This window comes from Trinickia diaoshuihuensis (assembly GCF_003390925.1).
Taxonomy (GTDB): domain Bacteria; phylum Pseudomonadota; class Gammaproteobacteria; order Burkholderiales; family Burkholderiaceae; genus Trinickia; species Trinickia diaoshuihuensis.
The window spans coordinates 56,008-110,875 of the sequence record NZ_QUBS01000087.1 but is presented as its reverse complement, the minus strand read 5'-3'; the positions used below and the strand labels follow the sequence as shown (position 1 = coordinate 110,875).

55 protein-coding genes and 1 pseudogene (2 of these 56 running past the window's edge) are annotated in these 54,868 nt (G+C 63.4%); 20 read left to right on the top strand and 36 right to left on the bottom strand.

Going from position 1 to position 54,868, the window contains the following annotated elements:
• Both DXT59_RS25105 and DXT59_RS25100 read right to left on the bottom strand, forming a co-directional pair.
• Positions 1-1,752: the 5' portion of a hybrid sensor histidine kinase/response regulator gene (locus DXT59_RS25105; RefSeq protein ID WP_116140312.1), read on the bottom strand. The gene continues 210 nt to the left of window position 1, outside the view; the window shows 1,752 of its 1,962 coding nt (coding positions 1-1,752); the start codon lies at positions 1,750-1,752; its stop codon lies off the left edge, out of view.
• Positions 1,753-1,789: 37 nt separating this feature from the next.
• The gene (locus DXT59_RS25100; protein ID WP_116140310.1) at positions 1,790-3,397 is read right to left on the bottom strand and encodes a sensor histidine kinase; all 1,608 of its coding nucleotides are present in this window, start codon (positions 3,395-3,397) and stop codon (positions 1,790-1,792) included.
• Positions 3,398-3,766: 369 nt separating this feature from the next.
• Between DXT59_RS25100 and DXT59_RS25095 the strand changes: the two genes are divergently transcribed.
• Entirely contained in the window at positions 3,767-4,249 is a 483-nt protein-coding gene (locus DXT59_RS25095) for a hypothetical protein (RefSeq protein WP_116140736.1), read from the top strand.
• A gap of 26 nt (positions 4,250-4,275) precedes the next feature.
• Here DXT59_RS25095 and DXT59_RS25090 read toward each other — a convergent pair whose 3' ends face one another.
• Positions 4,276-5,181, bottom strand: coding sequence for an NAD(P)-dependent oxidoreductase (locus tag DXT59_RS25090; protein WP_116140308.1), 906 nt, complete (start codon positions 5,179-5,181; stop codon positions 4,276-4,278).
• 99 nt (positions 5,182-5,280) lie between these two features.
• Between DXT59_RS25090 and DXT59_RS25085 the strand changes: the two genes are divergently transcribed.
• A complete protein-coding gene (locus DXT59_RS25085) occupies positions 5,281-5,490 on the top strand; it encodes a dodecin (RefSeq protein WP_116140306.1) in 210 nt (69 codons plus the stop codon).
• A gap of 28 nt (positions 5,491-5,518) precedes the next feature.
• Here the strand turns inward: DXT59_RS25085 and DXT59_RS25080 are convergent, their stop codons facing one another.
• Genes DXT59_RS25080 through DXT59_RS25065 form a run of 4 tightly spaced genes read right to left on the bottom strand, consistent with a single transcriptional unit; the run spans position 5,519 to position 10,386 of the window.
• Positions 5,519-6,604, bottom strand: coding sequence for a BMP family ABC transporter substrate-binding protein (locus DXT59_RS25080; protein ID WP_116140304.1), 1,086 nt, complete (start codon positions 6,602-6,604; stop codon positions 5,519-5,521).
• Positions 6,605-6,645: 41 nt separating this feature from the next.
• Positions 6,646-7,575: an ABC transporter permease gene (locus DXT59_RS25075; RefSeq protein WP_116140302.1), complete on the bottom strand. Its 930-nt coding sequence runs from the start codon at positions 7,573-7,575 to the stop codon at positions 6,646-6,648.
• Positions 7,576-7,634: 59 nt separating this feature from the next.
• Entirely contained in the window at positions 7,635-8,738 is a 1,104-nt protein-coding gene (locus DXT59_RS25070) for an ABC transporter permease (RefSeq protein ID WP_116140300.1), read from the bottom strand.
• Between the two features lie 55 nt (positions 8,739-8,793).
• Positions 8,794-10,386, bottom strand: a complete 1,593-nt coding sequence (locus tag DXT59_RS25065) for an ABC transporter ATP-binding protein (RefSeq protein ID WP_116140734.1) — start codon at positions 10,384-10,386, stop codon at positions 8,794-8,796.
• A gap of 278 nt (positions 10,387-10,664) precedes the next feature.
• Between DXT59_RS25065 and DXT59_RS25060 the strand changes: the two genes are divergently transcribed.
• A complete protein-coding gene (locus DXT59_RS25060; protein ID WP_116140299.1) occupies positions 10,665-11,597 on the top strand; it encodes a LysR substrate-binding domain-containing protein in 933 nt (310 codons plus the stop codon).
• A gap of 13 nt (positions 11,598-11,610) precedes the next feature.
• Here the strand turns inward: DXT59_RS25060 and DXT59_RS25055 are convergent, their stop codons facing one another.
• Positions 11,611-13,017, bottom strand: a complete 1,407-nt coding sequence (locus DXT59_RS25055; RefSeq protein ID WP_116140296.1) for an 8-oxoguanine deaminase — start codon at positions 13,015-13,017, stop codon at positions 11,611-11,613.
• 357 nt (positions 13,018-13,374) lie between these two features.
• Between DXT59_RS25055 and uraH the strand changes: the two genes are divergently transcribed.
• From uraH to DXT59_RS25040, 3 genes are read left to right on the top strand one after another with little or no spacing between them, the layout of a single operon-like run.
• Positions 13,375-13,728 (top strand): hydroxyisourate hydrolase, encoded by a 354-nt coding sequence (uraH, locus tag DXT59_RS25050; protein WP_116140294.1) that lies wholly within the window; start codon positions 13,375-13,377, stop codon positions 13,726-13,728.
• A gap of 42 nt (positions 13,729-13,770) precedes the next feature.
• Entirely contained in the window at positions 13,771-14,964 is a 1,194-nt protein-coding gene (locus tag DXT59_RS25045; RefSeq protein WP_116140292.1) for a urate hydroxylase PuuD, read from the top strand.
• Positions 14,965-15,014: 50 nt separating this feature from the next.
• The gene (locus tag DXT59_RS25040) at positions 15,015-15,536 is read left to right on the top strand and encodes an MFS transporter (RefSeq protein ID WP_205417478.1); all 522 of its coding nucleotides are present in this window, start codon (positions 15,015-15,017) and stop codon (positions 15,534-15,536) included.
• Between the two features lie 54 nt (positions 15,537-15,590).
• Here DXT59_RS25040 and flhD read toward each other — a convergent pair whose 3' ends face one another.
• The 14 genes from flhD to DXT59_RS24975 form a co-directional block, all read right to left on the bottom strand.
• Positions 15,591-15,881: a flagellar transcriptional regulator FlhD gene (gene flhD, locus DXT59_RS25035; RefSeq protein ID WP_116140290.1), complete on the bottom strand. Its 291-nt coding sequence runs from the start codon at positions 15,879-15,881 to the stop codon at positions 15,591-15,593.
• Positions 15,882-16,007: 126 nt separating this feature from the next.
• Positions 16,008-16,148 (bottom strand): hypothetical protein, encoded by a 141-nt coding sequence (locus DXT59_RS30800; protein ID WP_162878237.1) that lies wholly within the window; start codon positions 16,146-16,148, stop codon positions 16,008-16,010.
• Between the two features lie 251 nt (positions 16,149-16,399).
• Entirely contained in the window at positions 16,400-16,927 is a 528-nt protein-coding gene (locus tag DXT59_RS25030) for an ureidoglycolate lyase (RefSeq protein ID WP_116140288.1), read from the bottom strand.
• Positions 16,924-17,937 (bottom strand): allantoicase, encoded by a 1,014-nt coding sequence (gene alc / locus DXT59_RS25025; protein ID WP_116140286.1) that lies wholly within the window; start codon positions 17,935-17,937, stop codon positions 16,924-16,926. Before alc ends, DXT59_RS25030 begins: the two co-directional genes overlap by 4 nt.
• Positions 17,938-18,036: 99 nt before the next feature.
• Complete coding sequence (gene uraD / locus DXT59_RS25020) at positions 18,037-18,558, bottom strand: 2-oxo-4-hydroxy-4-carboxy-5-ureidoimidazoline decarboxylase (RefSeq protein ID WP_116140284.1); 522 nt, start codon at positions 18,556-18,558, stop codon at positions 18,037-18,039.
• Entirely contained in the window at positions 18,555-19,505 is a 951-nt protein-coding gene (gene puuE / locus DXT59_RS25015) for an allantoinase PuuE (RefSeq protein ID WP_116140281.1), read from the bottom strand. The genes uraD and puuE overlap by 4 nt, the downstream gene beginning before the upstream one ends.
• A 188-nt stretch (positions 19,506-19,693) precedes the next feature.
• Positions 19,694-20,434: an aspartate/glutamate racemase family protein gene (locus DXT59_RS25010; RefSeq protein WP_116140279.1), complete on the bottom strand. Its 741-nt coding sequence runs from the start codon at positions 20,432-20,434 to the stop codon at positions 19,694-19,696.
• A 41-nt stretch (positions 20,435-20,475) separates the two neighbouring features.
• Positions 20,476-21,960, bottom strand: coding sequence for an NCS1 family nucleobase:cation symporter-1 (locus DXT59_RS25005; RefSeq protein WP_116140732.1), 1,485 nt, complete (start codon positions 21,958-21,960; stop codon positions 20,476-20,478).
• A 184-nt stretch (positions 21,961-22,144) separates the two neighbouring features.
• On the bottom strand, positions 22,145-22,840 hold the full coding sequence (locus tag DXT59_RS25000) for a GntR family transcriptional regulator (protein WP_116140277.1): 696 nt from the start codon (positions 22,838-22,840) through the stop codon (positions 22,145-22,147).
• 234 nt (positions 22,841-23,074) lie between these two features.
• Positions 23,075-24,001 (bottom strand): muramoyltetrapeptide carboxypeptidase, encoded by a 927-nt coding sequence (ldcA, locus tag DXT59_RS24995; protein ID WP_116140275.1) that lies wholly within the window; start codon positions 23,999-24,001, stop codon positions 23,075-23,077.
• A gap of 47 nt (positions 24,002-24,048) precedes the next feature.
• Positions 24,049-24,609, bottom strand: a complete 561-nt coding sequence (tadA, locus tag DXT59_RS24990) for a tRNA adenosine(34) deaminase TadA (protein ID WP_240324679.1) — start codon at positions 24,607-24,609, stop codon at positions 24,049-24,051.
• Positions 24,610-24,647: 38 nt separating this feature from the next.
• On the bottom strand, positions 24,648-25,070 hold the full coding sequence (locus DXT59_RS24985) for a DnaJ family domain-containing protein (protein WP_116140271.1): 423 nt from the start codon (positions 25,068-25,070) through the stop codon (positions 24,648-24,650).
• Between the two features lie 156 nt (positions 25,071-25,226).
• A complete protein-coding gene (locus DXT59_RS24980; RefSeq protein WP_116140269.1) occupies positions 25,227-25,484 on the bottom strand; it encodes a hypothetical protein in 258 nt (85 codons plus the stop codon).
• Positions 25,485-25,574: 90 nt separating this feature from the next.
• Positions 25,575-26,462 (bottom strand): NAD(P)-dependent oxidoreductase, encoded by an 888-nt coding sequence (locus tag DXT59_RS24975; RefSeq protein WP_116140730.1) that lies wholly within the window; start codon positions 26,460-26,462, stop codon positions 25,575-25,577.
• A gap of 126 nt (positions 26,463-26,588) precedes the next feature.
• Here DXT59_RS24975 and DXT59_RS24970 point away from each other — a divergent pair, with 126 nt between their 5' ends.
• Complete coding sequence (locus DXT59_RS24970) at positions 26,589-27,473, top strand: LysR family transcriptional regulator (protein WP_116140267.1); 885 nt, start codon at positions 26,589-26,591, stop codon at positions 27,471-27,473.
• A gap of 24 nt (positions 27,474-27,497) precedes the next feature.
• On the opposite strand, the gene DXT59_RS24965 is transcribed toward DXT59_RS24970, so the two are convergent.
• A complete protein-coding gene (locus DXT59_RS24965) occupies positions 27,498-28,502 on the bottom strand; it encodes a zinc-dependent alcohol dehydrogenase family protein (protein ID WP_116140265.1) in 1,005 nt (334 codons plus the stop codon).
• Positions 28,503-28,581: 79 nt separating this feature from the next.
• Here DXT59_RS24965 and DXT59_RS24960 point away from each other — a divergent pair, with 79 nt between their 5' ends.
• Positions 28,582-29,544 (top strand): LysR family transcriptional regulator, encoded by a 963-nt coding sequence (locus DXT59_RS24960; protein WP_205417477.1) that lies wholly within the window; start codon positions 28,582-28,584, stop codon positions 29,542-29,544.
• On the opposite strand, the gene DXT59_RS24955 is transcribed toward DXT59_RS24960, so the two are convergent.
• From DXT59_RS24955 to DXT59_RS24940, 4 genes are all read right to left on the bottom strand, one after another.
• Positions 29,522-29,941: a type II toxin-antitoxin system VapC family toxin gene (locus DXT59_RS24955; protein WP_116140262.1), complete on the bottom strand. Its 420-nt coding sequence runs from the start codon at positions 29,939-29,941 to the stop codon at positions 29,522-29,524. The two genes, DXT59_RS24960 and DXT59_RS24955, sit on opposite strands and share 23 nt — an antisense overlap.
• Positions 29,938-30,189 carry a FitA-like ribbon-helix-helix domain-containing protein gene (locus tag DXT59_RS24950; protein ID WP_116140260.1) on the bottom strand — a complete coding sequence of 84 codons (252 nt, stop codon included), beginning with the start codon at positions 30,187-30,189 and terminating at the stop codon, positions 29,938-29,940. The genes DXT59_RS24955 and DXT59_RS24950 overlap by 4 nt, the downstream gene beginning before the upstream one ends.
• A gap of 406 nt (positions 30,190-30,595) precedes the next feature.
• Complete coding sequence (locus tag DXT59_RS24945) at positions 30,596-31,966, bottom strand: sigma 54-interacting transcriptional regulator (RefSeq protein WP_116140728.1); 1,371 nt, start codon at positions 31,964-31,966, stop codon at positions 30,596-30,598.
• A 90-nt stretch (positions 31,967-32,056) separates the two neighbouring features.
• On the bottom strand, positions 32,057-33,049 hold the full coding sequence (locus DXT59_RS24940; RefSeq protein WP_116140258.1) for a helix-turn-helix domain-containing protein: 993 nt from the start codon (positions 33,047-33,049) through the stop codon (positions 32,057-32,059).
• Positions 33,050-33,758: 709 nt separating this feature from the next.
• On the opposite strand from DXT59_RS24940, the gene DXT59_RS24935 reads away from it, so the two are divergent.
• Together DXT59_RS24935 and DXT59_RS24930 are read left to right on the top strand one after the other, a co-directional pair.
• Positions 33,759-35,099 (top strand): FAD-dependent monooxygenase, encoded by a 1,341-nt coding sequence (locus tag DXT59_RS24935; RefSeq protein WP_240324678.1) that lies wholly within the window; start codon positions 33,759-33,761, stop codon positions 35,097-35,099.
• 11 nt (positions 35,100-35,110) lie between these two features.
• Complete coding sequence (locus DXT59_RS24930; protein ID WP_116140726.1) at positions 35,111-35,956, top strand: AraC family transcriptional regulator; 846 nt, start codon at positions 35,111-35,113, stop codon at positions 35,954-35,956.
• Between the two features lie 70 nt (positions 35,957-36,026).
• On the opposite strand, the gene DXT59_RS24925 is transcribed toward DXT59_RS24930, so the two are convergent.
• Positions 36,027-36,938, bottom strand: coding sequence for an AraC family transcriptional regulator (locus tag DXT59_RS24925; RefSeq protein ID WP_116140253.1), 912 nt, complete (start codon positions 36,936-36,938; stop codon positions 36,027-36,029).
• 98 nt (positions 36,939-37,036) lie between these two features.
• Between DXT59_RS24925 and DXT59_RS24920 the strand changes: the two genes are divergently transcribed.
• Together DXT59_RS24920 and DXT59_RS24915 are read left to right on the top strand one after the other, a co-directional pair.
• Positions 37,037-37,780 (top strand): SDR family oxidoreductase, encoded by a 744-nt coding sequence (locus DXT59_RS24920; RefSeq protein ID WP_116140251.1) that lies wholly within the window; start codon positions 37,037-37,039, stop codon positions 37,778-37,780.
• Between the two features lie 136 nt (positions 37,781-37,916).
• Positions 37,917-38,432 (top strand): DUF2867 domain-containing protein, encoded by a 516-nt coding sequence (locus DXT59_RS24915; RefSeq protein WP_116140249.1) that lies wholly within the window; start codon positions 37,917-37,919, stop codon positions 38,430-38,432.
• A gap of 29 nt (positions 38,433-38,461) precedes the next feature.
• On the opposite strand, the gene DXT59_RS24910 is transcribed toward DXT59_RS24915, so the two are convergent.
• On the bottom strand, positions 38,462-39,427 hold the full coding sequence (locus DXT59_RS24910) for an SDR family oxidoreductase (RefSeq protein ID WP_116140247.1): 966 nt from the start codon (positions 39,425-39,427) through the stop codon (positions 38,462-38,464).
• Between the two features lie 106 nt (positions 39,428-39,533).
• Here DXT59_RS24910 and DXT59_RS24905 point away from each other — a divergent pair, with 106 nt between their 5' ends.
• Positions 39,534-40,508: an AraC family transcriptional regulator gene (locus DXT59_RS24905; RefSeq protein ID WP_116140245.1), complete on the top strand. Its 975-nt coding sequence runs from the start codon at positions 39,534-39,536 to the stop codon at positions 40,506-40,508.
• Here DXT59_RS24905 and DXT59_RS24900 read toward each other — a convergent pair.
• A complete protein-coding gene (locus DXT59_RS24900) occupies positions 40,492-41,058 on the bottom strand; it encodes a PAS and helix-turn-helix domain-containing protein (protein ID WP_116140243.1) in 567 nt (188 codons plus the stop codon). The two genes, DXT59_RS24905 and DXT59_RS24900, sit on opposite strands and share 17 nt — an antisense overlap.
• Before the next feature lie 115 nt (positions 41,059-41,173).
• Between DXT59_RS24900 and DXT59_RS24895 the strand changes: the two genes are divergently transcribed.
• The gene (locus DXT59_RS24895) at positions 41,174-42,340 is read left to right on the top strand and encodes an acetyl-CoA acetyltransferase (RefSeq protein ID WP_116140241.1); all 1,167 of its coding nucleotides are present in this window, start codon (positions 41,174-41,176) and stop codon (positions 42,338-42,340) included.
• Between the two features lie 40 nt (positions 42,341-42,380).
• Here DXT59_RS24895 and DXT59_RS24890 read toward each other — a convergent pair whose 3' ends face one another.
• The gene (locus tag DXT59_RS24890) at positions 42,381-43,370 is read right to left on the bottom strand and encodes a fumarylacetoacetate hydrolase family protein (protein WP_116140239.1); all 990 of its coding nucleotides are present in this window, start codon (positions 43,368-43,370) and stop codon (positions 42,381-42,383) included.
• Positions 43,371-43,394: 24 nt separating this feature from the next.
• Complete coding sequence (locus DXT59_RS24885; RefSeq protein ID WP_162878235.1) at positions 43,395-44,048, bottom strand: TetR/AcrR family transcriptional regulator; 654 nt, start codon at positions 44,046-44,048, stop codon at positions 43,395-43,397.
• A 213-nt stretch (positions 44,049-44,261) separates the two neighbouring features.
• On the opposite strand from DXT59_RS24885, the gene DXT59_RS24880 reads away from it, so the two are divergent.
• The 3 genes from DXT59_RS24880 (at position 44,262) to DXT59_RS24870 (ending at position 47,256) form a co-directional block, all read left to right on the top strand.
• Positions 44,262-44,792, top strand: coding sequence for a cupin domain-containing protein (locus tag DXT59_RS24880; RefSeq protein WP_116140235.1), 531 nt, complete (start codon positions 44,262-44,264; stop codon positions 44,790-44,792).
• A 186-nt stretch (positions 44,793-44,978) separates the two neighbouring features.
• Positions 44,979-46,202, top strand: coding sequence for an MFS transporter (locus DXT59_RS24875; protein ID WP_162878234.1), 1,224 nt, complete (start codon positions 44,979-44,981; stop codon positions 46,200-46,202).
• 142 nt (positions 46,203-46,344) lie between these two features.
• A complete protein-coding gene (locus tag DXT59_RS24870; protein ID WP_116140231.1) occupies positions 46,345-47,256 on the top strand; it encodes a SphA family protein in 912 nt (303 codons plus the stop codon).
• A gap of 48 nt (positions 47,257-47,304) precedes the next feature.
• Here the strand turns inward: DXT59_RS24870 and DXT59_RS24865 are convergent, their stop codons facing one another.
• Positions 47,305-48,786, bottom strand: coding sequence for an HD domain-containing phosphohydrolase (locus DXT59_RS24865; protein ID WP_116140229.1), 1,482 nt, complete (start codon positions 48,784-48,786; stop codon positions 47,305-47,307).
• 179 nt (positions 48,787-48,965) lie between these two features.
• Between DXT59_RS24865 and DXT59_RS24860 the strand changes: the two genes are divergently transcribed.
• The 3 genes from DXT59_RS24860 to DXT59_RS24850 are packed head-to-tail and all read left to right on the top strand — an operon-like array spanning position 48,966 to position 51,003.
• The gene (locus DXT59_RS24860; protein WP_116140724.1) at positions 48,966-49,559 is read left to right on the top strand and encodes a cytochrome b/b6 domain-containing protein; all 594 of its coding nucleotides are present in this window, start codon (positions 48,966-48,968) and stop codon (positions 49,557-49,559) included.
• 2 nt (positions 49,560-49,561) lie between these two features.
• A complete protein-coding gene (locus tag DXT59_RS24855) occupies positions 49,562-50,335 on the top strand; it encodes a molybdopterin-dependent oxidoreductase (protein ID WP_116140227.1) in 774 nt (257 codons plus the stop codon).
• 53 nt (positions 50,336-50,388) lie between these two features.
• Positions 50,389-51,003 carry a hypothetical protein gene (locus DXT59_RS24850; protein ID WP_116140225.1) on the top strand — a complete coding sequence of 205 codons (615 nt, stop codon included), beginning with the start codon at positions 50,389-50,391 and terminating at the stop codon, positions 51,001-51,003.
• Positions 51,004-51,023: 20 nt separating this feature from the next.
• Here the strand turns inward: DXT59_RS24850 and DXT59_RS24845 are convergent.
• The 3 genes and pseudogenes from DXT59_RS24845 to DXT59_RS24835 all read right to left on the bottom strand — a co-directional run.
• Positions 51,024-52,333: pseudogene (locus DXT59_RS24845) on the bottom strand (c-type cytochrome).
• A gap of 15 nt (positions 52,334-52,348) precedes the next feature.
• On the bottom strand, positions 52,349-54,568 hold the full coding sequence (locus tag DXT59_RS24840; RefSeq protein ID WP_116140223.1) for a xanthine dehydrogenase family protein molybdopterin-binding subunit: 2,220 nt from the start codon (positions 54,566-54,568) through the stop codon (positions 52,349-52,351).
• Between the two features lie 51 nt (positions 54,569-54,619).
• A protein-coding gene (locus DXT59_RS24835) for a (2Fe-2S)-binding protein (protein ID WP_116140221.1) crosses the window boundary here: on the bottom strand, positions 54,620-54,868 show its 3' portion. It continues 207 nt past the right edge of the window; the window shows 249 of its 456 coding nt (coding positions 208-456); its start codon lies off the right edge, out of view; it ends in the stop codon at positions 54,620-54,622.

The following is a 54,868-nucleotide window of genomic DNA, read 5'->3' as shown; positions in this document are numbered from 1 at the left end:
GCTGACGATCAGGTCGAACGTGCGGGCCCGCGTGGCCGCCAACGCCTCGGCCACCGAGGCCGCAACGGCCACGTCATGCCCGAGCGAGCTCATGAGGTGCGCCATCACATCGGCCGTGTCGGCATGATCCTCCACGAGCAAGATGGCGATCCGTTCCTTTGCGGCCGCTTGCAACGAGGCGGGCTGCACCGGCTCGTGCGCGGGCAGCGCCGTCGTCGGCAACGCAATGGTGAACGTGGCGCCGCAATGCGGGCCGGGGCTGCGGGCGCTGACCGTCCCGCCATGGGCATCGGTCAATGCCTTCGTAATGGCCAGGCCCAAACCGAGCCCGCCGAACTGCTGCGTCATGCGCTGGCTGCCCTGCTCGAACGCATTGAATAGCTTGCCGATCTGGTCGGATGCGATGCCGATGCCGGTATCCTCGATTTCGATCTCGATGCGCATGCGCGCATCGCGCGTGCGCACATAGATGTGCCCTCCGTCGGGGGTAAACTTGGCCGCATTGCGCACGAGGTTCCACAACATTTGCTGCAGGCGGGCCGGATCTGCGAGTACGTAGTGATTCTCGGCGCGCTTTTCGACATGCACGTCGAGCGCCTTGACCTGAATCTCGGCGCGAAACAGTTCAAGCACGCTGTCCACGACGTCGTGCACATCGACCGTCTCGAGCGCCAAGCGCAGTTTGCCGTTCGCCACGCGCGTCAGGTCGAGCAAGTCGTCGATCAAGCGCGCCTCGAGCTCGATATTGCGGCGTATCATCTTTACGCTCGACTGCGCCGCGGCCGGTAGATCGGGCATCGTTTCCAGCACGCGCGTGCCCGCGAGCACCGGCGTGAGCGGCGTGCGCAACTCATGCGAGAGCATGGCGAGGAACCGGTCCTTCGCGCGGTTGGCCTCCTCGGCTGTCTGCCGGGCGCACTGCTCGGCCGCGAGCAAGCGCTCGCGCTCCTCCATGGCCTCGCGCTGCGATTGGATGTCGGTGCAGCTTGCGAACCACTTGCCGACGCGTCCGTTCGCATCGCGAACATCGGCAATGCGCATGTCGAACCAGCGATACGTACCGTCGGCCGCGCGCAAGCGCAGCTCCTGCCGGTAGTCCGCATCCACGGCCCCGCCCACGGCGTCGAGCCACGCTTGACGCAGCGCGTCTCGATCGTCGGGGTGAACGGCGGCGAGCCAACCGAGCCCGCGTGAAGCGGCCTCGTCGAGTCCCGTGTAGGCATACCACTGCTTCGAGAAGAAATCGCATTGGCCTTGCGCGTTGCTCGTGAACACGAGGTGGGGCAGCGCCTCCGACAAGCTGCGATAGTGCGCCTCGCGGTCGCGCAGCAACAACGCCTCGGCGGACGCGCGCTGCAGCCGGACTTGCGTCAATACGCGCTCGACGGCCTCGGGCAGATACTCCAAGTAGCCGGCCGACTTCGGCACCACGTCGGAGATCCCGGCACGTAAGGCTTCAATCACGCGCGATTCGTCGGTAAAGCCCGTCACGAGAATCGCGGGCAGCACGGTCCCTTCATGACGCAAGCGCCGGAAGAAATCGAGCCCCGTCTCGGCGCTGCCGAGTTGGTAGTCCAACACGAGCAAATCGGGCGCATCGGCGGGCAATCGAGCATGGGCCGCCTGCGCGGTCGAATAGGCGAACACGCGGCAGCCCGCGCGTTCGAGCGACTTGCGCGCGAGCCGTAAGATGCCCTCGTCGTCGTCGACGATGAGGACGCGGGCGGACTCTTGGCGAGAAACGTCGGTCATACAGATTTATGGGTTCGTTCGGCGGCTGGGCGGCGCGTCAAGTCATCCGCAACGGTTGCTCAGGCAAGGTCACGTAAAAGGTCGAACCGATGCCTTCGGTCGATTCGACCCACGCGCGTCCCCCGTGCCGCTCGGTCACGCGGCGCACGAGCGCGAGGCCGATGCCCTCTCCCTTCGAGCGATCGCCGTGCAACCGTTGGAATGCGCTGAACATTTTCGGCATACAGGCATCGGGGATCCCGAGCCCGTTATCGCGGACGAAATACGTACGCATTCTAGGCGCTCGTTCGCCGTTTTCGCGCGGAGCCTGATCGAGCGTGCCGATCTCGATACGACCCGGGCGCGAGGGATCCAGATAGTTGACCGCGTTACCGATCAGATTGGTGAAGATCTGCTCGATCGCGGTCGGATCGCCCCATACGGGCGGCAATTCGCCGACGGACACCGTCGCGCCGCGCTCGACGATCGCTTGATGGAGCGATTCGACGACGCGCGCCACGGCCCGGGCAACGCTCACGCGCTGCCATTGGTATTCGAGCCGGCCCGCGCGCGAAATGCGCAGCAGCGCGTCGATGATCGATGCCGAACGTGCTACCGCTGTGCGCAAAAAGTGCAGCGCTTCGTTTAAATTACCATCGAGCACGCCCGTGATCCGCGCACGTTCGGCCTCGGGTAAGCGCGCTGCATCGATCATGGTGCGCAACTCTTCGCACGACACCTGCAGTTCGCGCGAAAAGCCCTGCAGATTCACGAGCGGCGAGCGCAAGTCATGCGACACGCTATAGATGAACATGTCGTTGTCTTGCTTTTGCTGGCGCAAGCTGTCGTTCACCTGCGTCAGCTCTTGAGCACGCGATTCGAGCGTCGCCTGCAGCGCGGCTTGGTCGTGCTCCGACTCGGTCAGCAAGACACTCGTTCGATGCAGCGCCGCATCGAGTTCGGCCAGTTCGTCGTTGCCGGCAAGCGGTGCGCCCAGCGCCTGCGCGCGGCCGAGCCGCTGTGCATTGGCCGTCAGCGTGCGCAGGCGGCGCCCGATGTTACCGGCAAAAGCGAGCGCCGCGATGGCCCAGATCAGCATCGAGCCCGCGATGGCCGCAATCAGCGCATTGCGCTGCTGCTCGCGCGTGTCGGCCAATTGCGCGCTGCGTTCTGCGTCGAGCCGGGATTCGTCCGCCACGAATGCGCCGAGTTCATCGCGAAATGCGGAAACCGCCGGCGGCAGCGGCGTATCGCCGAACGAAGCCAGTTCTATCGGTTTGCCCTCGTGCAAGGCGCGATAGACCTGTTCGGTCTGTGCGCGAAACGCATCGACGGCCTCGCGCATGCGCCGCACGCGTTCCACTTGGAGGGGATCGTCCGCCACCAGTTTCTCGAGCCGCGCCAGGCGGTCGCCCAGATCGACCCAGACGACCTGATGATCGATAAAGGAAGCATCGCCGAGAATCACGCCCGAGCGCACGCGCGCGGCCTCGCGTAACAGCGGATCGACGATCACGGATGCCTGATAGAGCACCTGCTTGCTGTGCGACGCCCATTGCGCCGCTTGCGTAGCCTGCTCCTGGGTTTTCGACAACATGCCGACCAGCGCGAGCTCGACTAAGCTCGGCACGGCGATCAGCAGCAGGCCCTTCGTGAATAGTTTCATGCGTCCTTGGCGGCCCCCTCGAGTCGCGCGCCTCGCCCGAAGCGCGGCACGGCGCTTGCGTTGCACGACGTGCAACAGCGAAACCGGACCATTATCCGTGCAGTGCCGAGATATTTCAACGGACGATATACGGGCGCGGGTCCGCACAGAAGTTGGCATTTTTTATGAGTTAGGTCAGCACTTCCATGAAACTCGGGCCTATTATTGCCATAGATGTCGAGTTCGATGCGACGCACGCCATGCACGGCTTCGACATGACTGCGTACGAACGCTGCGAATATGGCCGAAAGGTTGTTCGGTCGTGAATGCGACGATTTCGTATGCTATAAAAGATCGGACGTGCGGCGCGCGAGAGCCGGGAGTGGTCGCATGAGGACGCTGTGTTTCTTGCAACTCTTTTTCAGGCGAATGTTTATGTCCTTCCCGAGAAAGCGCAGGCGCGCGAGTGCGGACAGCAAAGAATCGTTTCTCGCCGTCCTGCGCCAGTTCAAACCATTCGTTCAGCTCGATACCAAGATCGCCCGTGCGCGTGCGCAGGACGAGCCCGTGCTTTACGAACACGCCCTACCGGGGCTCGACGTCCTGCTGTGCACCGTGCGCGGCGCGCAACCGCCCTACCCCGATGTCGACGAGCTGCGCCGCCGCTGCATTGAGTCGATCGCCAATGCGCTCGAGCAGCCGCTCGAAGGCCTCGAGAACGGCGGGTACTGGTACGAGACGAACGGGTTCGGCTTCCTTGTGTTCGCCAGCCGGGCGCGCGCGAAGATCTTGCCCGAATTCGGTGCAGGCGCCGTCACCGGTGGTCCGCGCAAGCAAAACGCCGGCGATGCCGCGCCGCGCTCGTTCCGCTGACACGCGCGCGGCGCTTACCCGAATCGTTATTGCCCGCGCGGCGCCGTATTCGCTTGCGGCCGCACGATGTCGATAAATGCCGCCAGATCGGCGTCGGCGAGTCCCATTGCCGCGCCCAAGCGCAGCAGTTGCTGTACCGTGCCTACGACGGGCACGACCGCGCCAGTCGATCGCGCCGCGTCCGCGACCGTATCGATGTCCTTTTGAAACGTTCTCAACGACCCGAGAGGCGCATGTCCGCTCTCCGTCATGCGCGGCACGAACGTTCTCAGTAAGACGGAATCGGCCCAGCCGCCGGCCAGCGCTTGCGGCAGACGCGACGCATCGATGCCCGCCGCTTGAGCTAAACCGACCGCTTCGGCGATGCCCGCGACCGTCGCGCAAACGATCGCTTGGTTGCACAGCTTCGTCATTTGCCCCGCACCCGCCTCGCCCATATGCGTGACGCGCGCCGCATAGGCGCCGATGACCGGTTCCAGTTGGGCGATATCGGCAGCCTCGCCGCCGGCCATGACGGCGAGCGTACCGGCCTCGGCTCCGGGCACGCCTCCGGAAACCGGCGCATCGATCCAGCCGATACCGTAACGCGCTACGCACGCCGCGTATTGCCGCGTCGCGACGGGCGAGATGCTCGAATGGTCGACGATCCAACGCACCCTGCCCGCGCTCGCACCGGCGGGATCGTCACCGAGCAGGCCCCCGGGCCCGAAAACGACCTCCTCGACGGCCCGCGTGTCGGACACGCACAAAAACACCGACTGCGCATGCCTACGCAAATCGTGAGGCGCATCCACGACCTGCGCGCCGTCCGCCACGAGCGCCCGAGCTTTTTCCCGGGTACGGTTCCAAACCCAGACGGTGTGTCCGGCTCGCAGCAGATGCCGAATCATCGGCGCGCCCATGAGACCCGGTCCGCAAAATCCAATGTCCATCGTCGTTTTCCCTCGCGATGAAAAAAGCCCGTCACGGCACGCTCGAGCGCCGTTGCCTATACTGGTCTTTCCATTCTCGCCGACAAACGGAGAACATTCATGAGCGACCATGTCTACAAGTACATCGAGCTGACCGGTTCGTCGACCAAGTCGTGCGACGACGCCGTGCGATGCGCGATCGAGCGCGCATCGAAGACGCTGCGCAACTTGCATTGGTTCGAAGTCATCGAAACGCGCGGGCACATCGAAAACGGCAGCGTCGCGCATTGGCAAGTCACGCTCAAGGTAGGAATGCGGCTGGAGGACTGAGAACGGGCTCGCCGCCCGTTCCGACGCATCAGTGCGGCAGCGTGCCGTCCACCCCCTCGACGTACCAGTTCAGACGCTGCAAGTCGGCGTCGGTCAGCGTCGTGCCCGCGGGAACCTTGACGTTACCGCCCTGATCCTTGATCGGGCCCGTGAAGACATCGCGCTTGCCGCCCGCGATCGCGCTGCGCGCGGCCTTCTCGTCGGCGAGTGCGTTAGCAGGCACCGTGGTATTCAAGTCCTCGAGGTCGACCGCTTGCTGGGACACCCCCCACCAGACGGGGTCGTTCTTCCATTTTCCGTCGAGCACCTGCTGGATCGCCGCGCGGTAGTAGACGCCCCAGTGCGCCACGACCGAGCCGAGCGCCGCATCCGGGCCGAACTTCTTCATATCGGAGTCCCAGCCGAACGCGTGCACATGCTTTTCTTGCGCCGTCGCCAGCGTCGCGCTCGAGTCGGTATTCTGCAACAGCACGTCGGCGCCTTGGCTGATCAGCGTTTCGGCCGCTTGCTTTTCCTTGCCCGGATCGAACCAGCTATTGATCCAGATCACCTTGGTATGGACCTTCGGATTGACCGAACGCGCGCCGAGCGTATAGGCATTGATGTTGCGCACGACTTCCGGGATCGGCACCGATGCGACGAACCCGAGCGTGTTCGTCTTCGTCATATGTCCTGCGACGATACCGGCGAGGTAGGCGCCTTGGTACATGCGCACGTCGTAAGTGCCGAAATTCTTGCCCTTCTTGTAACCCGTCGCATGCAGGAACACGGTGTCCGGGAAGTCCTTCGCGACCTTCAGTTCGAAGTCTTGATAGCCGAAGCTCGATCCGAAGATGATCTTATTGCCCTTGCTGGCGAGGTCGCGAAACACGCGTTCGGAATCAGCCGATTCGGGCACGTCCTCGACCCGCGTGATCTTGATCTTTTTGCCGAACTGCGCCTCGGCCTCTTTGGAACCTTGATCGTGCGCAAAGGTCCAGCCGGCATCGCCGGGGTTGCCCAAGTACACGAACGCGACGCCCGGCACGTCGGCCGCGCGCGCGGCCGGCGTGAGGGCCACGCCCAGCGCGAGCGCAGCGCCGGCGGCGAGCGAGGTCAAGGTCTTTCTTTTCATTGAACTTCTCCAGTGGTGTGGGATGAAAAACGGTGATCGACTTAGCTGGTCGCGTAAAAAGGCTTGCCGAGCGACGCGGGCGCGTTGAGTTTGATCGTGTTCGGGTTGCGCGAAATGAGGACCAACACGACGACGGTCGCCACGTAAGGCAACATCGCGAGAAATTGCGTCGGCACCGGCACGCCCACCGCTTGGGCGTAGAACTGCAGGCCCGTAACGGCCCCGAACAGCAGCGCGCCCACAAGCAGCCGAGCGGGCCGCCAAGTCGCGAACACGACGAGCGCCAGCGCAATCCAGCCGCGCCCCGAGGTCAATTGTTCCTGCCACAGATGCAGATAGACGATCGAGTAATAGCCTCCGGCAAGACCGGCCATGCCGCCGCCGAACAGCGTCGAGCCATAGCGCACCGCGATCACGGGGAAGCCCACCGAATGAGCGACGCTCGGCGATTCGCCGACCGAACGCAGCACGAGTCCCGCGCGCGTGCGATAGAGGAACCATGCCACGAGGCCGAACACGGCGAACGCGAGATACCCGAGCGGGGTCAACGAGAAAAGCGCGGGGCCGAGCACGGGCAGGTGCGCGAACGCGGGGACCGGCCATACATTGATCGTGGCGCTGATCGATGCCGACGTGTACGGCTTGCCGACATAGGCGGACAAGCCCGTGCCGAAAATCGCCAGCGACAGTCCGGTGGCCACTTGATTGGCAAGCATCGTCAGCGTCAAAAACGCGAACAGCAACGCCATCGCGACGCCCGCGCCGATCGCGGCCGCGACGCCCAGCCACGGATGGCCCGTCGCAACGGTCACGGCATAACCCGTGACGGCGCCCATCAGCATCATGCCCTCGACGCCCAGATTGAGTACGCCCGACTTCTCGGTGACGAGCTCGCCCACACCAGCGTACATCAGCGGAATGGCGGCAACGACGGCGCTCGACGCCAGTGATCCGGCTTGTTGAATATCCATGGTCGTTCTATTTCGATTGGCGAGTTATTCGATGGCGAGAGCGCGGCTCGTCCGCGCGTTCATCCGTGCGCGACACGGGCGACGCGGCGTACGCGGTAATTGACGAAGAGATCGGCTCCGAGCAAGCAAAACAGCAATAGCCCTTGGAACACGCCCGACAGTGCCTGCGGCAGTTGCATCGAGGTCTGCACGGCTTCTCCGCCGAGATAGAGCAACGCCATGAGCAAGCTCGCGAGCACGATTCCGATCGGATGCAGCCGGCCGACGAAGACGACGATGATGGCCGTGAAGCCGTAGCCCGGCGACCATGTCGCCTGCAATTGCCCGATCGGACCGGCGATCTCCCCCATCCCGGCGAGCCCGGCCAACGCGCCGCTCAGGAGCAGCGAGGTCCACACCGTGCGCGAATCGGAGAAACCCGCGTAGCGCGCGGCAAGCGGCGCAAGCCCGCCCACGTTCATGCGAAAGCCCGCGAAGCTCTTGCGCATGAAGAGCCACACCGCCGGAATGGCAGCCAAGGTCAAGAACACCGACGCGTTGAGCCGCGTGCCGCGCAGCCACTGCCAACGCCAGTCGCCGCCGAACGTCGGATAGAGCGCATCGCCGGAGAACATCTCCGAAATCGGAAAATTCATTCCTTGCGGGTCGCGCCAGGGACCGCTGACGAGGTAAATCAAAAGCTGAGCGGCCACGTAGGTCAGCATGAGGCTCGTCAAGATCTCGTTGGTATTGAACCGTGTCTTCAAGAACGCCGGAATCGATGCCCAGACCATGCCGCCGACGACACCCGCCCCCATCATGAGAAACAAGATCCGGGCACCGCTCGCTTGGTCGAAATGAATCGCCACGCCGCTCGCCGCGATGCCGCCGGCAAGCATCTGCCCCTCGGCGCCGATGTTCCAGACGTTGGCGCGATAGCCGACCGCGAGCCCCAGCCCGATCAGGCACAACGGCGACGCCTTGAGCAGCAGTTCGGACCAGCCGTTGACGCCGGTGAGCGGGTCGATGAAGAACGCGCGCATCGCCTGCGCGGGATCGCGTCCGACGAGGCCGAAGATCAGAAAGCCGATGGCCAGCGTCAGTAATGCCGCGATGAGGGGCACGGCGAGTCGCATCGCGCGCGAAGGGGTCGGCCGGGCTTCGAGTCGGTAGGGAAAATACATAGTCGGTTGGGACGTGGATGATGCGTGTGTTCAAAGCGCCGGACTCATCGCGGCCTCAAGCATGGAGCGGCTCTTCGGCGGGCGGCGCCGCACCGTTTTCGCCGAATAGACCTGCCATCCATAAGCCGATCTCCTCCGCGTTCGTCTCCCCCGTCTTGCGCGCGGGCGACAATCGCCCGCGAGCGAGGACGGCGATGCGGTCGCAGATATCGAAGAGCTCGTCGAGTTCCTCCGATATCACGAGCACCGCGACGCCCTTCGCCGAGAGATCGAGCAGGGTCTGCCGGATGAACGCCGATGCGCCGACATCGACGCCCCAGGTCGGCTGCGCGACCACGAGGACCTTCGGCGATTGCAGCACCTCGCGGCCGACGATGTACTTTTGCAGATTGCCGCCCGAGAGCGACTGCGCCAGCGCGCCGGGCCCGCCGCAGCGCACGTCGAATGCCTCGATGCAGCGGGCCGCGAAAGCGCGCATTGCGCGCGCGCCGATCCACCCGCGCCGAACCATGCCCGGTTGACGATAGGCGGTAAGCAACGCATTGTCCTCGAGCGACATCGCGGGTACCGCGCCGCGCCCGAGCCGCTCTTCCGGAACGAAGGCGAATCCCAAGCGGCGGCGCGCGCCGGCCGAGAGCCGCGCGGCAGGCTTACCGCAAATCGTCACCGTATCTGGCTCGGCCGCCCCGCGCTTTTCGCCCGACAGCGCCGCGAGCAACTCGGCCTGGCCGTTGCCCGAGACGCCCGCGATCCCGAGAATCTCTCCGGCATGCACCGCGAACGTGACGTTCTCGAGCGACGTCCCGAACGGATCGTCGCTCGGCACCGACAAGCGGTCGACATTAAGCAGCACCTCGCCGGGCGCGTGCGCGCGCCGCGTGTAATCGGGCAGCGCGTGACCGACCATCAACTGGGCGAGCGACGCGTGCGTTTGCTCGCGCGGCTTGACGTGCCCCGTCACCCGGCCGCCGCGCATGACGGTCGCCGTATCGCACAGCGCACGGATTTCGTCGAGCTTGTGGCTGATGTAAAGCACGCTGCACCCTTGTGATGCGAGCCGCTTGAGCGTCTCGAACAGCTTGCGCACCGCCTGCGGGGTCAGCACCGAGGTAGGCTCGTCCATGATGAGCAGCCGCGGATGCTGCAGCAGACAGCGCACGATCTCCACGCGCTGGCGCTCGCCCACGGTCAGGCTGTGCACGTGCCGTTGCGGATCGATGTCGAGGCCGTACTCGGCCGACACTTCGCGGATCCGCTTGCCGAGCGCCGCCAAATCGAACGGCTCGTCGAGCGCCAGCGCGATGTTCTCGCCGACGGTCAGCGTCTCGAACAGCGAAAAGTGCTGAAACACCATGCCGATGCCGAGCTTGCGCGCCTGCGCGGGACTGGCAATCTCCACGAGTTCGCCTTCCCAGCGAATCTCGCCCGCATCGGGGCGCACGGAGCCGTAGATGATTTTCATCAACGTGCTTTTGCCCGCGCCGTTTTCGCCGAGCACCGCGTGAATCTCGCCCGGCGCGACGACGAGATCCACGCCGTCGTTCGCCCGCACGGACGGATATTGCTTGCTGATACCTTTCAGCTCGAGCCGAGGCACCTTTGGTACGCCGATGCCCGCGCGGCCGCTATGAATTGAATGATCGCCCATTTGATCCGCCAAACCTGACTGCTTATCTACCTCGATGCGACGCGCGAGCATCCCTCGCGCTCCCCGTGGACGCGCCGCTTCGCGCCGTCCCACCGTGCGGCCTGGCCCGACGATACCCAAATCGCGGGCGAGCGTCGAGCCGACAATATCGTACGAACACTCGGTATCGCCGATGCGCCACACGGGTATCTGCGCCCTTGACGCAAATTTATGCACATATTAAAAGTCTGATACCCCCACCCCTGCTCGATCAGCCAAAACATATATCGGAGCAATACATGAGTCAGCAACGCGAGGCGATCGACACGTACCTTTTGCGCGTCTTGCACACCCTCTTGATGGAGCGCAGCGTGACGCGTGCCGCCGTCAAGCTCAATCAATCTCAGCCCGCGATCAGCGCCGCGCTGCGCCGCCTGCGCGACATCACGGGCGACCCGCTGCTCGTGCGCGGCAAGTCCGGCATGGTGCCGACCGAGTACGGCCTGCGCCTGCTCGAACCCGTGCAGAACGCATTGCGCGAGATCGAGCGGATTCGCTTTCAGCAACACAGCTTCGATCCGGCCACCTCGATCCGTTGCTACCGCATCGGATGCCCTGACTACCTGAACGTGCTGTTCGTGCCGACCGTCGTCGAACGGTTTCGCCAAGCCGCACCGAACGCCCAGCTCGAATTCCATTCGCTGGGCCCCTCGTTCGACTACGAGCTCGCGCTCGAGGACGGCAAGCTCGACGTCGTGGTCGGCAACTGGCCCGAACCGCCCGAGCAGTTGCATCTGTCGAATTTGTTCGTCGACGAGATCGTCTGCCTGATGAGCAACACGCATCCGTTCGCCAAGCGCGGGGCACTGACCCTCGATCAATACCTGAACGCCCCGCATCTCGCACCCACCCCTTACTCGGTGGGCCAGCGCGGCGCGATCGACGTTCACCTCGCGCGCGAACGGCTCAAGCGCCATGTCGTCGTCACCTTGCCGTACTTCAACTTGGCGCCCTACGTGTTGATCAAGTCGGACCTCATCTTCACGACGACGCGGCTCTTCGCCGATCACTACGCCAAGTTCCTGCCGCTGACCGTCCTGCCCGCCCCGCTCGATTTCCCGCCGATGCAGTACTACCAGTTGTGGCACGAACGCTGCCACTATTCCGACGAAGTACGGTGGTTGCGCAGCCTCGTGGCGGATGCAACGCGCACGCTCGTCGAGCGCGTCTAAGCGGCGCTGAGGCTCAAGCCGAGCGCGCCGCCTCGGCTAGCGCACCCGCGAGCACGTTATGCCGTTCCAGCAACGGCGCCAGCTCGAGCGTCGCCAAACGCCCGTCCTGGACGACCACCTTGCCGTTGACGACGCTCACCGCGACCTGCGGCGGCGCGCAAAACACGAGTGCCGCCACGGGATCGTGCAGCGCGCCCGCGAAATTGGGCTGGCGCAAATCGAATGCGACGAAATCGGCCGCCATACCGGGCGCGAGCGCACCGATATCGTCGCGCCCCAGGACCGCGGCACCGCCCAGCGTGGCAAGCTCCAACGCCTCGCGCGCGCTCATCGCATCGGGACCGAAGCCGACGCGTTGCAACAGCATCGCCTGCCGGGCCTCGCCCATGAGGTGGGCGCCATCGTTCGAAGCCGATCCATCGACGCCCAACCCCACCGGCACGCCGGCATCGCGCATGCGGCGGATCGGCGCGATGCCCGAGGCGAGCCGCATATTCGAACAGGGACAATGCGCGACGCCCGTGTGCGTACGCGCGAATAGCGCGATGCCGGGCGCATCGAGCTGCACACAATGGGCATGCCACACATCGGCGCCGACCCAGCCGAGGTCCTCGGCGTACTGGGCGGGCGTCATACCGAAACGCTCGCGGCTATAGGCGACGTCGTTGACGTTCTCTGCCAAATGCGTATGCATCGAGACACCGTAGTTCCGCGCGAGCACGGCCGATTCGCGCATCAAATCGCGGCTGACCGAGAACGGCGAACACGGCGCCACCACGACGCGCAGCATCGCGTAACGCCCCTCGTCATGGTAGGTTTCGATCAACCGCTGCGTATCGGACAGGATCGCGTCCTCGCGCTCCACGAGCGCATCGGGCGGCAGCCCGCCGTCCTTTTGCCCGACGCTCATACTGCCCCTGCTCGCATGAAAGCGCATGCCGATGCGTGCCGCGGCGGCAATGCTGTCGTCCAGGCGAGCGCCGTTCGGGTACAGGTAGAGATGATCGCTCGACGTCGTGCAACCCGAGAGCAGCAACTCGGCCATCGCCGTGAGCGTCGATACCTCGATCATCTCGGGCGTCAAATGGGCCCAGATGCGGTACAAACTCGTCAACCAGCCGAAAAGCTCGGCGTTTTGGGCTGCCGGCACCGCGCGCGTCAAGCTCTGGTACATATGGTGGTGCGTATTGACGAGGCCCGGCATCACCAAATGGCCGCGCAGATCGAGTACCTGATCGGCCGTATCGGGCAGTTCATGCGTCGGGCCCACGGCCGCGATGCGGTTGCCTTCGATAAAGAGCCCCGCGTCACGCAATTCCTTGCGCTCGCCATCCATCGTTACGAGCACGTCGGCGTGCTTCACGAGCATCGTTTTGGGTCGCGCCGCACCGCTTGCGTGCATGGCCTCGTCGTGGATCATTCTCTATTCCGCGTTCCAGTGGGGAGGGACGATGGGCATAACGATCGGGAGCCAAAATACCGCTGGCAATGTACGATGCAGCGATACTCGCCTTCAGCGTTTCGATATAGTGGTTGCATCTTCGTCGAGCTCGCCCGCGCGGGCGCGTGCACCGGCCGCCGCGCTTCATGCGTCCGCCCTTATCTTCCTTATCGCTTGCGCGCGAGCGCTCGCCGACTTCTTAGAATGACGGCACGGCGCTCGCATCAAATCGCCGACGGGTATGTAGCCACGTGACGTGGAGCCTCGATCCGCCGCTTGCGTATGGGATCGGGCCGCCCACGTCACTTTTCGCGTTCATCATAAGGAAAACTGCGAATGGGAAAGCTCACTACCCACGTTTTGGACACCGCGCACGGCCGTCCCGGCGCCGGTATCGCGCTCGAATTGTATCGGCTCGACGGCGATGCGCGCAGTCTCCTCAAGCGTACGCTCACCAATGACGACGGCCGGTGCGGCGAACCGCTGCTCGAGGGCGATGCCTTCAAAACCGGCGAATACGAGCTCGTCTTTCATGCCGGCGACTACTTTGCCGCGGCGGGCGTGAACGTACCGCAGCCTCGTTTCGTCGACCGCGTCGTGCTGCGCTTCGGCATCGCCGATGCCGAAGCGCACTATCACGTGCCGCTCCTGGTCTCGCCGTGGGCTTACAGCACCTATCGCGGCAGTTGACCCAACTTATACCAACGACTATTAGGAGTTCGGAGGCGTTTCATGGAAGGCTTTATCACCGACTGGCTGAACCTTGCGATCCGCTGGCTACACGTCGTTGTTGCGATCGCATGGATCGGCGAATCGTTCTATTTCGTCGCGCTCGACAACGGCTTGAGAAAGCCCAAGGATCCGGCGCTCGTCGAACGAGGCGTATTCGGCGAACTGTGGCACGTCCACGGCGGCGGATTCTACAACATGCAAAAGTACATGGTCGCGCCGGCTCAAATGCCCGAGGACCTGCATTGGTCGAAATGGCCCTCGTACACCACTTGGATGTCCGGCTTCGGCTTGTTCACGGTGCTCTATCTGTTCTCGCCGAGCACGTATCTCATCGATCCGAACGTGCTCCAGATGGGCCCCGTCGTGGCCGTTGCGGCTGCGCTCGGCTTCCTTGCCGCCGGTTGGATCGTCTACGATACGCTGTGCCGCACGCTCGGCCATAACGATCGTCTGCTCGGCGTCACCGTCGGCCTTTACGTACTCGTCGCGGCATGGCTTGCCTGTCATATCTTCTCGGGACGCGCGGCCTACCTGATCGTCGGTGCGATGCTCGCCACCATCATGTCGGCCAACGTCTTTTTCGTGATCATTCCGGGCCAGCGCAAGATGGTGGGCGCGATGCTCAAGGGCGAAGCGCCGAACCCGATCTACGGCAAGCGCGGCAAGCAGCGCTCCGTGCACAACACGTACTTCACGCTGCCTGTGGTCTTCGCGATGCTGTCGAATCACTACGCGATGACCTATACCCATCCGTATAACTGGGCCGTGCTCGCCGTCATCATGCTCGCGGGCGCACTGATCCGTCAGTTCTTCGTCATGCGCCACCGTGGTCAGGTGCTCTGGTATTTGCCCGTGGGCGGCGTCGTGCTGCTGGCGCTCGCATTTGCGGTCACAGTGCCCAGGCCCGTCGTGCCGCAGGCGCAAGCAGCCAATGCGCCCGTCATGAAGCTGGCCGATATCCAGCCGATCTTGCAGCAACGCTGCGCGACTTGTCATTCGGCGCATCCGACGCTGATGGGAAGCGCGCCGGCCGGCGTGCTGTTCGATACACCGCAAGAAATCTCGGCCAACGCTCAACGGCTATATCAACAAGCCGTCGTCCTTAAAGCGATGCCGCTCGGCAACGTCACGAAGATGACGCCCGATGAGCGCGAGAAGATCGCGGCGTGGTTCAACTCGGGCATGCAGCAGTGAGGCCTTTAGCTTCAGAAGCTATTGCCAGTGCGGACAACGAGCGCACGCTGTTGTCCGTCCTCTCGATGTCGGTATTCTTCGTCGGCGCGAGCGAGTTCATGCTCTCAGCGATGCTCAATCCGCTCAGTGTCGCATTCGGCACCGACTCGGTTCACATCGCGTGGCTGATCTGGAGCTACGCGTTCGCTTATGCTATCGCGGCGCCGTTCCTCGGCTATCTGTCGGACCGAATCGATCGAGGCCGCGACGATGCCGAAACGGCGCATCGCCGTCGCGACGCGCGAAACCCACGGCTTCAAGTGGCTGCGCAACCCGAACGTCACGCGTCCACTGCTCGCGAAGGGCTTATGGAATGGAACAGCCGTATCCGTCTTCCTCGCAACCGCCGAAACGCTCAACAACGTCGTTATTCTGTCGGTCGTCCCGATCGCATCCATGTCGCTCGCAAGCGGGACGACCGCTATGGCGACAATGGTTTTCGCAGTGGGTTTGGGAATCGGCGCCGCGCTAACGCTGTGCGACGCGCTGTTTTGCCCTGTCCGGAAGCAGTAGACAGGGTCGAGAGGAGTTGAAAGCGAAAGGCGGCGCGTGAATCGAAGGGCGACACGCGTCGGTTGAGCGTCCGGTCAGGCAGCCTCGGCAAGCACTTCTTGCGCGCGCGGCGCGCGCGTGGCCGGCGCGGCCAGCGTGGCGAGCATCGAGCGGTCATTGAACCGGAAGAAGCAAACGAGTTGATCGCATGCGGCCAGTTTGAGCAGTTGCGGCCCCGAGAGATCGGCAATGACGTCCGCGATTTGCGTGGACAGCCCCAGGCGTTCCATGCCGGCGGCGCGGTCGGCCCGCAACAGGCGCTGCGCCAGCGAAAGGTAGGACAGGTTTATTTCTCGGATCGATTCGAGGTTTTCTGAGCCGTTCATGATTATCTCTGCCAGGGGTGAGTCGGATTTAAAAATCGGCTGGTAAGCGGCGATCCGGGTGGATCGCAACGGCTTTTCCCTAGCCCAAAGCGCGTGAGCGCGTGAAACGTTTGCTACGGCGTGCAGTTAGCAGCCGCCGCGCTCGTCGGCCACACCCGCTGCGATGAGGCTGCAAGCGATTTCGCGCAACAGATGCTGCGTCAACGCACCCGAACCGCCCAGGCAAAGGCGTTGAAGTTCGATAAGGTCTTTGGCGAAGCGGCTCATGGCGATCTCTCCGTGGCTCAGGGTGGGAAACGTCCGCGTCTTGCTTTACGAATCGTTTTCCTGTGACCAAAGTATCGGCGAGCGCCTCGAGGAAACAAATCAGCCGGCGCTGATCCTTACGTAATATCTGACAGCCCACTTGTCAGCCTTTTCCTACATGTTGCGTCTGCAAGGGCTACGACCAAATTTACATGTGAAAACGCCCGTGTGGATTCACACGGGCGTTTGAGTCGCCGAGAGCGCGACAGCGACTACCGGAGCGCTTGCGGCAATGCTTCTGGGTTCAACCAAAACGATTCGGCCAGCCATTGTTCGTCGCAGTTGTGGCCCTCTCCGCCTCGGTCGACGACGATGAAATCGCTGACGGTATCGAGCGCGACCAAGGGATGGTGCCAGACCCCTTTCGCGTAATTCACACCTTGCCAGCCATGCGTCGCGAACGCCCGGATTGCGTCGGTCCGCAGCTCGCCGGCCGGTGCGACGACGACCAAGTACGGCCTGTCCGTGAGCGGAATGAAGGCTTGCGAGCCCAACGGATGGCGTTCCAACATCACGACTTCGAACGGCAGAACGCGCGGTTGGCCGCGAAACACGTTGACGAGGGGCCGTCCGCCCCCCTCCTCGACGTCGATACGCGCGAGATCGTGATAGCGGATCGTCGTGCCTTGGTTGATGGGGATCTGGCGCGCGCCGTCGAGCTCGATGACGTCGCCGAACGGCGCGAACGCCTCACGGGTCAACGGCTCGATGGCCAGCGCCTTCGATGAGGCGCCGCTCATGCCAATACGCCCCAAGCGCGCAAGCGCGAAACGCCGCCGTCCGGAATGATGTTCAAGCGCAAGTGCGTGACGGGACCGAGCGCGGCCAATTCCGCTTCGAAGTAGTGCTGCTTATCCATTTGCAGCTTTTGCTCGCCGAGCAACGTCGGCCAAAACATGGCCTGCGTGATCAATGAGCTATCGGTGCCGCCCTTCATGTAAGCCGCCTGAATCGAGCAGCGATCCGGATAGTTGCCCTTGAAGAACGCCGTATCCACTTCGATTTTCGTAATCGTGCCGGGCTGCGCGAGCGCGATGATGGCCCAGTCGTTGCCTGGCTCGCGCCGGCGGCGCGTTTCCCAGCCGTCGCCCATGTTGACGCCGCGGCCCGGCATCAGCAAATTCGACGCCGCCCCGAAATGCTGGTTGTTGACCGCCACGACATAGGCCCCGTTCTCCATCGCCGCCAGATCCACGGGCGCGTGGCGGCTCGCGTTCGCCCAATCGACCTGCGGCTGTCCGTACACGCGCAGGCGGGCCACGCCCCCATCCGGGTACAAATTCAAACGAATATGCGTATAAGCCTCGCCGTCTGTCACATCGACGTAATGATGCGAATTGCCCTGCAATGTCGTCGAAGGCACGATTTCCTTCCACTGCGTCGAACCGCTCGGTGCTTCGCCGGCCGGTACGCACGCGGCTTCCACCGAAGCGGCGGGCGGGAAGTTGCCGGTGAAGTGGCTCGTATCGATATCGAGTCCCTTGACGACGCCGGCCCGCGCGAGCTTGACGACGCACCAGTCGTAGCCCGTCGTGCGCTTACGGCGCGTCTCCCAGCCGTCCATCCACTTGCCGTTGTCGTCGTATTTGCCCGGAATGAAGACGGCGGGCTCAGGGCTGAGCATGCGCTCCTTCGGCGCGAAAAATTCGTCGCTCGCCTCGAGCGCCTGCGCCCCCAAGCGCGGATCGGCCAAGTTGACGTAACGGCGCGTGAAATCGGGCGCATTGGGGTCGAGAATCGGGAGAGCCATTGTTGTCGTCCTTCCTGTCTGTCGGTTCGTTGTGTCGATCAAACGCCGTATCGGCGCGTCAAGCGGGCATGGCCGGCAACGCATCGCATTCTCGGGCATTCATGCCGTCACGAGATCGTCGATGCGAAACCGGGCAATGCGGTAAATCTGCTCCAAGCTCGTACGCAACTCCTCGTCGCGCGTGTTGTTCACGCGCGCTTCGAAGTTGGCGATGATGCCCTCGCGGTCGTACCCGCGTACGGCGAGAATGAACGGGAAGCCGAATTTCGCGCGATAAGCGGCATTCAACCGCTGCAGCTTGTCGAATTGCGCTTGCGTGCATGCGGCAAGGCCGGCGCCGCTTTGCTCGCGCGTGGATTCGGCTGTCAACTCGCCGCGCACCGCCGCCTTGCCCGCAAGCTCGGGGTGGGCATTGATGAGCGCGAGCTGACGTTCGTCGCCCGCTTGCGCGACGATCTCGCGCATCCTCGCGTAGAGCGCATCGACGCTCGCGAACGGTCTGGCGTCCGCGGCCTGCGCAGCGACCCACGGCGAGTGCTCGAAGATGCCCGACAGCGCTGCTTCGAACGCATCGCGCGGCATCGAATTGAGTTGTTCAAGCGAGTATTGCATCGGCTTCATGCGCGTGAGCTGTTCGTATCTGGCTGGTAGGGATGCCTCGCGCGCCAATGGCGCGCAATATCGACGCGGCGCGTCACCCAGACGCGATCGTGCTGCTCGATGTGATCGAGGAAGCGCTGCAGCGCGCGAAAACGGCCGGGCCGCCCCAGCAGCCGGCAATGCATACCGATCGAGAGCATCTTCGGCGCCTCGTCTCCTTCCTCGTAAAGCACGTCGAAGGCATCACGCAGATAGGTAAAGAAGTGATCGGCCGTGTTGAATCCTTGCGGCGTGGCGAACCGCATGTCGTTCGTATCGAGTGTGTACGGCACGATCAATTGCTGCCGCATCTCCCCGCCCGACACCGCCACGTCCATCCAAAACGGCAAATCGTCGCCGTAGTAATCCGAGTCATAGAGAAACCCGCCGTATTCGGCCACGAGGCGGCGCGTATTGGGGCTGTCGCGACCCGTGTACCAGCCGAGCGGGCGCACGCCCGTCACGCGTTCGATCGCCTCCATGCCTAGCCGCATATGCTCGGCCTCCCGCTCCGGGGCCATATCTTGGTAATGAATCCAACGCCATCCATGACATGCGATCTCGTGGCCCAGTTCGACGAACGCGCGCGCGACCTCGGGATGGCGCTCGATCGCCATGCCCACGCCGAATACGGTGAGCGGCAAGTCGCGCTTCTCGAATTCACGCAAGATGCGCCAGACGCCGGCCCGCGAGCCGTATTCGTAGATCGACTCCATGCTCATGTGGCGCGCCGGATAAGCGGCCGCGCCGACGATCTCGGAGAGAAACTGTTCCGACGCCGGATCGCCGTGCAAGACGCAGTTTTCGCCGCCTTCTTCATAGTTGAGAACGAACTGGACGGCAACGCGCGCCCGGCCCGGCCAATCGGCCTGGACCGGCTGCCGGCCGTAGCCGATCAGATCGCGCGGATAGCGGGAATCGGATGTCATGGCAAAGATTCGAGGCAAGCGTGAGTGAGCAATGCTCGCGGCAACGCCATACCTGGGCGTTACCGCGATGGGTTCATTCGGTCGGATCAGTGTATAGAAAACGTCCGCGCGCGCCCATATAAGCAGGCCGATAACCGGGCTCACCGCAAGCGTATGTCGGGCAAGCCGCAGCTCTTGCGCAGGACGGATCAAGCGTCGCGCGGGCTGAAATCGGCCAGCGGGCCGTCGTAGCGCTTCGCGAGCGGGCGCGCGTACTCGCCGCGCTTCGCCGTAGTGAGGCCCAGGCCCGCGAGCGCCTCCACCCATTTGAGCGCCGCGGTGACGCCCTCGACGACGGGCGCGCCGATTTCGTCCTCGATCGCCCGAGCAAGGTCGGCCATGCCCGCGCATCCGAGCACGATCGCGTCGGCCCCATCGTCGTCGAGGGCGCGGCGGCATTCGTCTACGATCAAGCGCCGCGCCGCGCTGCCCGGGCGGTCGAGATCGAGTACGGCGACCTCCGTCGCGCGCACGTTGCGGCAAAACCGCCGCATGCCGTAACGTTCGGCCAAATGCCACGCCATACCCGTCGTCCGCGCGAGCGTCGTGACCACCGCAAAGCTCGGTGCGATCACGCTTGCGGCATGCATCGCCGCTTCGGCGATGCCGACGACGGGACCGCGTGCGAGTTCTCGCGCGGCGAATAGCCCCGGATCGCCGAAACACGCGATGACATAACCGTCGATGCCCTCGCGCTCGCCCGCCGCGACCTCGGCGAGCAAGCCCGGCAGCGCGAGCGACTCGTCATACCAGCTTTCGATCGACGGCGGTCCCATGCTCGAGGTGGCCGCGACCACCTCGGTCGCGGCGGCTGCCGCGGTGCGTGCGCAGTGCGCCATGGTTTCGGTCATCCGCGCGGTCGTATTGGGATTGATGATTTTGATCTTCATCGCAATAGTCTCCGAGTCTCCGATACGTCGAGCGCGGTTCGTCACTCGCGGGCCGCGCGCGCAGCCAATGCGTAAAATCCCGCACCTAAGCCGACACCGATAAACCACGAAAAGTTGGCGAGCGAAGCCAAGGCAGGCGTCATGACGCACGCCACCGCAATGACGGCCGCCGCCACCACTGCTCCAACGGCGCGCCGGTTCACCCCGCCGCGATACCAATACGTGCCCGACTCGGACATCGAATACAGATCGTCCAAAACCACGCGCTGCCGCTTGACGATGAAGTAATCGACGATTAGGACGCCATAGAGCGGCCCGATGAACGAACCGAGCACATCGAGCGTGTAATGGATGACGGCGGGGTTGTTGAACAGATTCCAAGGCGTGATGAACACGGAGGCGACGGCGGCCATCATGCCGCCTGCTCGCCAACTGATGTGTTTCGGCGCCACGTTGGAAAAATCGAAGGCCGGCGAGACGAAGTTGGCGACGATGTTGATGCCGATCGTCGCGATCATGAACGTCAGCGCGCCGAGCACGACCGCGAACGGCTGATCGATGCGAGCGACCGTGGCGACGGGATCGGTGATGAGTTCGCCGAACACCGGTAGCGTGGCCGACGTGGTGACGACCGTCACGAGCGAGAACGCGAGGAAGTTGACGGGCAACCCCCAGAAGTTGCCGCGCTTCACGCTCCGATAGCTTTCGCAGTAGCGCGAAAAATCGCCGAAATTGAGCATGGGTCCGGAGAAATAGGACACCACGAGCGAAATCGCCGTGATGGTGACGGGCAACGCCTCCCAGCCATGATATTTCACGGTGCCCAGATTGAGCCGAATGTTCGAGATCCCGGCGCGCGCCACCATGTAGCCGGCCAAGACGAACATGACGACATAGACCGCGGGCCCCGCGAAGTCGATGAACTTCTTGATCGTCTCCATGCCGTTCCAGAAGACGAGCGCCTGCAGCACCCAGAGCATCATGAAGCCGGCCCATCCGAGCGTCGACAAGCCGAGCCAGCCATGCTGGTGAACGTCGGCGTACGGCATCAACTGAGGGGCGAACTTGAGCAGCACGATCACGAATGCGCTCGAGGCGAGATAGGTTTGAATCCCGTACCAGGCGACGGCGATCAAGCCGCGAATCACGGCCGGAATATTGGCGCCGAGTACGCCGAACGTCGCCCGGCAAATGACGGGATACGGCACCCCGTTGCGCTGGCTCGACTTGGCGATCAGGTTAGCGAAAACATTGACGATCCCGATTCCCACGAGCAACGCGATCAGCACTTGCCAACTCGTCAAGCCTAGCGCGAATAAGCTTCCCGCGAAGACGTACCCGCCCACGCTGTGCACGTCAGACATCCAGAACGCAAAGATGTTGTAGCTGCCCCAATGCTGATCGCGCAGCGGCGCGAGATCGGTATTGCACAGACGCTCGCTGTAGCCGGCCGGTTGCCGCGCATCGAAGGGAACGGCCGATGGGCCGACGGGGCCGGCATCGGTTGGAACGGTCAAGTCAGGCATGAGCGTCTCCGGTGAAAGACAAGAGCGGTTGCGCGGCATCGCGCGGGTGGGCGCCTCGAGCGACTGGCCGCGGCCGGCGCATGCCGCGGCCATTACTTCGATAGTTACTCAGTTGTCCTAAGTAAATACATGAGACTGCTCATGGCACGGCGCCCGCTCGGCGCGGGCACCGTCCGGGGGCGCGCTAAGCGCCGAATACCTCGCGCAGATCGGCCGCGCCGCGAGCGGGCCGATCGAGCATTTTCAGCTCGACGGTTTCCAAATGCCGCACCATGAGCTCCGACGCTCGTCCCGGATCGCCCGCGCCGATCGCCTCGACGATCTGGGCATGCTCGTCGAATGAGCATGGGCTGCGTCCGAGCGATTCGTAGAGCGCGGAAATCAACGTGGAGCGCGCGACCAGCCCCGACAAACAATCGCACAGCACCTCGTTGCCCGTCAGCGCCGCGAGCGAGGTATGAAATTCTCCCGATAGACGAATCCACGTCCGGAAATCGCGTTGCTCGAACGCGCTGCGCTCGCGCTCGATCATTTTGGCGATGGCCTTCAAATGCCCCGCTCCCTGGCCGCCTCGATCGCGGCACACGCGCTCGATCACGGCCCGCTCGATGATGCGGCGCATTTCGAACACCTCATGCACCTGCTTCAGCGACGGGCTGGCGACGAAGGCGCCGCGATTCGGCTCCAAATCGACGAGATGCTCGCTGGCCAGCAGCGACAGGGCCTGGCGCACGCTGCCGCGCTTGACCCCGAACACCTCGCACAATTGCGCCTCGGTCAGCTTCGCGCCGGGCTCGAGCCGATGCTCGAGTATCGCGTCGCGGATACGTTCGGCAATCGCCGTCGGCGTAGCTGATTCGGACAATTTCGGCTTCGGCATGTTGGCTATAGTAGATTCGACATAAAGATTGTCAACAATTTATTTAGCCAATCATCGTGCGGCGCGCGTCGAACCAACGAGCCGGATCCGCTGTTTGGTGCATCTATGCGCCATCTTCGCGCTAGAGCGTTGCACCATGCACCGAATCTTTGCGCCCGTGAGCTAGATAAATTGTCAACAATCTGGATGCTACGCCACCGGATAATCGTGCGCACGCCGCGCCGTGGCGGGTGCTCAGCGCAGCGTGGGGTGTCCGGTAACGGTCAACGAGAAGCCGTCGTGTCCCGCGCGCAATTGCGCGCGTGCACCAAAGGGCAGCGTGACGAGGTCGGCGCAGTGGCCGAAGCGCAGCCCCTGAACGATGGGCACCCCACTGACCGCGCGGACCTGCTCGAGCATCGTCGAGAAATCGTAGCCGTTGTCATATGGCGAAAGTTTGCCGCCCGTGAAATCGCCGAGCACGAGCGCCTGCTGACGGCCCAGGATACCGGCCAGGTGCAGTTGGTAAAGCATGCGCTCGACGCGATACGGGTGCTCGTTGATGTCTTCGAGAAAAAGAATGCCGCCGTCGATCCGCGGCATATAGGGCGTGCCGGCCAGAGCGGCGATCATGGCGAGGTTGCCGCCCCAAAGGGTCCCTTCGGCTTGTAACGGCTCGGCCTGCGCGACATGTTCGCTCACCGTGAACTCCGGCGCTTCCAGCGCGCGCCAGAAATGCTCGAGCGTGAAGGCACTGACTGCCTCCGCTCCAAAATTGCTGGCCAGCATCGGACCGCCGAACGTGACGATGCCCGCGCGAGCGAACAGCGCCAATTGAATCGCCGTGAAATCGCTGTGCCCGCAAATAGCGATGGGCGCACCGGCCAACCGGCGTTCAAGCCCCGCGTAGTCGAGCGAGTCGAGAAGACGCACCGCACCGTAGCCGCCACGCACGGCCAGCACGATATCGGGCAACGGCCGGCCGGGATCGGCCAACCGGTTCAGATCGTTTGTCCGTTCGGCGTCGGTGCCGCCGAATCGCAAGTCGCGCCGTTGCGCGAGTTCTTCGCCCAGCACGCGATGGCCGTCCGCCCGCAGCCGCGCGATAGCGCGTTCGAAGGCGGATGCGTCGGGCGGATAACCGGAGGGAGCGACGATTTCGATGGTGCGCGAACGAGTCATGGGCGGCATTTTAAACGATGAATGCGCCGCGCCCCCGCAAGGCGCGCCTAGACGGGCTGCCGCGGCGTGCGGGCTTGCGCATCCGCCGCCGCGGCTCGTTCGGCGCGGATCGTCGCACGCCGATGCGCGAAGAACGACTTGAGCGCGTCGCCGCATTCGGTCGCGAGCACGCCGCCCGCCACTTGGGTATGGTGATTGAGCTGACGATTGGCGAAGGCGTCGACCACGCTGCCGCATGCGCCCGTCTTCGGATCACGGGCGCCGAACACGACACGCGCGATTCTTGCGTGCATGATCGCCCCCGCGCACATGAGACACGGCTCGAGCGTCACGTACAACTCGCAGCCGGGCAGCCGGTAGTTTCGCAACGCTTTGGCGGCCGAGCGCAGCGCAACCATTTCCGCATGGGCGGAAGGGTCGTGTCCGCCGATGGGATGATTGAAGCCGGTCGCGATGACCTCGTCTCCGCGCACCAGCACGGCGCCCACCGGCACCTCGCCAGCCGCGCGAGCCGACTGCGCGGCGTCGAGAGCCAGCGCCATATAGCGCCGGTCGCGCTCGGAGGCCGCCGCGTCCGGCTCGTGCTGGGCGCTCGACGAAGCGGCCATATCGAGCGGCGGCGGAACGGGCGCCATGGGTGGTCGAGTCAAGACAGCCCCGTCAGATGCGCGCCTGCCGCCCCGTCTTCGTCGTCCCCGGCTAAAACGCGCTCCGACAGACGTTCGGCGATACGCCGGCAATATTCGCGCGGAACCACGGTGGGCTCGCCGCGCAGCGACTCGAGCGCCATGTCGAGTGCAAGCAACTTGGCCTGCAGGCGGCAACGCGTCGCACGATCGCCCGCGGCATCGAGTTCGTCCTTCAGGTGCCGCAGCGAGCGCAACTGCTCGACCGCCGGAGGCACAAAACCAGCGTTTTTCAATATGCGATTGGCAACGCGGACTTCCTCGGGCACGAGCAAGTCGTCGTCCAATTCCTGCGGCGCCCCTGCACCCGGCAAGTCGTCGAACTCGCCACGCGCGGCGGCGGCGGCAATGCGCTGTTCGACCAAGGCATCAAGCAATTTCATCTGCGATCCACTACATTGCGGCGAGCGCATTTTAGCAGGGAGTCGAGCCCGGTTTTGTGGAGCCAATGCTCGGGAGAAGGCGGTAAACGTCGCCGCTGCCCCGCCGGCCCTTGGCGGGCGGCGGGTTTGCCGGTTTCCCGGGCCGCTCGGGAGCGGTTACTTGCCTACTTTGGCGCGCAATTCGCGAGCCGTCTCGAGCAAGCCTTCGTAGCCCGCGCGGCTGTGCTCGGGCAAGTCGGGATCGCCGACCAAGGCACCGAGCGTCTCGATCAAGCTGTATAGGATCCCCTTGGCTGCGCTGACGGCGATATTGCCCGAGGAGAGCAGCGTATCGACGTGATTGAGCGCGTCGTTCAAATGGGCCAGATCGGCCTTTTTCGAATCGTCCTGCGGCCGGTTCGGGTCGGGAGTCATAATCGCATTCCTATCGGTCTGTTTGTGGCGAGCTAGGCTCGTTCGACTCTTATATACCGGGTAAGTGCCATCGTCCACTCCTCCCACCCGCTACCTTTCCGTGCCCGCGCGCTCGGTCCTCGCTTCGATCGCCTTGACGACCGCCGCCATATCCTCCCTGCCCCGCCCCAAGTCACGCGTCTCGCGATAAAGGTCGTGGCAGACGTCGAGCAGCGGCGTGGCGATGTTCGCCGCTCTGGCCGCCGCCGCGATGAGCCGATTGTTGTCGAGGACGTTCTCGATACTGGCCTGCTCCGCGAAATCCTCGCGCAGCAGCTTGGCGGCCTTCACGCGTGACACGTCGCTCGCCATCGGTCCGGCATCGGCGATCGCGACGAACTGGGCAAGGTCCAGTCCTTGCTCGCGGGCGAAATGCATCGCCTCGGCAAGTCCCGTCACCATCGTGATCAGAAAAATGTTGACCGCGAGCTTCATCGTCAGCGCCGCGGGCACTTCGCCGCAATATTCCGAACGCTTACACATGGCATCGAGCAGCGGGCGCACTAGCGCGACGGATTCTCGGTCGCCGGCCAGCATGGCCACGAGTTGAGCCGCTTCGGCCGGCTTGCGCGACCCCGATACCGGCGCCTCGACATAGCGCCCTCCCGCCGCGCGGATCGCTTGCTCCAGCCCTCGCGAATAAGCCGGCGAGGTGGTCCCCATGTGCACGATGGTGCGCCCACGCACTCGTTGCGCGAACCGAGGTTCGCCCCGGGCGAGTACTAGATCGATCGCCTCGGCGTGAGCCAGCATCAACAGCACGATTTCGCATTGCTCGAAGACCTGGGCGCACTCGTCGGCAACGCCCGCACCAGCCCTCGCCAGGACAGCGCGCTTCGGCATGGAGCGATTCCATACGATCAACGCAATCCCCGCCTTGCGCAAATTGAGCGCCATTGGCTCGCCCATCGCGCCCAATCCGATAAAACCGACCGGCATATTCGACGAAATCATTGCATCATCCCTCGAGGTGGTCCTCACAGCGCTCCCGTCCGGAATATCCTAAGGATCTGCTAACGTTGTGAAAATCGAAAATATCGAAACTTCCACTTCAAGAAACCGGAAATGGGACAACCGCTGAACTTCGACATGGACGCCCTCCGAACCCTGGTGGTGGGGGTGGAACTGGGCGGGTTCTCGCATGCGGCGACGCGTCTGCACCGCTCCCCGTCGGCTGTCAGCATGCAATTGCGAAAACTCGAAGCGCAGGCCGGCCAGCGGCTCTTCAAGCGGCGCGGACGAGGGCTCGCACTGACCGACGCGGGCAATGTGCTGCTGCAGTACGCACGCCGTGTCCTTGCACTGAACGACGAGCTCGGCAGCGCACTCGGCGCGGCCGATACCCGGGCGGCCATCCGGCTCGGTATCCCGCAAGACCTCGCCGACGTCATTCTCGAAGAACTGCTCGTGCGCTACACGACCTCGCGGCCAAACGTGCAACTCGAGATAAAGGCGGGACGAAACTTCGAATTGGCGGCCGACGTCGCATCCGGCAAGCTCGATGTCGCCGTTGCGTTCGCCGCGGCCGGCACACGGAGCGCCGATAAAATCGCAACGGTTCCGGTGGCATGGATCGGATGCCCAACCATGTTGCCGAACGCCGGCCCAGGCTCGATCGTGCCGCTAACCGTATTCGATGGCCCATGCTTGTTTCGCGACATGGCCATCGACGCGCTTTCGCGCGCCGGTATCGCGTGGCGTCTGACGATGACGACGCCGAGCCTGGCCAGTCTCTGGTGCGGGATCCAAGCCGGCCTCGGCGTCACAGTACGAACGGCGCTCGGGGTGCCGCGGCGTCTATCCGTACTCACGGGCGCGCCCGCCCTCGGGCCGGTCGATATCGTTTTGCATCGGGCAAGCGGTTCGAGCGAAGACGCGCATGCGCTGGCCGAACTGCTGCAAGACTCGATTCGCAGGCACTACGGCGAAGGTCCGGGCTACCGGGTGTAGTGCGCGCCACATTGCCCGCGTCGCTTAATGCGCGATAGCGATCTTGCCGAAGTGCTGCCCGCCTTTCGCGAGATGGGCATAGGCTTGTGGGACCTCATCGATGCCAAACGTCGTATCGACGACGGGCACCATCTTGCTGGCCGCAATGGCCCGCGCAACGTCGCGCAAATCAGCCACGGACCCGGTGTTGTTGCCCTGCACGTTCAACGCCTTCGTCATAATGGCTATCAAGTCGGCCGATGCGCTCGCCCCGGTCACGAATCCGATCACGAACACCGTTGCGCCGACCGCCGCGGCATTGACCGAGCGACCGAACGTCAGCGTGCCGCCTGTCTCCACGATCAAATCGGCCCCCTCGCCGTCGGTGAGCTCGAGAACCGCTTCGTCCCACGCAGGCGTACGCCGATAGTTGATCGTATGGTCCGCGCCGAGCGTCCTCGCTCGCTCGAGTTTTTCGTCCGATGAAGAAGTGATGATCACCGTCGCGCCCGCCGCTTTCGCCAACTGAAGCGCGAATATGCTGACACCGCCCGTGCCGATCAGCGCGACCACGGAGCCGGGGCGCACGCTCGCCGCGCGCAGGCCGCGCCAGGCTGTCGTCGCCGCGATCGGCAGCGTTGCCGCCTCGGTATCGCTCAAATGCGCCGGTGTAGCCACCAGCGCGGCGGCCGGTAACACCACGTATTCCACCAACGAACCCGGAAGTACGACGCCACGCGTCGCCCCGCTAACCGCCGCTCGCGGGGGACCACCGGCCCAGAGCGGTTTCGAATGGGGAGTGACGCGATCGCCAACCGAGAATTCGGTCACGCCCGCACCGATTTCAGCCACCTCGCCCGCACCGTCGGCAACGGGAATGATGGGGAAGCGAGGCACCTTATAGCCGCCGGTCGCCACGGCAAGATCGATGAAATTCAGGCTCGCAGCACGCATGCGCACGAGGACCTCGCCAGGCCCGGGATGCGGTTGCGCCAGCGTCACGTGATGGAAGGCGTCGAGCGTGGGGGCGGAAAGTTCGATGGCGCGCATGGCTAGGCTCCTGGGTTGATGTGGTCCCAGCTTACTCATGCGTCGAAGCGGTATAAACTAGCGCAACCACACGACACTCATGCACTCCATGCATCAATGGCCGGATCCGAATGAAGTAGCGGAAATCGCCGCTTTTGCCGCTGTGGCCGAGCAAGGCTCCTTCACCAAGGCAGCCGCCGTTCTGGGCCGAGATGCGACCGTGCTGTCGCGCCGGGTACAGTCGCTCGAGCAGCGTCTCGGCGTGCGGCTGCTCACGCGAACCACGCGGCACCTTGCCTTGACCGAGGCGGGCTCGGCCTTCCTGGCCAGAGCAAAGACGATCCAGGCCGCCTTGACGGAGGCGCGTGAGGAAGCCGCCACGCTCGGCGGCGGGGAGCCGCGCGGCACGCTCAGATTGGCGCTGCCGGGAACGTTCGGGCGAATGTGGATCGCGCCGTACCTCCCCGATTTTCTGGCGGCGTACCCACATGTTCGGGTTGATGCGTCGTACTCGAATCGATTCGTCGATCTCGTGGCTGAAGGATTCGACGCAGCCGTACGCCTGGCCGAACTCGCCGATTCGCGACTCGTCGCGCGCCGCATCGCACCGCGGCGGCGACTCCTGTGCGCCTCGCCCTGCTTCCTCCAACGCCGAGGGGCGCCCTCCCGGCCCGAAGACTTGCAACGGCTTCCCTGCCTGGGGTTCACCGGGCTCGCTTCTCATCTGAATTGGACGTTTAGTAACGCGCGGGGCGAGAGCGTTACTGTGCGAGCCGACGGCCCGCTTGTCTCGGACGATGCACAGGGCCTTGTACACGCCGCGGAGCGGGGATTGGGGATCATGTTGTGCACGGATTGGCTAGTGGGCCGGGAACTGGCCGAGGGAACGCTCGTGCCCGTCCTCACCGAATGGCTGCCGCGGGACGAAGGTGCGATCTATACCGTGGTGCCGTCGAACCGGCTGCTACCGGCTAAAACGCGTGCGTTCATCGATTGGATCGCGGCACGCTATTCGCCTATTGCCCCCTGGCGCGGGCCGCTCACTGGGCCCATGGATCGATGACGGCAATACCGCAATCGACGAAATCTTTGACGTTTCGCGTTGCGAGCGTTGCGCCGGTGGAGCGCGCAACCGCGGCGATCATGGCATCGAACTGGCTGATTTGTCTCCCAGTGCTTCGGCGCGACACCGCGATCATGGCGTAAAGATCCGCGGCATCGCTATCGAACGTCAAGAGCCGGCCTGCGAAATCCTCTTCGAAAATCGCCTGCACGGCGATGGACAACGCCTGCTTGCGGGGACCGTCGGCCAATAGCCCAAGTCCGTAAAGAATCTCCGCGCGCGTGATCGTGGTCGTGAACAGTGCGGCGCGGCGTTGCGCGCGAAACCATTCGATCACGCGGGGATCCGGCGCCGACCTCAATGTTTCGGACAGGACGTTCGTATCCAGGACGATCATGCGCCTAAATCCACTCGATCCTGAATCGTCTCCCGAGCCGGCAAGGTCAGATCGACACCGCCAAGCGGTGAAATGCGGGAGCGGATGGAGTCGATCAAGCTTTGCCCGGCAGTCTCGGTCCGGGTCGACAGCGCGGCACGCAAAATGTCGCGCGCCTCGTCCTCCATCGAGCGCCCATGATGCGCCGCCTGCACCCGCAAGCGCGACTTCAGTTGTTCGTCGATGTTGCGAATCGTCATGCTCGCCATGGGTATGCCCTCCATTAATCATTGATTGCATTTTAATCAATGATGGCAAATGGGGCAACCTCACGATCCCATGGCACGTATCCGGTCGAATTCCGGCATTCCAGCCCCGCGGCCGCGGAGCCCTACCGGCTGGGCGAGTGCGGCGCAATGGCTCGCACGCCGAGGCGGGAAGATCCGCCCCTGGCACGTGGGCGCCGACAACCGTGTTCATCTCGTATTTCATCGCTCGATCGATCCTTGCCGCGTTGATGTCGTCGTGCCGGCCGCCCATCGCGAAGCACGCGAATGCGGTGAGCCGACAAACGATTCTCGCCCGTGCAAGCGTCGGATCGATAGCCGTCCAAACGGCTAACGGCGGCTGACCTTGGCGCCCGGTTTCGACGGGGCAAGTCAGGCCCAATGCTGCTTATGCCCGCACCCGTTCGGTGTCGGAGATCTGGTATTTGCGCATCTTTTCCCAGAGCACTTTGCGGCTGATGCCGAGATATTGCGCGGTATCTTGACGCCGCCAGCCGTTCGTCGCGAGGGCGTCGAGCACGCGGGTTCGGTCGGCCATGTCCCATCGCGGATGGTCGTTCGCGCCGAGCGAGAGCGCCGCCTGCGTCTGTTGCACATGCGCGAGCAGCGACTGTAGCCGTTCAGGATCCCAATAGCGCATCTGCCGCACGGTGACGCCAATGCGCTCCGCGAGGTTGCGCAGCTCGCGAACGTTGCCCGGAAACCGCATTTTCGCGATCGCGTCCGTCAGCCAGGACGGCACGTCGGGAAGGCTCGCAAGCCACTCCTCGCCGAACACCGAACCGATCACGGACCGGAAGATGCCGATCTTCTCGGCGGCCCCGCGCTCTTGCAGCGACGGCACGTACATTTCGACGACGGCCAAGCGATAGTACAGGTCGGCGCGAAACGCCCCGGTCGCGACGAGCCGGGGCAAATCCTTGTTGGTCGCCGCCAGCACGCGTAGATTCACGCTCATCGGCACGGCCGATCCGACGCGCGTTACGGCGCCATCCTCCAGCACCCGCAAGAGCTTCACTTGTTGATGCAACGGCAGATCGCCGATTTCATCGAGAAAGAGCGTGCCCTGGTCGGCACGCTCGAAATAGCCTTCATGCGCGCTGACGGCACCGGTGAAGGCCCCCTTCGCGTGACCGAAAAAATGCGACTCGAACAAGCCGTCCGGGATGGCTCCGCAATTGACGGCAACGAAAGCGCCTTGACTGCGCCGCGAATGCTTGGTGTGCAACAGCTTGGCCACCCGCTCTTTACCCACGCCGGTTTCGCCGCGAATCAATACGTTCGCATCGCAATCGGCGAACATATCGACCTCGCGCAACAACGCACGCATGCATTCGGAGTGAGCGATGAAGGGACCGGCTCGGGGCGCGCCGGATTCATGCATGTGCGTGTGCGCTTGCGCAGCTCGCTTCGCGACCATGCCGCGCAACGCGGCGCACGTGAACGCCGGTGGCAGCACATACAAATCGGCGCCGCGCGCATGCTCGGCCTGCGGCTCGCACTCGCCTACCCAGATCACCGGCATGACGCTCGCACGCTGACACTCTCGCAGCATCGCAGCCGAACTGCCCACCGCGCCCATGCTGATGACCGCGACGGCGGCACGCGACGCCGCGGGCGCCGGCGCGATCGTCAAATCGTCGATCGCAATGACGTTGACGTCGACTCTATCGAAGCAACGGCTCACACGGCTCACCAGATCGGTGTCGCCTTGCAAGACGTAGATATCCAACGCACCGAGCCTTTCGACGCATTTCATCATCTGTTCGCCAGTTATTCGGGCACGCCGCGCGCTCGGCCGGCGCGCCGAAGCGCGGATTCGATTCGTCCGCTAAAGATGATCGACTCTCTACCGGGTTGAATCGGTACTAGCCAGGGCATGCAAGGCGTTGAAACGGGCAGACCGATATTCGACGGGGCTCATGCCGAATTGCTTGACGAAGTGCTTGCGTAGATGATCGCCATTGAACAGCCCGCAATGGCGCGCGATCTTATCGACGGGGAGCGCCGTGGTGATCAGCAGTTTGCGCGCGTTTTCCAAGCGGACTTTCGACAAATATTCGTGTGGCGTGTGCCCCATCTCGGCGCGGAACCGTCGCAGAAAGTTTCGTTCGCTCATCAAAGCGCGTTCAGCCATCGCCGATATCGAAATGCGGCTGCCGTAGTGCTCGTTGAGCCATTCCACCGTGGCCCTGATGCGTTCGCTGGCCGAGGGCTGATCGACCAATGCGCCCGCCGCAGACACGTCGGCAGAGCTTTGCGCAGGCCTCGAAACGCGAGCGGCTTCGGGCTCGGACAGGCCTGGAGCCGAGTCGGAACTCCCGTCGAGCTTGGCGGGGCCGGGCGGCATCTCCGTATCGACCGGCGAAGGTTCGCGCGTCGTTGCAACGGCGGGCGTATCGAGAGGAAGCTCGATGATCTTCACCCCGGCGCCGGCACGGGCCAGCCATGCAACGATTTCGGGCCGCGGCTCGGGTGTGCCGCTGCCGCATTCGGGCACGACGAAGTAGTTGAAATCGAGTGGGTTGACGTCGCAAATCGCCTCGCACCAAACAGGCAGACGCGCGTTTTCGCGCAGCACGAAACCGCTGCGGCCGGCGATGACAGTGATGCTGATTTCCCCGTTCTTGTTCGCCTCGCTCTGGTCGTCGCCAAAGTGCTCGCACGTCTTGGCAAGAACTTTCGCCACGTCGCTCGGGGAGCAATCGTCACTGATCACGACACCGATACGGCATCCAATGCCGCTACCGGCGATCGCATCGCGAAAGTTTTGCGGCTTCTCTTGCGGCAGGTGCTGGCCCCTTGGAGTCGCCGGCAGCGTATCAGTCTTGCCCAGATACATAACTCCTCCGGTCAGATCGTGAATTTGCGTTGCTGAGCCGCATCAGTCTAGCGTTCACCACTTCCTCACTGAAAGATTTGTCCGAAGCGTAGGCGTCGTTGTCGCGATTTTCGGCGCCCCCTGAGCAACGCCCACGAATACGGCCAGCGCGTTGCAACCCGAGTTCGCTTTTCGCCGCCAATCAAACGTCACTTCGCGCCGCCCATTCAACCGACGCGAGAACGGGGCCCCTATCGGCCGATAAACATAACCATCGTTCCATCCCCTGCTGCGTCTCGGCTATTCGAGTCATCGTGTCATAGGGAAAATACGGATCGCTTTTAACGCTCGCGCTCTTGACGGATGGGCGTAGCACCGCCGCGCTTCGATTCGAAGTACGCGGCAAATATCCCGGTTTGCCGAGTGCGGCGCAACATCGACGCCGGAAAATGGCCAATAACCCCTAAGATCGGCGCCGCCGTCCGGTTCCTGGACATCGCCGCCCCCATTTGAACGACAACCGAATCGATTAACCCGGCGGCGCACGATCGAAAGAGACTCGGTCGCATAAATGTGATTTTTTGTAACGGCGCACGCTATTTAAATCGCGGCTGCGACAAATATGCGTTTCTCGAGCCTAGCCGGGTACTCGTGCGGCTCGGCACGCGCTGCGGCGCGCCGCCGAATGATTGTGCGGGGTTCGAATCGATTGGCAGGAATTCAAAACTTGGTGGCAAAAATCACCATTGATGCCAATGTTGCCGCCGGATATCGTGACATCGACTCTATCGAGGAGATTTCCATGAAAACAGACAAACGAATCTTGATTTCCGGTGCCGGAATCGCCGGCCCGGCGCTTGCCTTTTGGTTACACCAATACGGCTATTCCGTCGTCATAACGGAGAAAGCGAATGCGATTCGCGATGGCGGACAGAACGTAGACATCAAAGGCCCGGCACAAGACGTGATAAGAAGGATGGCGCTAGCGGACAAGATAGAAAGCAAGAACACATTGGAACAGGGTCAAAAATACGTGGATGCCCATGGAAGAACAATTGCGGTTTTTCCCAAGGGCGCCATCGGTTCTCTGACCAGCAATTTCGAGATTTTAAGAGGCGACCTCGCGACAATCCTTTATGACACCACCAAAGACCGGTGTGAATACCGGTTCGGCACTTTCATTACCGGCATTGAAGAAACCGACGATTGCATAATGGCCACCTTCAGCAACGGGGAAAAGGAAGCGTTCGCATTGATTCTCTGCGCGGAAGGCATCTCGTCGGCAACGAGAGAATTGGTGCTTCCCGGGCAGACACAATTTAGATACCTGGGCGTCTATATGTCGTTTTTCAATATTCCCAGGCGACCGGAGGACGACTATTGGGCCCATTCGATCAACGGAATCGGAGGCACGTTGATCTTCCTTCGGCCAGGCGACGAAAACGTAACGACCGTGCTTGCCACGTTCCCTGTCCCCGATGCCGATGCGGGTACGACCGGCCCATCGCACCGAAAAGCGCTTTTGCGCCGCGCCCTACAGGGACGCGGCGCGCTTGCGGACCGGATACTTTCGGAGATCGAGAACGTTCAGGATTTTTATTTCGGCCCGATGAGTCAAGTTAAAGCACGGTCTTGGTCGAAAGGCCGTTTCGCCCTGGTCGGCGATGCCGCCTATTGCCCCACGCCCTTTACCGGACAAGGCACCGCGCTGTCTCTCGTGGGCGCCTACGTCCTTGCGGGAGAGATCGCGAGGCATGATTCCCTGGCCGCCGCGTTCAACGCCTACGAGAAAATGGTGCGGCCTTATATCGAGGCCATACAGGCGCAACTGAGCCCCGGTATGATCAAGCTCTTGCATGTGAAGACGGCGTTTGGCATTTCCTGCATGCGTGTCTTGCAAAGGCTCTTCGCCAGCCGCCCGATGCAAACATTGATGCGTCCGATCGCAAAACGGAACGAGGAGTCGGCCACGGACGCGTTCGTACTTCCCGACTATGTTTGCGCGTTGGACTCGAGCGGTGCATTTGCAGCTTGCGCTCCGCCGACGCGGATTGCCGGTCGGCGAGGCTGAATTTCATCACTATGCCCATCTTGCAAGAACTGTCGGACCTCGACCCCACCCGCTGGCCCGATGCGGACACGATCCCTCGCCCGCTCGTCACGATCGGCGCCGACAGCAGCGTATGGGCGAGCCTCAGCAAAGAGGCGATCGCGAGCCTAAATAGACAAGAAATCGATTTTCATCACCACGAGAAGCATCAACTCGTCCTGTCGCTGCGCGGTGTGCTGACCTGCGAAGTCGAACAAGGGCTATGGCTCGTGCCGCCGCAAAGCGCGATATGGGTGCCCGGCGGCATGCGCCATAAGATCGAGGCTAGCGGGGCGATCGAATGCTACGTGTCCCATATCGATCCGCGCGCCGCTCACGCTCTTCCTTCCATTTGTTGCGCTCTCGCGGCGACTCCCCTGCTCAGGGAATTGCTGATCCGCTCGGCCAGCCTGCCTGTACTCTACGAGGAAAGCGGCGCCGCCGCCCATCTGGTCGCGTTGGTGTTGGATGAGATCGCGACGGCGCCCGTAGGCAATTTTCATTTGCCGATTCCGGCCGATGCGCGCCTTCGCAAGATCGTCGACATGATCATGAGCCATCCCGCCGATCGGGGAACCATGCGGACCTGGGCTCGACGCATCGGCGTGAGCGAACGTTCGCTGGCGCGTCTTCTCGACCGGGAGACCGGGATGAGCTTCGGCCGCTGGCGCCAACAACTGCATCTCATGCTGGCCGTGAAATGGCTCGAATCGGGCGCCTCGGTGCAGCAGGTTGCCGAGGATCTAGGCTATGAGAGCCCAGGCAATTTCGTCACGATGTTTCGCAAGGCGCTCGGCTCGTCACCCGCACGTTATATGGCGGAGCGCCGGCAGGGGTAACCATCGTCGGTTGCCGGCTTTTACCACCGCATCGCCTCGCACCTATCGATCGGGCGGTCGAACGTCATGCTTACGGCGCCAGGAGCGCCTGTTCGCGCGCATAGCGGGCCGGCGGCAGTCCGACGTGGCGCGCGAATGCGACGCTGAACGCACTCGCCGATCCGTAGCCCACGCGCTCCGCGATCTCGGCAATCCCCCGATTAATCCGCCGAAGCATGTTCTTGGCCAACGCCATGCGCCAAGTCAGCAAATAAGCCATTGGAGCGAGCCCCACCGCGCGGTTGAAGCGCTCGAAAAATACCGTGCGCGAGAGCGCCGCCTCCTTGGCGAGCTCGGCGACCGTCCACGCCTTGGCCGGGCTTTCATGCATGCGACGTAGTGTCACGGCAAGCCGCTCGTCGGCCAGCCCCCGCACGAGACCGGGGGATGCCGGCGTACCCGCCGTAGAGCGCAGTGCATCGATCAAGAGGACTTCGACGAGATGGGCAAGGATCACTTCGCGCGCCGGACGCCTGTCGCGGAACTCGCTTCTAATCAACTGAACGAGGGTGGCCAGTTGCGGCTCGCCCCGGACATGGACGACGCGCGGAAGCAAGGACACCAACAGGTCGGCATCGGGCGAGCCGAAGCTGCAATGCCCCGCGAGCATGCTCACGTCCGGCGGACCTGACTGATCGCCGATCCGAAACTCGCCGGCGCCCAAGGCGACCGGTATCGCGTCGGGCGTACCGCGCGGCACCGGCACGATACTGGACATCGCGACACCGTACGCGTCCGGGACAAGAATAAAGTCCCCCGAGCACAGTTCGATCGCCCGGCTCGCCTCGACGGCGATCCGGCAAGCTCCTTCGAGCACGACGCAATAAAAGGGCTGCCCCGCATCGGAACGGCGGATATGCCATGGACCGGCCCCGACGACGAGCTTCGAGTGCCGCGCGCCCGGTTGCAGCAGCGTCACGACGTCCGCGAGCGGATCGATCATACCCGGACTCCGGCTAATTAACTCAGGACTCGCAATTATAGAAAGTCCGGCCGTGGCGGTCTATCGTCTTGGCCACGTCAGCCACTTCTGGGAGTCCCATGAAAACCGTTCTGATCACCGGATGCTCGTCCGGCTTCGGCCTCGAAACCGCCAGGTACTTCGTCGAGCGCGACTGGAAAGTCCTGGCAACGATGCGCACGCCCCGGGAAGATGCACTGCCCGCCCACGAAAACCTACGCGTGCTCGCCCTGGATGTGACACGCCCCGAGAGTATCCGGAAGGCGGTCGAAGCCGCCGGGCCGATCGACGCGCTCGTCAACAATGCGGGATTCGGCGCCGCGGCGCCGTTCGAAGTCACGCCGATGCCGACGATACGCGAAGTCTTCGAAACCAACACGTTCGGCACGATGGCCGTGACACAGGCGGTCCTGCCGCAGTTCAGACAGCGCAAGAGCGGCGTCGTCGTGAACGTCACGTCGAGCGTCACGTTGAAAGCGCTCCCGTTCATTGCCGCCTATACGGCCAGCAAGGCGGCGGTTAATGCGTTCACCGAATCGATGGCGCTCGAACTCGGCGCGTTCGGCGTGCGCGCGCACCTTGTCCTGCCCGGGCGTGCTCCCGATACGCGCTTCGCGGAAAACGGACGGCCCCACATGCATGGCCTCGATCACGCGGCTTATGGCGAACTCGTGCAAGGATTCATGGCGGGATTGAATCAGCCAGGACCGGTCACGCACGCACGCGACGTGGCCGAAGCGGTGTGGCGCGCGGTGAACGATCCGTCGAGTCCGTTGCGTATTCCCGCCGGCGCGGATGCCGTGCTTTGGGCCGAGGGGCATTGAGGCGGCGCCCGTATTCGTGCATCTCCAGTGCAAAAGAACGTTCAGGTATATATTTGGCACCTGGCGAGCGGTCGATGGCGGGATCACGCCGATCCGATCGCATCGATTGGCCCCTCTGTCATTTCGGTGATCGGATATGCACATCAACGCGAAGATCGAAGAGGCCGGCTTGCCGCCGGCCTCACACCTGATGTCTTCCTACGGTCGGGCCGATTTTGCCGACGCGTTTTCGATAGAACTGCCGCAGGCCGCATCCCACGACGCGGAGTTCATCGCCCGGCATATCTTCGACCATCAGCCGCAATGGATCGCGGCCCTGCTGAAACTGCGCGACTTGCTCGTACGTCCGTTTGGTCTAAAGCGCGCCGCGGATCTCTGGGCCGCGGGCGGCGACAGAGTCAACATTTTCCGTGTATTCGGACGGTATCCGAACGAGATCGTGCTTGGCGAGGACGACACGCATTTGAACTTTCGCGTGTCGGTACTCGTGCTGCCGCCATCCGATGAGCGCCCCCGCCGAGTGATCGTGACAACGCTCGTCTTCTACAATCGCCTTCTCGGCCGCGCTTACATTGCGCTGATCGCGCCGTTTCATCGCATGGTCGTTCGAGGCTCGCTCCATCAAGCACAGAAGATAGGCTGGCCCGCTTGAGCGGATGCGGGCGTCGTTACTCCTAATTTTTAATGGCCCGAGGTGCGTAAGGTCGCGGCAAGATCCTTGATCAACGCTGAGTGCCGTGGCGTCCAACCCAATCGTTCCCGTGTCATTTGGCTGGAAACGGGATTGTCCGCGGCGGCGAACGGCGCGAGCCAGCCGAAATGCTTTGCAGCGTCTTTGGCAAGCAAAGGCACGACAGGGACGTCGAGATAGCGTCCAATCGTATCGGCGATATCTCGAAATGGCACGCCCTCTTCGGCCACACCGTGATAACGGGCGCCGGGCTCACCGTTTTCGAGCGCTAGTCGAAACAGCCGCGCCGCGTCCAGTCTGTGCACGGCGCCCCAGCGGTTGAGCCCGTCCCCGGGATAGGCGGACATCCGCTTTTTTCGTGCGATCTCGATCAACCGCGTAACGAGCCCGAACTTGGTCTCGTCATGGACCGAGGGCGGCAGTCGAACGACCGTGGCGCTCACGCCGCTGCGCACGAGATCGAGTGCCGCCTGCTCGGATCGCACCCTCGCGCCGCCTACGGCGCCGGGATCGGCATCGTCGGTTTCCTGGGCCGCCCGCCCCGCGGCCATCGCCATGGTCGGAAAGGCGATGACAAGCGAGCCCTTTCGAATGTGAAGCGCCTCACCGAACGTCTCGATGGCACGCTGATCGGCGCTGACGGCCGCGGCCGCGAATCGCTGGACGATACGCGCCGGCGCGCCGCCGAACAGTATCCGCGCACGAATGCCGAGGCTTGCATGCGACAGTGCGTGGAAGAAGGCGGTATGAATCACGCCGTCGGCGAGCGCGGACTCCCGGCGCAAGATGCCGAGATCCTCGATCGTCCCGCGACATGCCCTCGCCCCGATCGCCTCGAGCGAGGCGATGCCGTGCGCCGAACGCACGAGGCCCGTCACCGCGTGGCCTGCGGTAACGAGCTCACGAACGACCGCCGAACCGATGAAGCCCGTCGCGCCTGTGATGAAAATCCGCATAGCTCTCTCTACCCATCTCTTTCCAATGGATAGAGCTTAGGGCGTTGAACCTGGACTATCTATGCCTTAGAGTTCGCTTTTAGTATTCAATCGTTCGAATCGCATCATGGATCCACTATCGGATGTCTTGTCGCTTCTGAAGCTGCGCAGCTATGTTTCCGGCGGCTTCGATGCGAGTGGGGATTGGGCGGTGAAATTCGGTCCATTCGACGGGATCAAGTTTCATGCGGTGCTTCGAGGCCGATGCTGGGTTTGCGTCGACGGCGAACCCGAGCCTCTGGAGGTCACCGAAGGCGAATGCTTTCTGCTGGCGCGCGGCAATCCGTTTCGTATCGCGAGCGATCTTGCGGTCGAGCCGGTCGCGTTCGGTACGCTCGTCCCGCCAGTCAGGGACGGCCGTATCGTGACGCACAACGGTGGCGGCGAATTCCTCAGTGTCGGCGGCTATTTCACGCTGGCCGACGGCCAGGCCGATCTGCTTTTGAACGTACTTCCCGCGGTCATCCACGTTCGGGAAGAACCGGGGCCGTCAACGTTGCGATGGTGTATCGAGCGCATGAGAGAGGAATTGCGCGAACCGCAGCCGGGCGGCGGCATCGTCGCGCAGCAGTTGGCTACGCTCGTGCTCGTGCAAGCATTGCGGCTGCAGCTTGCAGGCGGACATAAGGATGCGGTGGGCTGGCTCTTCGCGCTCGCGGATAAACGGATGCGCGCGGCGATCAATGCGATGCACGAATCGCCCGGCGCGAAATGGACTCTGCAAACGCTGGCCGAGCACGCCGCCATGTCGCGCACGAGCTTCGCGCTCCGGTTCAAGGAACTGGTCGGCCTCTCGCCGATGGACTACCTGACGCGTTGGCGTATGACCTTGGCCGCAAACAAATTGGCACAGTCGCGTGAGTCGGTCGCCGAAATCGGTCTCGCGCTCGGATATGAATCGGAAAAGTCCTTTAGCACGGCCTTCAAACGGATCATGAATTGCGCTCCGCGCCAGTATGGCCGGCGGCACGCCAATGACGGCGAAAGCGCAAGCGAGGCGGCGTTCGCCCCCACTGCGAACGCGCTCACGTCCGGCCGATAAGCCGTGCAACGAGGTGGCTCACCGAAGCCGCGTTCATCTTCTTCATGAGGCGGGCGCGATGCGCGTCGACCGTTCGTGGGCTGATCGCGAGCTCACGCCCGATCGCTTTGCTCGATTTGCCCATCACGAGCAACTGCGCGATCTCCCGCTCGCGCGGCGTGAGCTCGGTCGTGACCGGCCAGCGCGTCGACAAGTCTTCGAAGACCCATACCGCTTCCGCCAGCGGCGCGTCCTTGTTCAATGCCCTGCCCGAAACGTGACACCAAAACGGACGCCCGGACTGGTGGCGCATGATGCGCTCGTCGCTGTAATTGCCTTGTTCGCGCATGATGCGCGAAGCGCGCTCCCCCACGTGCTCGAACTCCTGGTGCGACGGGTACAACCGCTCTAGCGACTGGCCGGCGAGTTCGTTTTCGTCGTAACCGAACATGTCGGAGAACGCGGCGTTGTACCGGTGGATGATCCTTTGGCGGGACACCATCAAGCCCACGGGCGCGAGCCGGAACGCCAGCGTCAAGTCATACAACGCGTCGGGATTGCGTGTATCCATCGTCGGTTGGGCTTCATCGGGTTAGGGTTTGCACTTGGCGTAATTCTGCGACTGTCCGCCGCGCGCCCGTGCTGTTAAGTTCGAACGGGTTCCATCATCCACGAACGAGAGAAATATGGGCGTTTCCATCGTAGGCTGGGCGCACGCCCGGTTTGGCAAATTCGACGAACTGGACCTCGAGTCGCTGATCACCAGCGTGGCGCGCGAGGCTATCCATCATGCGGCAATTTCACCCGAACGGGTGGACGGCATCTGGCTCGGCAATCTGAACGGCGGCTTCGTGCCCGATGTGTTCTGTTCATCGCTGACGCTGCAAGCGGACGACGCGCTGCGCTGGAAGCCGGCCGTGCGCGTGGAAAACGCGTGCGCATCGGGCTCCGCCGCGATATATGGCGCGATCGACGCGATCCGCGCCGGCGCGGCGAAGATCGCACTCGTCGTCGGCGCGGAAAAGATGTCGTCCGTAACCGGCAAAGAGGCCACCCGAATACTCGGCAACTGCTCGTACGTCAAAGAGGAATCCACGATCGACCACGGGTTTGCCGGCATCTTCGGCCGAATCGCCGAAGCCTATTTCGAACGATACGGCGACGTGCGCGCATCGCTTGCGCGAATCGCCGCGAAGAACCATGCCAACGGCACCTTGAACCCGTGGGCGCATATGCGCAAGGACCTCGGGTTCGAATTCTGCAACACCGTGTCAGATAAGAACCCGCTCATCGCGGGACCACTACGTAAGACAGACTGCTCGCTCGTGTCCGACGGCGCGGCGGCGTTGGTGCTTGCCGACGACACGCTGCTCGCGGAGTTCGCGCGCGCCGTGGGATTTCGCGGCACCGCGCATGTCAACGATTATCTGCCGATGTCGCGCCGCGATCCCGTGGCGTTCGAAGGGCCACGACGCGCCTGGGCGCTTGCACTGCAACGCGCCGGCGCCGCGCTCGGCGATCTGTCGTTCGCGGAGGTTCACGACTGCTTCACGATCGCCGAATTGCTGAGCTACGAGGCAATGGGTCTAGCCTCTCCCGGCAAAGGCGCCACGGTCATCGACGAAGACATCGTCGCGCGCGACGGCGCGCTGCCCGTCAACGTCTCGGGTGGCCTGAAAGCGAAAGGCCATCCGATCGGCGCCACCGGTGTCTCGATGCATGTGCTTTCGGCCATGCAATTATGCGGCGACGCGCTCGACATGCAACTCGCGAACGTAGAGCTCGCCGGCGTCTTCAATATGGGCGGCTCGGCCGTCGCCAACTACGTCAGCATCCTCGAGCGCAGAAAATAACACGCGGTGCGCGGCCGATGCGGCCGCGCACACTGCTCGCCTAACGGACGACGCGATTGCGCAATACGCCAATTCCCTCGACTTCCAGTTCGATCGTATCGCCCGGTTCCAGGAAGCGCATCAGTTCGAGCCCGCATCCTCCTTCAACGGTGCCGGAGCCGATGAATTCGCCGGGATACAGCGTCTCGCTGCGCGAGATGTGAGCAATCACGTCTTCGAACGACCAATACATCGTGCTCGATTTGGCACGCGTCCATTCTTCGCCGTTGACCCGCGCGATCATCGAGAGGTTATAGGGATCGGGAAGCTCATCGGCGGTCACCAAACATGGCCCCATGGGGTTTGCCGTGTCGAAATCCTTACCCTTCGCCGGCCCGAGCTGTCCGCCCATTTCAGCCGTCTGCGCGTCGCGGGCCGTCACGTCGTTGAAGATCGTATAGCCGTAGATATAGTCGCGGGCGCGCTCCTTCGATACGTCCGTGGCACGCTTGCCGATGAAAAAGCCGAATTCCAACTCGAAGTCCAAGAAATTGCTGTAGGACGGCCAGCGAACGTCATGGTCGGTGCCGATGACGGCCAGCCGGTTCGCCTTGTAGTAAATCGGCTGCTCGTAGAATGTCTTCGGTACCGCCAGCACCCCTTCGCGTTCCATCTCCGCGAACTTCGCTTCGGGATCGGGGAACTGTTGCGCACGCAACTTCCTTGCATTACGGAATGCCTGAATCAGATGGCCTTCGAAGCAGAGGCAGTCGCGCATCTGCACGGGCGGCTGAACGGGGGCATCCAGTATCGCCTCGGCGCGCGGCACGCGGGCGCCGGCCGGCGCGCTGCGGACGAGCTCATAAGCTCGCTCGAGCGCCGAGTCCGCGCCGCCGATCATCGCCAGCACGCTGTCGAAGCGAGGATCCGCAACGCCCCGAGCATCGGCGTGGCTACTTGCCGCGCTCAAATCGATAATGCTCGCGCCATCGTCGACGAGCGCGCCGGCCCTGCTGCCGCGGTCGCCGCGGCGGTACGTCACCAGTTTCATTCCGTTTCCCTAAATAAATGACGTTTATCGCCTGCGTAAGCCGTCGAGCAAAATCGACAGCAGATGACGCAGGGTTCCGTCTACATCGTCAGGATCGGCCTTGCCGGCGCTCAAGCGGCTGATGCGGCCCACGTCCACCATCACATAGACCATGATCCCGATCACGGATTGATAGGCCCAGTGGATTTCCGCCTCGGTGCGCTCGGGCAACGTGATGCGCAGTTGATCGATGAACGCCATGGCGATCGGGTCGAACATCTGCTGGATGATCCCCCGCTCGGACGAGCAGGGATCGTTGACCTCGCGCGCCATGATGATCCCGAAGTGCTCCCCACCTTCGGTGGTTCGCAGCCTCAACATCGGCAGCAGCAACGCCTTGAGAATCAGTTCCAGCCGGCGGTCGGGGTCCTCCTCCATCTCGGCCAGCGCGAGGCCCGCCTTACGCTGCTCGACGATCGCCGGCACGCGTGCTTCGAAGATCGCTTGATACACCCCCAACTTGCCGCCGAAGTGGTAGCTGACCAGACCGACGGGCACGCCCGATTGCTGCGCGATATTGCGCAGCGAGACGCCGTCGAAACCGAGCCGCGCGAAAAGTGCCTCAGCCGCCGCAACGATGCGTTCGCGGGTATTGCCGCGCTCGGTTGCCGGGACTTCCGCGTTACCTCGTTTCTGCATGTCTTGCTCCTGATTGATGTTCGATGCAGACCGATGCACTGTAGCGTGCATCAGATCGATTGACCAATTATATATCTTAGGTGGTAAACCTTATTGAACACTTGTTCAAACGGCGCAGAATCGTCTTCATTGAGTCGGCCGAGCGGTGCTTGGCCGGCTCGATCGAAGTTCGGCCGCGTACGGCCGGCTAATCAGCGCAACGAGGACAAACCCATGGTTTTAAAAATTCGCCGCGTGGTCAGCGGACACGACGCCCAAGGCCGTTCCACCGTGCTGTTCGACGGCTACGCGACAAACGTCAAGGAAATGGAGTCGATGCCCGGTCTCGCCCTCACCGATCTTTGGGAGACAGATACGTCGCCCGTGGACAACAGCTCGAACGACGATGCCGTCGCTCGCCCTGTCCGGCTCGAGCCGCCGCCGAACGGCTCGATTTTCCGGATGGTCGAGTTTCCGCCGGACGGCGCCTGGCGCGACAAGACGGATGTGGAAAAAGCGTTCGGATCCATCGGCGCGCCGACCGCGCATCAGAGCGCGTCCGGCGATCCGTTGATGCACCGCACGGACACGATCGACTATCTCGTGGTCGTGAAAGGCGAGATCTACGCGATTCTCGATACGGGCGAGGTGCTGCTGCGGCCAGGCGACGTTTTCGTGCAACGAGGCACGGTACATAGCTGGAGCGTGAGGGGCAACGAGCCCTGCCTGCTGGCGGCCATCTTGATCAACGCGCATCCCGTCTAGATGGATCGTGCGCGGCGCGCCTCCTTGCCCCGGCGCGTCGCGGATCGATCCGCTTCATTCGCCGACGGGGCCGGCTACGTTCTCTCGTGGTTCGTCCTTATAGCTTAGTAGTTCTAATCAATCGTCGCACGAAATCCTCGGTGGCCCGCGCAGCCGCGAGCACAAAGCCGTCAAAGGAGACAAATCGTGAAAAGCCGCTGGACGGCGCTTGCCGTCATCTTCTTTTCGTTCATTCAATTCACGCTGAACTGGTTCAACGTCGTGCCGACATTTTCCGGGGTAGCCGGGGAAATGCGTCTGACGCCGGCCCAAATCGGCGTCGTCGTTGGACTATTCATTGCCGGGTACGGCGTCGCCCATATCCCGGGCGGCATGATCGCGGAAGCCTTCGGTCTGAAGTTCGCGATGTTGCTCGGTATCGCAGTGGAGACCGGCGGTGCGTTGTTGTCGGCGCGAGCCGGAGGGTACGAGGTCTTGCTCACGGGACGGTTTCTCTGCGGTATCGGCGGGTCGATCTATTTGGGCAGCGCAATTGGGTTGACCGCTGCTTGGTTCCGCAACGATGAACTCGCGACGGCGAACGGTCTAATAACCGGCGTGGCATTCACGGTGGGCGCCGTGCTGGGGCTCCACGGCTGGAGCGCCCTCGTGGAGGACTACGGATGGCGCACGGCGCTCTCGCTCGGCGCGGCCTTCGGTGCCGCCACGCTCATCGTCCTACTTTTCCTCTTCCCCGAGCCGCCGGCCGCCGAGCGCGAGCAGATCGGCGCCCACCATTTGAATCTGGCTTCGCTCAAGCGGACTTTCGGCAATCGAAACCTTTGGCTGCTCGGCATCACGTTTTCGGGCGGCTACGGCAGCTACTTCACCGCCGCACAACTTTTACCCGCATTCGCCACCGCGCATCTTCGGCTGACGCCCGACACGGGCGCGACGATAGCGGCACTGCTGCTCGTCAGCGGCATGGCGGGGGGCATCCTGGGCGGCTGGCTGGCCGACAAGGTTTTCGGTCCTACGGCGACCATGGCCGGCGCGTTCATCGTGGAAAGCGTCGCGCTACTTCTCGTGCCGCACCTCGGCCTGGCCGGCCTGATGGGCGCGGCAGCCGTAATCGGAGCCTCGGCGATCCTGGGGTTCGTCGTATGGATCGGATTTCCCGGGCTGTATCGCAATGAAATCGAAGTAGCCGATATTCCCACCGCGGCGGGGCTGATGCTCACCATCGTCGCAGTCGGCGGCGTCGTGGTGCCCACGCTGTATGGAAAGCTGGTGGAGGTATTCGGCTATCCGCATGCGTGGACCTTCCTCGGCCTCGCCACGCTCGCCGCGACGTGCACCTGCCTCGGCGTACGCAAACCCGAGTCCGCGCAAAACCGCGGTCAACCGCAACCGGACGTTATCTTCAAGTAAAGGTTTTCCGGCGCTTCCCAGGGACACGGCTGCGTCAGGGCAGCCGACGGATTGCTGTAGCCAAGCGTAACAGGAGGCGAAGTCCAATCTTTCGCATCATTAATTAGTAGCCCTAAATAACTATAGGAAAAGGAGACGTCGTATGTCAATCGGCCCGCACTACAGGTGCTTCATTGCCGCTGCGACCGCTATCGCCTGCTGGTCCGGCGCGGCGCCGGCATCGGAAAACGCGAGTCCCTATCAGCCGGGCGTCACTACCGGCTCGCCAACGGGTGCTTTGCCGCCAGCCGGCTTTTACATGACCGAGGACTTCTACATCGCGCGAGGCGGCACGCTCGTGGACGGCGCCGGGAACGGCGCGCCGCTGCGCGTGCAAAACACCGCCACTTCACCGGCCTTGCTGTGGGTGCCGGGCTGGAAGCTATTCGGCGCTCAGTTCGGAATGGGTTTCGTGCAAGTGTACGCGGAGCACGATGTCGATACGAGGGCGCTGGGCGGCAAGTCCACTAAGACATCGGGATTTTTCAACACGATTCTGACGCCGGCAATCCTGTCATGGGATCTCGGCCATGGTTTTTTCACGTCGGCCGCGATGAGCGTCTACTTACCCAACGGACATCACCAGTACGTGAACGGCGTCCCCGCGCAGACTAGCTATGCCAACGATTATTGGACCGCCGAGCCGAGCTTCGCGGTCACTTATCTCGCGCACGGCTGGAATTTCACCATCAACAACGTCTTCGACTTCAACCGTACCAATGCGACCACCGACTACCATTCGGGCAGCGCGTACTATGTGGATTTGACGGCGGCCAAGACGATAGGCCGCTGGACGCTCGGCGTCATCGGCAACTATTCGCGGCAGTTCACCGACGATCGGCAGTACGGTCGGATAGTCGGAAACGGCAACCGGTTCGAGCACGTCCTGCTCGGCCCCATGTTGGGCTACAACTTCGGACGCGCTCAAGTCACACTGCGATATCTGCAAAATATCAAGACGCGGAACGACATCGACGTGTCGTTCTTTCACGCCTCGGTCTCGTTCAAGTTCTAGATCGAAGAGCGTGTACACGCCGGCCGTGGAACGGCGCCTGCGCCGGTCTCAAAGCAGACCCATCGCCGACGCCTTGAGCGTCGCCGCGGCTCGCGTGGAGCATTCGAGCTTGCGAAACACGCTCTCGACATGCGTGCGCACCGTGCTCGGGCTGATCGCCAATTCGCGCGCGGCTTCCTTGTTGCTCGCGCCGCGCGAGATCGCGCGCAGCACGTCGGTCTCGCGCGCGGATAACAGCGAGCTTTGCGTGGCGGCATTTCTTGGCCGCTCGATTAAGCCCCCTTCGTCCGCCGCGAGCGCATCGGCCACGTCGGCGCTAAGCCTGCCGCCCGCCACTTCGCCCTGCAACGTTTGCAACGCAGTGTGCATCGGCAATGCGGCGCGCCAGGGCCGCGTCGAGCGCAATGCCGCCCATGCGACCGAAGCCGCGAGAATCTGTGCCTCCAGCGAAAGCGACCGGGCGTCGGCGCCGCGGAAATAGCCCGAGCCGTCTTGCCGCTCATAGGCATAAGAAGCGAGCTCGGCCGCTTCTCGAAGCGTGCCGGTTTGTTTGCCGGCGCGCGCCGTCCAATACGGCACGAGCCGCACCTTTTCCCAGGCGCTCGCCGGCAAGGCGCACGGCTGATTCCATACGGCGTTGGGTACGGCGGCCCGCCCCATCCCGTGAATGAGCGCGGCGCGATAGACGCGCGCCTGCGCCGCTTCGTCGAGCCCGAGCCGCGCGCAACATGCCAGCGCCGTCATCGCGACGGAACGCGAAAAGCCCGTCATCCACGGCAATTTCAGATCGATGACGTCGGCGATCAATTCGGCGCACGCGTGCCGCCGCATGTCGGGCGTGACCAGCGCGGCGTCGAAATCGGCTAGCGAGGCCTGCTCCAGCGCAACGGTCCAGTCTCGCGCATTGCGCACGGCGACATCGACAAGGTACGCGGGATACCGCGTGCCGGAGCGTTGCGCGATCAACTCGAGCGCCCGTTCGAGACCGTACACGCGAACGAAAATCTCGAGATCGCCTGCCAGCGCAACGACGAACACAGGGATCGGCACCTGCTCGCGAGCAACACTCTCGGGCAGGCCCGCGCCGTCCCATGTTTCGAAAATGTTTCGCAATGCGGCTTCAGTCGCCGAGGAAAGGCCCAAAATACGCGCGATCTCGCCGGACACCTCGCAATGAATCTGCGCTAGCGGCCGCATCGCCGAGGCAGGATCCACAGGGGCTTCGCGCACTTCGGCCCAGCCCGGCCGCGCTTCGAGCATCGCCAACCGGACCGCGACGTCGTCGCCGAACACTTCCGCGAAGCCGGCTGCATTCGCAGTACACCCCGACCAGCGTAGCAGCGCCACTTCGCGAACCGCATCGCAGACGCTCGAATCGAGCCCTGCCGCCTGCCCAATGCGCGCGGCAATCCATCCCGTGCGCAGCGAATGATCCGTCGGCTGCCCCATGCTCAAATCGCCGACGAAGGCCAACGCTCTGACCGAGTCGAATACCGGCAGCATGGTCCGGTTTGCTTGAAGGTCCAACATAGGCATGAAGGCGGCAAAAACAGGTCGAACAGCACGCGATCATACGCCGGGTGGCCGATGCGAGGCGCGCGTTGACGTGCTATCCACCGGGCCGCTTCCCGGGGGTCGGTCATTCGACCGATACCGCCGCGCATGGTCAGGCGCCATTCTTGTCTCCCGGCCAGACGAACGAGATCGCCTTGAGGCACACCACGATACATCCCGCATGGGTTCGCGTCTTTCACTGGGTCAATGCCGCCGCGGTCATCGTCATGTGCTTGAGCGGCTGGCAAGTGTACGACGCATCGCCCATCTTTAAAGCGATTCGCTTTCCCGCCGCCATCACGTTGGGCGGCTGGCTCGGCGGCGCGCTGCTTTGGCATTTCGCGGCGATGTGGGTATTGGCCGCGAACTTTATCGCGTATCTGGCGATGAGCATCGTCACGGGACGTTTGCGCAGCAGATTCTTTCCCCTTCGGTTCCGCGCGATCGTCAATGACTTGGCTGCCGCGATGCGCGGCAAACTCAATCACGATGACCTCGGCCGCTATAACGCCGTGCAAAAGTTCGCCTATCTCTTCGTTCTCACCGACATCGCGCTGCTCGTATGGTCCGGATTGGCGATCTGGAAGCCGGTGCAATTGCCGCTGCCGCGCATGTCGGTGGGCGGTTTCGACAACGCGCGCATCGTTCATTTCTTTGCGATGAGCGCGCTCGCCGGTTTCTTCGCGGTACATGTGGTCATGGTCGCGCTGGTACCGCGCTCGTTGCTCACGATGATCCGGGGCCGTTAGTCATGAATCCACGCAAACTCATTCGACCACTCGATGCCGCCTCGATCATCAAGGACGCGCAAAAGGAATTGCAATCGTCCACCCGGCGCCTGTTCGGCAAGCGGCTGCTGTCCTTGGGCGGACTTGCGCTCTTGTCGGGCTGCGATCTGACGGACGACAAATCGATCAACACGATGCTACGGCGCGTGTCCACGTTGAACGACGGCGCCCAGGCGCTGCTGTTCGATCCGCGCAAACCGGCGCCGACTTATCCCGAATCGATGCTGACCAGGCCGTTTCCGTTCAATGCCTACTACGACATCGACCAGGTACCCGAAGTCGACGCGCAAACCTACCGCCTGGAAGTAGGCGGCCTCGTAAAAGGCAAACGGATTTGGACGCTCGACGAGCTGCGCGCGTTGCAACAGCGCAGTCAAGTGACGCGGCATATCTGCATCGAGGGCTGGAGCGCCATCGGCAAGTGGGGCGGTGTGCGCTTTGCCGACTTTCTCATACTCGCGGGGGCCGACACGGGCGCCAAATACGTCGCATTTCATTGCGCCGATAACTATTGGACGAGCATCGATATGCCGACCGCGCTGCATCCGCAGACGCTGCTCGCGTTGACGTACGACGGCAACGTCCTGCCCCCGAAGTACGGATTTCCGATGAAGCTTCGCATGCCCACGAAGCTCGGCTACAAAAACCCCAAGCACATCGTCGCGATCACGGTGACCAACGAGTTCCCAGGCGGCTACTGGGAAAACCAGGGCTACAACTGGTTCGGAGGTTCTTGAATCAGACGCCGCGCGCAATTACCTTCCATCACCTCTCATTTTTTGGAGCAGCCATGTCCATCCGTTTCAAACTTGCCGTTTCGTTTGCCGCACTCGCGCTCGCGGGCTCGGCGTTCGCCCAATCCCCCGCCGGCAAGCCCGAGCGGATTCGCGGCGAAATCGTCTCGTTCTCCGGCGACACGCTGAAAGTGCATCGACGCAGCGGCGAAACGGTGACGATCGACATGCGACAGTCGTCCGCCGTCAATGCCGTCAAGGCCATTTCGCTGTCGGATATCAAGCCCGGCTCTTACGTCGGTGCGGCCGCCATGCCCGGCCCCGACGGCAAGCTCACGGCCAAGGAAGTGCTGGTGTTTCCGGAAGCGGCGCGCGGCACGGGCGAGGGTCATTACGCGTGGGATCTCGGCGCCAATAGCACGATGACGAACGCGAACGTGGACACCGTCGTGCAAGCAACCAGCGGCCGCGATCTCAAACTGTCATATAAGGGCGGCACCAATACGATCACCGTACCGGCTAACGCTCCCGTCGTCACACTGATTCCGGCCACGCGCGCCGAGCTGACCACGGGCAAAAAGGTATTCGTCGTGGCCACGCCGGCGGCGGGGGGAGCCTATGACGGCAAGCTCGTCGTCGTCGAGAAGGACGGCGTCGCCCCGCCGATGTAACGCCGGCGCCGCCGCCCCGTTCAGCGCGACGCCGCCGTCGCCTTACGCGACTTCGCGACGTCCGACGCCTGTACGGCCGGCGCGCCGTTGTTCCAGCCGGCGCGAACGAACGTCAGCGCGTCGGCGATTTGCCGGTCGTTCAAAACGTTCGAGAAGGCGGGCATCGGATAAGCGGACGGTACGCCATCGATGACGAGCACGTCGCTGCCGTTCAGCGTCACGTTGATCAGCGACGACGGGTTAGCCGCCAAAACGTTCGGATTGCCGGCTAGCGGCGCGAGCAGCGGCGCGTAACCGCGCCCATCGGCTCCATGGCAATGGAGGCAGTAGGCGTTATACACCTTGGCCCCCGGATCGTTCGCCGGCCGGCCCAGCAATGCTTGCGTCGCATCGGGCATATAGCGGTAAAGCGCAGCCGGCGCTTCGCCCGCCGCCGGCAGCGACTTCAGATAGCGGGCAATGGCCGTCACGTCGCCGTCCGTCAATGCCTGCGTGCTGTGGTTCACGACACTCACCATCGAACCGAATGCCGTCGCGTGCCGGTTGGCGCCGCGTTTCAGGAACTGCGCCACATCGGGCTCGCTCCAGCGGCCGAGGCCCGCATTCGGCGCCCCCGTTAGATTCGCCGCGAACCAATTGTCGATCGGCGCACCCGATAGGTACGCGCTGCCGCTTTCGTCGAGGGCCTTTTCCTGGAATCCGACGCCTCTCGGCGTATGGCACGATCCGCAGTGCCCTAGCCCCTGCACAAGATACGCGCCGCGATTCCACATCGCGTCGTGGTCGGTTTTATCGCGGTAAGGCGTCGTATCGAGGACACGGCGTTCCAGAGAACGAGCGGCCAGCGCATATTAAGCGGCCACGAAATGTCGCTCGGCCGGTTTGCCCGCTTGACCGGTTCGACCCCATGCATGAAGTAGGCATAGAGCGCTTGCACATCGTCGTCTCTGAGCTTGGCGTACGACGGATAGGGCATCGCCGGATAGAGCCGATGGCCGTCACGGGCCACGCCCTTGCGTAACGCCCGCTCGAACTCGGCCTCGCTATATCGCCCGATGCCGGTCTCGCCATCGGGCGTGATATTGGTCGTGTAGATCGCGCCCATCGGCGTGCTCATCTTGAGCCCTCCGGAGAACGGGGCGCCGCCCGGCGCGGTATGACATGCGACGCAATCGCCGGCCTTCGCGAGGTAGGCCCCGCGCGCGATGCGCGCATTGTCGGCCGGCGTCATTTGCGCGCCGTGCGCAACTGCGCCGGTCATCGCGGCGCAAAGCGAGAACAGCGCGGCGCGCAGCCGCTTGGCGGCGCGCTCCGAGGTGAGGTATCGCATCATTCGTGTCTAGCGTCAGGCCGTTTTGAGTTGGCTGCCTACGGGCAGCTTGCGCAACCGCTTGCCGGTCGCCGCGAAGATGGCGTTCGCCAGCGCGGCGGCGGTGGCCGCGGTGCCCGGTTCGCCGATCCCGCCCGGCGCTTCTCCGCTCTTCACGAGATGCACCTCGATCGGCGGCGATTCGTCGATTCGCATCACGCGATAGTCCGTGAAATTGCTTTGCGCGACGCGGCCGTTCTCGATCGTGATTTCGTCGTAGAGCGCGCCCGTCAGTCCGAAAATGATGCCGCCCTGCACCTGTGCCTCGATCGTATTCGGGTTGACGGAGTGCCCGCAGTCGACGGCGCAGACGACCCGCCGCACGCGCACCTCGCCGTCGTCGACGGCAACGTCGATCACGATCGAAAAGAAGCTGCCGAACGCATGCATCACCGACACGCCGCGCCCTTGCCCCTTCGGCAACGGCGCACCCCAGCCGGCCGCCCGCGCCGCCACATCGAGCACGTTGCGGGCGCGCGGCGTTTTCTCCAGCAGCGAGCGGCGGTACTCGACGGGATCGATCTTGGCCTCCCCGGCAAGCTCGTCGATAAAACTTTCGACGACGAACGTGCCGCGGGTCGGCCCCACGCCACGCCAGAATGCGGTCGGCACATGACGGGGCTCCTGCCGGACGTAATCGACGAGCTGGTTCGGAATGTCGTACGGCAAGTCGGCCGCGACTTCGACCGCGTCGGGGTCGACACCGTTGCGGAAAGCGGGCGGCGCGAAACGCGCCATGATCGACGAGCCGACGATGCGATGCCGCCAAGCAATGGGCTTGCCGTTCACGTCGAGGCCAGCCGAAATCCGGTCGTAGTAGTACGGCCGGTACATGTCGTGCTGAATATCTTCCTCGCGGGTCCACACCACTTTCACGGGCGCATCGACATGTATTGCAACCTTGGCCGCTTGCGCGACCATGTCCGTTTCGAGACGCCGGCCGAAGCCTCCGCCGAGCAGGTGGTTGTGCACGACGATGCGCTCCGCCGGCAAGCCGGTGATCCGCTGCACCGTATCGCGCACGCGCGTGGGTACCTGCGTGCCGGTCCACACCTCGCAGTCGTCGGCACGCACGTGCAAGGTGCAATTCACCGGCTCCATCGTCGCGTGAGCTAGGAACGGCTGCTCGTAGACCGCGTCGATGCGAGTCTTGACGTTCGCGAACGCCTTATCGACGTCGCCATCCTTGCGCGCGACGGCTCCCTTGCCGTTCGCGGCCGCTTGCGCGAGATCGGCCACGATGTCTTCCATCGACACCGTCGCACCGCTCCCGCCGTTCCATGCGACGACGAGTGCCGATGCGCCGCGCTTCGCGGCCCATGTGTGATCCGCGACGACCGCGACGGCGTCGTCCACACGCACGATCTGGCGCACGCCGGGAATCTTCCTTGCAGCCGTATCGTCGACGCTAACGAGCTTTCCGCCGAAGACGGGGCTATTGACGATGACCGCATACACCATCCCGTCGATACGCACGTCCAAGCCGAATTTCGCCGTGCCGTCGACTTTCTCCGGCGAATCTAGCCGCTTGGCGGGCGTGCCGATCAGCTTGAAGTCCTCCGGCTTCTTGAGCGCGACGTTCGCCGGCACGGGCAGTTTCGCCGCCGCATCCGCAAGCTGACCGTACGATGCGCGCCGCCCGCTCGCCGCATGCAGCACTTCGCCGTGTTGCGCATGACAGGTGCCCGGGTCGACATGCCATTGCTTGGCCGCCGCCGCGATCAACACCGTGCGGGCGGTTGCGCCTGCGCGGCGCAACGGCTCCCATGCATAGCGCACCGAAGTCGAGCCGCCCGTCAGTTGTCCGCCGAGCAGCGGATCGAAAAAGCGCTTTTCGTCGGGCGGCGCATGATCGAGCGTGACGGCCGACAGCGGCACTTCGAGCTCTTCGGCGATCAACATCGGCAACGCCGTGTAGACGCCCTGCCCCATTTCCACCTTCGGCATCACGAGCGTGACGTTGCCGCCGCGATCGATCCGCACGAACGCGTTCGGGGCGAACACGCCCGGCCCGGCGGTTTCGCTCGCGTCCCCGCCGATAACGGAGCGGCGCGCGTTCTCACCCGCCGCCGGCAGGCTGAAGCCGAGCAAGAGCCCGCCGCCCGCCGCGGCGCCGAGCGACATGCCGAAACGCAAGAACGAGCGCCGCGACAGTCCTCGCCCGCCTCGCCCGGCCTCGATCAATCCTTGCAACATAGCCACCCCTTTACGTATCGCGATTCGCGCAAGCAGAACATCGATCTCATCTCAATGCCCCGCCGCGGCGTGTTTGATCGCGGCACGAATCCGGTTGTACGTGCCGCAGCGGCAGATGTTGCCCGTCATGGCCGCATCGATATCGGCATCGCTCGGATTCGGATTCGATGCTATCAGCGCGCTGGCCGCCATGACCTGCCCCGACTGGCAGTAGCCGCACTGCACGACATCGAGCTCGCGCCAAGCCTGCTGGATCTTCACGCCGGCCGGCGTGGCGCCGACGGCCTCGATCGTCGTAAT

What these genes read in the sequence shown, in the direction of transcription:
- DXT59_RS25100 (WP_116140310.1), bottom strand. Translation starts at nt 3,397, where the DNA reads ATGAAACTATTCACGAAGGGCCTGCTGCTGATCGCCGTGCCGAGCTTA.
- DXT59_RS25095 (WP_116140736.1), top strand. Translation starts at nt 3,767, where the DNA reads ATGAGGACGCTGTGTTTCTTGCAACTCTTTTTCAGGCGAATGTTTATG.
- DXT59_RS25090 (WP_116140308.1), bottom strand. Translation starts at nt 5,181, where the DNA reads ATGGACATTGGATTTTGCGGACCGGGTCTCATGGGCGCGCCGATGATT.
- DXT59_RS25085 (WP_116140306.1), top strand. Translation starts at nt 5,281, where the DNA reads ATGAGCGACCATGTCTACAAGTACATCGAGCTGACCGGTTCGTCGACC.
- DXT59_RS25080 (WP_116140304.1), bottom strand. Translation starts at nt 6,604, where the DNA reads ATGAAAAGAAAGACCTTGACCTCGCTCGCCGCCGGCGCTGCGCTCGCG.
- DXT59_RS25075 (WP_116140302.1), bottom strand. Translation starts at nt 7,575, where the DNA reads ATGGATATTCAACAAGCCGGATCACTGGCGTCGAGCGCCGTCGTTGCC.
- DXT59_RS25070 (WP_116140300.1), bottom strand. Translation starts at nt 8,738, where the DNA reads ATGTATTTTCCCTACCGACTCGAAGCCCGGCCGACCCCTTCGCGCGCG.
- DXT59_RS25065 (WP_116140734.1), bottom strand. Translation starts at nt 10,386, where the DNA reads ATGGGCGATCATTCAATTCATAGCGGCCGCGCGGGCATCGGCGTACCA.
- DXT59_RS25060 (WP_116140299.1), top strand. Translation starts at nt 10,665, where the DNA reads ATGAGTCAGCAACGCGAGGCGATCGACACGTACCTTTTGCGCGTCTTG.
- DXT59_RS25055 (WP_116140296.1), bottom strand. Translation starts at nt 13,017, where the DNA reads ATGATCCACGACGAGGCCATGCACGCAAGCGGTGCGGCGCGACCCAAA.
- uraH (WP_116140294.1), top strand. Translation starts at nt 13,375, where the DNA reads ATGGGAAAGCTCACTACCCACGTTTTGGACACCGCGCACGGCCGTCCC.
- DXT59_RS25045 (WP_116140292.1), top strand. Translation starts at nt 13,771, where the DNA reads ATGGAAGGCTTTATCACCGACTGGCTGAACCTTGCGATCCGCTGGCTA.
- flhD (WP_116140290.1), bottom strand. Translation starts at nt 15,881, where the DNA reads ATGAACGGCTCAGAAAACCTCGAATCGATCCGAGAAATAAACCTGTCC.
- DXT59_RS30800 (WP_162878237.1), bottom strand. Translation starts at nt 16,148, where the DNA reads ATGAGCCGCTTCGCCAAAGACCTTATCGAACTTCAACGCCTTTGCCTG.
- DXT59_RS25030 (WP_116140288.1), bottom strand. Translation starts at nt 16,927, where the DNA reads ATGAGCGGCGCCTCATCGAAGGCGCTGGCCATCGAGCCGTTGACCCGT.
- alc (WP_116140286.1), bottom strand. Translation starts at nt 17,937, where the DNA reads ATGGCTCTCCCGATTCTCGACCCCAATGCGCCCGATTTCACGCGCCGT.
- uraD (WP_116140284.1), bottom strand. Translation starts at nt 18,558, where the DNA reads ATGAAGCCGATGCAATACTCGCTTGAACAACTCAATTCGATGCCGCGC.
- puuE (WP_116140281.1), bottom strand. Translation starts at nt 19,505, where the DNA reads ATGACATCCGATTCCCGCTATCCGCGCGATCTGATCGGCTACGGCCGG.
- DXT59_RS25010 (WP_116140279.1), bottom strand. Translation starts at nt 20,434, where the DNA reads ATGAAGATCAAAATCATCAATCCCAATACGACCGCGCGGATGACCGAA.
- DXT59_RS25005 (WP_116140732.1), bottom strand. Translation starts at nt 21,960, where the DNA reads ATGCCTGACTTGACCGTTCCAACCGATGCCGGCCCCGTCGGCCCATCG.
- DXT59_RS25000 (WP_116140277.1), bottom strand. Translation starts at nt 22,840, where the DNA reads ATGCCGAAGCCGAAATTGTCCGAATCAGCTACGCCGACGGCGATTGCC.
- ldcA (WP_116140275.1), bottom strand. Translation starts at nt 24,001, where the DNA reads ATGACTCGTTCGCGCACCATCGAAATCGTCGCTCCCTCCGGTTATCCG.
- tadA (WP_240324679.1), bottom strand. Translation starts at nt 24,609, where the DNA reads ATGGCCGCTTCGTCGAGCGCCCAGCACGAGCCGGACGCGGCGGCCTCC.
- DXT59_RS24985 (WP_116140271.1), bottom strand. Translation starts at nt 25,070, where the DNA reads ATGAAATTGCTTGATGCCTTGGTCGAACAGCGCATTGCCGCCGCCGCC.
- DXT59_RS24980 (WP_116140269.1), bottom strand. Translation starts at nt 25,484, where the DNA reads ATGACTCCCGACCCGAACCGGCCGCAGGACGATTCGAAAAAGGCCGAT.
- DXT59_RS24975 (WP_116140730.1), bottom strand. Translation starts at nt 26,462, where the DNA reads ATGCCGGTCGGTTTTATCGGATTGGGCGCGATGGGCGAGCCAATGGCG.
- DXT59_RS24970 (WP_116140267.1), top strand. Translation starts at nt 26,589, where the DNA reads ATGGGACAACCGCTGAACTTCGACATGGACGCCCTCCGAACCCTGGTG.
- DXT59_RS24965 (WP_116140265.1), bottom strand. Translation starts at nt 28,502, where the DNA reads ATGCGCGCCATCGAACTTTCCGCCCCCACGCTCGACGCCTTCCATCAC.
- DXT59_RS24960 (WP_205417477.1), top strand. Translation starts at nt 28,582, where the DNA reads ATGCACTCCATGCATCAATGGCCGGATCCGAATGAAGTAGCGGAAATC.
- DXT59_RS24955 (WP_116140262.1), bottom strand. Translation starts at nt 29,941, where the DNA reads ATGATCGTCCTGGATACGAACGTCCTGTCCGAAACATTGAGGTCGGCG.
- DXT59_RS24950 (WP_116140260.1), bottom strand. Translation starts at nt 30,189, where the DNA reads ATGGCGAGCATGACGATTCGCAACATCGACGAACAACTGAAGTCGCGC.
- DXT59_RS24945 (WP_116140728.1), bottom strand. Translation starts at nt 31,966, where the DNA reads ATGAAATGCGTCGAAAGGCTCGGTGCGTTGGATATCTACGTCTTGCAA.
- DXT59_RS24940 (WP_116140258.1), bottom strand. Translation starts at nt 33,049, where the DNA reads ATGTATCTGGGCAAGACTGATACGCTGCCGGCGACTCCAAGGGGCCAG.
- DXT59_RS24930 (WP_116140726.1), top strand. Translation starts at nt 35,111, where the DNA reads ATGCCCATCTTGCAAGAACTGTCGGACCTCGACCCCACCCGCTGGCCC.
- DXT59_RS24925 (WP_116140253.1), bottom strand. Translation starts at nt 36,938, where the DNA reads ATGATCGATCCGCTCGCGGACGTCGTGACGCTGCTGCAACCGGGCGCG.
- DXT59_RS24920 (WP_116140251.1), top strand. Translation starts at nt 37,037, where the DNA reads ATGAAAACCGTTCTGATCACCGGATGCTCGTCCGGCTTCGGCCTCGAA.
- DXT59_RS24915 (WP_116140249.1), top strand. Translation starts at nt 37,917, where the DNA reads ATGCACATCAACGCGAAGATCGAAGAGGCCGGCTTGCCGCCGGCCTCA.
- DXT59_RS24910 (WP_116140247.1), bottom strand. Translation starts at nt 39,427, where the DNA reads ATGCGGATTTTCATCACAGGCGCGACGGGCTTCATCGGTTCGGCGGTC.
- DXT59_RS24905 (WP_116140245.1), top strand. Translation starts at nt 39,534, where the DNA reads ATGGATCCACTATCGGATGTCTTGTCGCTTCTGAAGCTGCGCAGCTAT.
- DXT59_RS24900 (WP_116140243.1), bottom strand. Translation starts at nt 41,058, where the DNA reads ATGGATACACGCAATCCCGACGCGTTGTATGACTTGACGCTGGCGTTC.
- DXT59_RS24895 (WP_116140241.1), top strand. Translation starts at nt 41,174, where the DNA reads ATGGGCGTTTCCATCGTAGGCTGGGCGCACGCCCGGTTTGGCAAATTC.
- DXT59_RS24890 (WP_116140239.1), bottom strand. Translation starts at nt 43,370, where the DNA reads ATGAAACTGGTGACGTACCGCCGCGGCGACCGCGGCAGCAGGGCCGGC.
- DXT59_RS24885 (WP_162878235.1), bottom strand. Translation starts at nt 44,048, where the DNA reads ATGCAGAAACGAGGTAACGCGGAAGTCCCGGCAACCGAGCGCGGCAAT.
- DXT59_RS24880 (WP_116140235.1), top strand. Translation starts at nt 44,262, where the DNA reads ATGGTTTTAAAAATTCGCCGCGTGGTCAGCGGACACGACGCCCAAGGC.
- DXT59_RS24870 (WP_116140231.1), top strand. Translation starts at nt 46,345, where the DNA reads ATGTCAATCGGCCCGCACTACAGGTGCTTCATTGCCGCTGCGACCGCT.
- DXT59_RS24865 (WP_116140229.1), bottom strand. Translation starts at nt 48,786, where the DNA reads ATGTTGGACCTTCAAGCAAACCGGACCATGCTGCCGGTATTCGACTCG.
- DXT59_RS24855 (WP_116140227.1), top strand. Translation starts at nt 49,562, where the DNA reads ATGAATCCACGCAAACTCATTCGACCACTCGATGCCGCCTCGATCATC.
- DXT59_RS24850 (WP_116140225.1), top strand. Translation starts at nt 50,389, where the DNA reads ATGTCCATCCGTTTCAAACTTGCCGTTTCGTTTGCCGCACTCGCGCTC.
- DXT59_RS24840 (WP_116140223.1), bottom strand. Translation starts at nt 54,568, where the DNA reads ATGTTGCAAGGATTGATCGAGGCCGGGCGAGGCGGGCGAGGACTGTCG.